Origin of the sequence: Pseudonocardia sp. MH-G8 (genome assembly GCF_002262885.1) — a bacterium.
GTDB lineage: Bacteria > Actinomycetota > Actinomycetes > Mycobacteriales > Pseudonocardiaceae > Pseudonocardia.
Genome location: NZ_NKYF01000012.1, coordinates 57,672 through 114,438 on the forward strand (window position 1 = coordinate 57,672; position 56,767 = coordinate 114,438).

Consider the following 56,767-nt stretch of genomic DNA (forward strand, 5'->3'; position numbering starts at 1 on the left):
CCACCGTGCTCGCGCCCGTCGCGCAGGACGCGCGGCAGTGGCGGGAGGAGATCTTCGGCCCGGTCATCGCCGTCATGCCCTTCGACGACGAGGCGGACGCCGTGGCGCTCGCCAACGACACCGAGTACGGGCTGTCCGGCTCGCTGTGGACCCGCGACATCGGCCGCGCGCTGCGCGTCAGCCGGGCCTGGGAGAGCGGCAACCTCTCGGTCAACTCGCACTCCTCGGTGCGGTACTGGACCCCGTTCGGCGGTTACAAGCAGTCGGGGCTGGGGCGCGAGCTCGGGCCGGACGCGGTGAGCGCCTTCACCGAGACCAAGAACGTCTTCATCTCCACGGAGGAGTGAGCCGCCTCAGCCATCGCCGCGTTCCGCAACACGTGGGCGCGCCGTTCCCGACTCGATGCCTCCTGCCTCACCCCGTACCGGGCTCTCACTCGCAGTGGGGCCGGTGCCGCCCGATGATCACCGGTGAGCGGTGGATCGTGACCAACGCAAGGCGGGCACGCACCCGGCAGCGACGAGCTCGTCCGGAAGGGGCCTGGGCCCGCGGCGGGGACGGTTGCCCACCCAGCCGACGGGCAGGGGTCGGGAACCCGGCGACTGCGCAGAAGACCGGGGCGGGGGTGTGGGGCAGTGGTCGCGGGCCGGGAACGGCGCGCCCACAGGAGGATCGAGTCTGATCATGAAACGGGCGTTCCGGAGCGCGGCCATCGAGCGATCCCGGGTGTCGCGCGCTGTTCCTCCGGCCGCATTTCCCATCGTGGATACGGGTGTGACCGTCATCCGGTGGCCCCGTTTCGGTCTGTGCGCGACGAGCGAGACGTGAGCGGGGTCGCGCTCGTGATCGAACCCCGCTCACGTCTCGCTCGTGGTGGGATCGTGCGGTGGGCGGGCCGTGCCCGGCTCGCAGCACCCGGCCCGCAGCCCTGATCGTTCGGGCGGCCGTTCCCGATGCGGGAGCAGGCCCGTTGCTGAACGAGCACGTTGCGGCCTCCGTGCCTGGCTGTGGTCCCGTCCCTCCTTTATTGATCAGTGCCATCGCGTTCCGCGGAACGCGCTCGCCCAAGAATTGTCGGACCCCGATGTCATCCTGAACAGGAAACGTCAGTTCACACCCCTGTGGAGGTTCCCGGTGTCGGTGATCGCGCTGCCCACCCCTTTGCAGGCGATGAGCCTTCGTGATCTGGAAACGGAAGTCCTCAGCCTGGCCGGGCACATCGCGGCTGCGGAGTGCCGGTTCCTGCAGTTCCTGGCCGAGTTCGATGATCGGGAGGGTTGGGCGGGTCCGGGGATCCGGTCGTGTGCGCACTGGTTGTCGTGGCGGGCGGGGATGAGCGTGCGTACCGCGGTCGAGCACCTACGCGTCGCGCACGCCCTGGCGCGTCTGCCGCGGATCAGTGAGGCGTTCGCTGCGGGGCGGGTCTCCTACTCGAAGGTCAGGGCTTTGACCCGGGTGACCGGTACCGACACCGCGGCGTTGACTCGGATCGGGGCGGCGATCGCCGCGGGTGAGCCGGAGCTGCGTCATGTGATGGTCGCGGACGCGGAGACCGCGGAGCAGGTGCTGCTGGACCTGGCGTTGTCGGGGACTGCCGGTCATGTGGAGACGGTGGTGGCGGCGGTGCGGCGCCGCTGCACCCCACCGGTCGACGCCGCGGCGCGGCGCGGCGTGTCCTGGCATTGGGACGGTGACGGGTCGTTGGTCGTGCGGTCCAGGTTCACCCCCGAGGTTGGTGCCGCCCTGATCGCTGCCATCGACGCCCAGATGCGTTCGTCGGTGTCGACCAGCGACTCGCCGGCCGCCCCCGCATCGCTGGCCACCCCCGCATCGGCGGCCTCGCCGCAGGATCTGGATCAGCGTGCGCTCGAGCAGGAACCGGGCCCGGCACTCGATCGGGAGGCGGCCCGCCGCGCGGATGCTCTGCACGTCCTGCTCACCCGCGGCCCCGACGACGAGATCGTGCAGCGTGGGCAGGCGCAGGTGGTCGTGCACCTGGACGCCGCCACCGGTGCCGCGCAGCTCCGCGGCGGGCCGGAGGTTCCGGCGGCGACGGTGGAGCGGTTGGCCTGTGATGCGCGGGTGCAGGTGTTGCTCGAGGACCGCGCCCGTAACAGGCTCTACCTGGGCCGATCTCGGCGGTTGGCGTCGCCGGCGCAGATCGCGGCGCTCACCTCCCGAGATGGAGAGGTATGCCAGTTCCCGGGCTGTGCCCATGTCCGTCACTTGCACGCCCACCACCTGGTCCCGTGGTGGGTGGGTGGCCGCACCGACGTCGACAATCTGATCTTGGTGTGTTCGTACCACCACGGTGTAATCCATGATCACGGCTACCGGGTCCACCGGCTGGGCGACCGGTGGCAGTTCCTACGCCCCGACGGCTCCCTGGTCCCGGGGGTCGGGCCGGTGTTGAGTGGTCGGGCTGAGCGTTTGGTCGAGATGCACGCCCGGGCCGGATCGAGGCCGCGACGTTGACCCCGAACTGGTTCGGCGAGCGTCTGGACCCGGAGCCGATCCTGGATGCGCTGCTCCCGCGCCGGCCCCGGGCCCGGGCGGCGGCCTGACCGCGTTCCGCGGAACGCACCTGCCCGGCGCTCGCCGCACGGTCATGGTCAGCCCGTGCGTTCCAGCACGCCGAACCGCTGGTCGCGCCAGATCCGGCGGGACTCCTCTTCCAGGTAACGGCCGATGGTCGACTCCGCGTCGTACAGCCGGGTCGCGCGCTCCCGCGGGTCGTAGCGGGTCCAGCCGGGGTCGCCGGTGGCCGCGAACGCGACGTGTTCTGTCCGCATCAGCTCCGAGAGGCGCCGGGACTGCGTCACGAGGTCAGGGCCGGCGTCCGCGAGGCCGGTGCCGATCTCGGCGGTGCCGAAGACGAGCAGCGTGTCGAGGCTGTGCGAGGCGCCCAGGGAGTTGAAACCCCAGCACAGCTCGTAGAACCAGACCCGGGCCCCACCGGTGTGGGCCGCGTCGGCGAGGTGCAGGGCCGGCATGCGGAAGAGCCAGTCGGACATGGCCGTGTCGCGCAGCGCGGTCGGGGACAGCAGCGGGTAGGCCGTGCGGTAGCGGCGGGAGCCGGGTGTCGGGGTCAAGGCGTCGATCAGCGCGTCCGCCTCGGTGTCGTCGACGTCGGTGAGCCGCCGGGCGAGCAGGCTGAACTCGTCGCGGCCGTGCCCGATGAGCAGGTCGACGTCACGGGCGGCGCCGGCGGCGAGCGCGGCCCAGGGAGCCTCGCGCAGGACCTCGCCGTCCACGACGGGGGAGAACGGGGTGGGGGTGTGGGCCACGGCGCCCCACCGGTCCGCGTAGTGCGGGAGGCGCTCGGTCACCGACCGGGCCGCCGCCACGAGGTCGTCGGGTGCGACATCGGCGAGGTCCGCGAGACGCGGTGCCCGGCCGAGCCCGGCGGTGATCTCGCGGGCGATGTCGGCCGCGAGGTCGGGGGCGAAGTAGGTCTCCGGGAGGCTCTGCAGGATCGCGCGGCGGAACAGCCCGGCCGCCGCGGGCATCACCAGCAGCGCAGCGATCGAGTTCGCCCCCGCCGACTGGCCGAGGACCGTGACGTTCTCCGGGTCGCCGCCGAACCCGGCGATGTTCTCCTGCACCCAGCGGAGCGCGGCGATCTGGTCGAGCAGGCCGCGGTTGTCCGGCGCGCCCTCGATCCGGGCGAAGCCCTCGGCCCCGGTGCGGTAGTGGGCGCTCACCACCACCGCGCCCGTGCCCGCCAGGGTGGTGCCGTCGAGGTGCGGGTTGGCCGCGTTGCAGTTCAGGAACCCGCCGCCGCTGATCCAGACCACGACGGGCAGCCCGGTCCGGCCCGGAGCGGGTGTCCAGACGGCGAGGTTCAGCCAGTCCGGGCCCTCGGTCGTGCGGCCCGGCTGCGGTGGGGGCGAGCCGTTGCGGGTGGCGTCGCGGACGCCGTCCCATGGCGACGCCGGGCGGGGAACGGCGAACCGGTCGGGCCCCACCGGCGGCGCGGCGAAGGGGATGCCGCGGTAGGCGGCGATGCCGTCGCTCCAGCTACCCCGGACGGTTCCTGCGGACGTGCGCACCTCGGTGGTCATGACTGGACCCTCACACCGGGTGCCGTCCGGGTCACCCGAGAATGCGTTCCACGCCGGTAGCCGCATCTCCTACGGTGGTCGGGGAGGCGACCACAGGGGGGCCCATGGGCGAGGTGCGCGGCTACTGCACCCTCTGCCGTTCGCGCTGCGGCGGCATCTACACCGTCGAGGCCGGTGCGCTGGTGTCGGTCCGGCCCGACGTCGAGCACCCCACCGGTCAGGCGATGTGTCCGAAGGGCAGGGCCGCGCCGGAGATCGTGCACAGCCCGGACCGCCTGACGCGTCCGCTGCGCCGCACCACACCCCGATCGGATCCGGATCCGCGGTGGCGGGAGATCGGGTGGGACGAGGCGCTCGCCGAGATCGCGGAGCGGCTCGGGGAGGTCCGCGACACCAGCGGCCCGGAGGCCGTCGCCTTCTCGGTGACCTCGCCGAGCGGCACGGCGATGTCCGATTCCATCGACTGGGTCGAGCGCTTCATCCGGCTCTACGGCAGCCCGAACATCTGCTACTCGACCGAGATCTGCAACTGGCACAAGGACTACGCACACGCCTTCACCTTCGGTAGCAGCCTCCCGGCGCCCGACTACGCGGGCACCGACCTGGCGATCCTGTGGGGGCACAACCCGGCCAAGACCTGGCTGGCGCAGTCCACGGCCCTGGCCGAGGCGCGGTCCCGCGGCGCCCGCCTCGCGGTGGTGGACCCACGCCGCTCCACCAGCGCGCTGCAGGCCGACCACTGGCTGCGGGTGCGGCCGGGCACGGACGCGGCGCTCGCCATGGGTATCGCACACGAGCTCGTCCGCCGAGGCGGTCACGACGAGGGTTTCGTGCGGGCCTGGAGCAACGGGCCGATGCTGGTCCGCGGCGACACCGGCCGGTTCCTCCGAGCCGAGGACATCGACCCGGCAACCACCGGTTTCGTCGTCTGGAACGAACGCACCGGCCGGGCCGAGCCCTACGACACGACGTTCCCGGCGGCCGCGCCGGACGCCCTGGCGCTGCGGGGCACCCGGCGGGTCCGCACGCGGGCGGGCGACGTCGACTGCGTTCCCGCCTTCGAGCGGTACGCGCAGGCCTGTGCGGAGTGGCCCGTGGAGCGCACCGCTGCGGTCACGGGTGTGGAGCCCGAACGGGTCAGCGCCTTCGTCGACGACCTGGCCGCCGCGCGGTCCGTGGCCTACGCCGCCTGGTCGGGCGTGGGGCAGAGCGCGAACGCGACGCAGACCGAACGCGCGATCGCCACCCTCTACGCGTTGACCGGGAGCTACGACGCCCCGGGCGGCAACGTCGTGCTCCCCCAGCTCCCGGTGAACGCCGTGACCGGGTTCGACCAGCTCGCCCCCGCGCAGCGCGCCAAGGCGCTCGGAGCGCAGCGCCTCCCGCTCGGACCGCCCGCGCAGGGGTGGGTCACCGCACGGGACCTGTGCGAGGCGATCCTGGACGAGCGGCCCTACCCGGTGCGGGCGCTCGTGTCGTTCGGGGGGAACCTGCTGCTCTCCCAGCCCGACCCCGTTCGCACGGCCGCCGCACTGCGCAACCTCGAGTTCTCGGTCCACCTCGACCTGTTCATGAACCCGACCGCGCAGCTCGCCGACATCGTGCTGCCGGTCGGGACCGCGTGGGAGCGCGAGGCCATCAGGATCGGTTTCGCGGGCAGCGAACGGGGGCAGGAACACGTCCAGCACCGACCGAGGATGGTCGAGCCGGTCGGGCAGGCGCGCTCGGACACCGAGGTGGTGTTCGACCTGGCACAGCGCCTTGGCATGGGGGCGGACTTCTTCGACGGCGACGTCGAGGCGGCCTGGAACCACCAGCTGGCTCCGCTCGGGATCACCGTCGACGAGCTGCGCGAGCGCCCCGGCGGCATCCGGATCCCCCTCACGACGCGCCATCGCAAGTACGCCGATGCGCTCGAGCATGGGGGCGTGGCGGGGTTCGCCACGCCGACCCGGCGCGTCGAGCTGTACTCCGAGCGGCTCGCCGAGCACGGCTACCCGGCCGTGCCCGTCCAGCCGGAGGCGGCGCCCGACCTCCGGTTCCCGCTGGTGCTGACCTGCGCCAAGAGCGGGCACTTCTGCCACAGCCAGCACCGCGGGATCTCCTCGTTGCGCCGGCGTTCCCCCGAGCCGGTCGTCGACGTGAGCGGGTCGACGGCCGCGGCCCACGGCATCGCCGACGGCGACCAGGTGGAGATCGCCACCGCCAACGCCTCCGTGCGGATGCGCGCCCGCATCGACCCGGCCCTGCACCCCGACGTCGTGGTCGCCGAGCACGGTTGGTGGCAGTCCGCGCCCGACCTGGCCCTGGCGGGGTCCGACCCGCTGAGCGAGGGCGGCGCGAACTACAACCTGCTCATCGACGACGCCGAACGCGACCCGGTCAGCGGGTCGGTCCCGATGCGCGCGACGAGGTGCGCCGTCCGCCCGGTCGGCGGCACCGGCTGGTCCGGCCAGCGCGGGTTCGAGGTGGCCGCGACGGCGCAGCAGAGCGACGGCGTCGTGTCCGTCCGGCTGCGTCCGCGCGACGGGTCACCGCTGCCGGACTTCCGGCCCGGCCAGCACATCACCCTCGCCACCGAGGACGACCCGGCCACGGTCCGCAGCTACTCCCTCACCTGCGCCGCCCGGGACGCCCGCCGCGGCGCGTACGACATCGCGGTCCGGCGCGTCGAGGCCGGGCACTTCTCGGCGATCGTGCACGAGCGGTTCGCGGCGGGCACCCGGGTGCGCGTGACCGCACCGAACGGTCTGTTCGCGATCCCCACCGAGCACCGCAGGCCGGTCGTGCTGCTCGCCGCGGGGGTCGGTGTCACCCCGTTCGTCGGGTACCTGGAGACCGTCGCCGCCTGCGGAGCCGACGTCCCCGAGATCGTGCTGCACCACGGCAGCCGCGGCGCCGCGTCGCACGTGTTCGGCCACCGCATCCGGTCCCTCGCCGCCGCGATCCCGAACCTGCGCGTCATCGACCACTACAGCAGGCCGGGCGCCGACGAGGTGGCCGGTCGCGACTTCACCCTGCAGGGGCGGGTGCGGGCCGAGCACGTGGAGGCGGACCTGATCCGGCGTCGTGCGCTCTTCTACGTCTGCGGCCCGGAGGGGATGCTCGAGGACCTGGTGGAGGGGCTCGTCGCACGCGGGGTCCCGCGCTTCGAGGTCTTCACCGAACGGTTCCGCTCCACCCCGCGCGAGGTCGCCGTTCCCGACGACGCCACCGCGCGCGTCCGCTTCGCCCGCTCGGACCGGGAGGTGCGGTGGCACCGGCGGGACGGCACCCTGCTCCAGCTCGCCGAGCGCCAGGGCCTCTCGCTGCCCAGCGGCTGCCGGCTGGGACAGTGCGAGAGCTGCACCGTTCCCGTCCTGCAGGGCGAGGTGGCGCACCTCGTGGCCCCCGGCGACGACCTGCCCGACGACCAGTGCCTCACCTGCCAGTCGATTCCGGTCTCCGACGTCGTCCTCGACGCCTGACACGCAGGCCCGGCTCAGCGGGCGACGGTCATCGACGGCGTGTGCTCCAGCAGCTCCCGGGTGTAGGAGTGCTGGGGGTCGGCCAGCACCTGCTCGACCGGGCCCTGCTCGACGATCCGCCCGCCCTGCAGTACCGCGATCCGGTCCGCCACCTCGCGGGCCAGCGCGATGTTGTGGGTGACGAACAGCATGGCCGTGCCCAGGTCGCGCCGGACCAGGGCCAGCAGGTCCAGGATCGCGGCTTGCACCGACACGTCCAGCGCCGAGGTCACCTCGTCGCACACCAGCACGTCGGGTGCGGTCACCAGCGCGCGGGCGATCGCCGCGCGTTGCCGCTCCCCGCCCGACAGCGCGCCCGGGTAGCGCCCGGCGAACGAGGAGTCCAGCCGCACCTGGTCGAGCATGTCGAGCACGCGGGCGCGCCGGGCGTCGGGGTCGAGGTCGGTGAGGTGGCGCAGCGGCACCTCCAGGGAACTGGCGATGGTGCGCCGCGGGTTGAGCGAGGCGAACGGGCTCTGGAACACGTACTGCACGCTGCGCAGCTGGGCGTAGGTGCGCGGCGTGGCGAGCGGCTCGCCGCCCAGCGACAGCGTGCCCGCGTCCAGGTCCAGCAGCCCGGACAGGCCGCGGGCCAGCGTCGTCTTCCCGGAGCCGGACTCACCGAGCAGCATCAGGCACTCGCCGGGCCACAGCTGCAGGTCCACGCCGTCCAGCACCGACTTGGCGCCGTAGCGCTTGCCGGCGCCGGACACGCGCAGCAGCGGTGTGCCCGCCCCGCTCCCGGTCGGCACGGCGTCCTTCTCCACCGCCCGGTGCAGGTCGGGCACCGCCGCGATCAGCTGCCGGGTGTAGGGGTGCTCCGGTGCCTGCACGACCTGCGCGACGGTGCCGGTCTCGACGACCTCGCCCGCCTGCATCACCGCGACCCGGTCGGCCAGCCCGGCGACGACGGCGAGGTCGTGGGTGATGTAGAGCGCGGCCGTGCGTGAGCGGGTCACCAGGTCCCGCACGGTGTCGAGTACCAGGTCCTGGGTGGTGACGTCCAGCCCGGTGGTGGGCTCGTCGAGCACGACGACGTCGGGGCGGCACGCGAACGCGGCCGCGATGCCGACCCGCTGCTGCTGGCCGCCGGAGAGCTGGTGGGGGTAGCGGCGCAGGAAGGCGTCGTCGGTCGGGAGGCCGACGTCGCCGAGCACCTCCCGCACGCGCTCGTTCGCGTCGCCGTCGAAGGCGTGCGCCTCCAGCACCTCACAGACCTGGGTGCCGATGCGCAGCAACGGGTTCAGCGACAGCGCCGGGTCCTGCGGCACGTAGGAGACCAGCCGGCCGCGGACCCCGCGCAGCGTGGCCGCGGGCAGGGTCAGCAGGTCGTCGTGGGTCTCGGTGTGCCCGTGGAACGCGATGGTGCCGCCGGTGCACTCCAGACCGGTCCGGAAGTGGCCGAGCGCGGCCAGCGCGGCCGTCGTCTTGCCGGACCCGGACTCGCCGACGAGCGCGAGGATCTCCCCGGGCGTGACGGCGTAGTCGACGCCGTGCAGCACCTCGCGGCCACCGGTGGTGGCGACCCGCAGGTCGGTGCAGGTGATGGTGGCGGTGATGGTCCCTGTGGTCGTCGGCGCGGTCATGCCGCCACCTCCCCGGTGGTGTCCGCGGACTCCTTGGCGAGCGCGTCCGTGATCATGTTGGTGCCGACGGTGAGCACGGCGATCGCGATCACCGGGAGCAGCACGCCCCACGGCGTGACGATGAGGGCGATCCGGTTCTCGTTGATCTGCAGGCCCCAGTCCGCTGCGGGCGGCTGCACGCCGAGGCCCAGGAACGACAGCGACGCCACGTAGCCGATCGAGTAGGTCAGCCGCAGGCCCAGCTCCACCATCAGCGGTCCGGTGATGTTCGGGAGCACCTCCGTGGTGAGGATCCGCCGTCGTGGCACGCCGTACATCCGCGCCGCCAGCACGTAGTCCTGGCTTGCGACGACCAGGGTCGCCTGGCGGGCCACCCGTGCCACGCGAGGGATGTGCGTGATGCCGATGACCAGCACCAGCAGCCAGCCCGACGAGCCGAGCACGGCCACGGCGAGCAGCGCCAGCACCAGCTGCGGGAAGGACAGCAGCACGTCCCCGCCCCGCATGATCAGCGAATCGAGCCGCCCGCCGGAGTAGCCGGCGAGCATCCCGGTGACCGCGCCGCCGACGATGCCGATCGCGGTGGCGGCCAGCGCGTAGAGCAGCACCGGGCCGCCGCCGGCGAGGAACCGGGTCAGGACGTCGCGCCCGAGGTCGTCGGTGCCCGCGGCGCCGTCGGCGCGGAACGGGCGGCCGGCGAAGTCGTCGATGTCGTAGCCGGTGAGCAGCGGGCCGAGCACCGGCCCGAGCAGGGCGATCAGCACGACGACGAGGGTCAGCACCGCCCCGATCCGCGCCTGGCGGCGGCGGAACGTCCGGCGGAGGAGCCCGGCAGGCGCCGTGTACTGCTGCACAGCGGGGGCGCTCATGCGCCACCTCCCGATGTCGAGTGGCGGATCCGCGGGTCGGCGAGCATTCCGGCCACGTCCGCGGCCAGGTTCACCAGCACGTAGAACGCGGCGATGATCATCGTGATGGCCTGCACGACCTGCACGTCGCGGTTGCTGACGGCATCGATCAACGCTTGGCCGATGCCGGGGTAGCGGAACAGGAACTCCACCACCACGACGCCGCCCGCCAGCCACGCCAGCTGCAACGCCAGCACCTGTGCGACCGGGCCGATCGTGTGCGGGACGGCGTGGCGAACCAGCACCGTCCGCTCCGGGAGGCCCTTGAGCTGGGCCATCTCGACGAACCCGGCGTCGAGCGTCTCGGACAGCGTGGCCCGGGTCATGCGCACGACGTACGGGATCACCACCAGGGCCAGCGTCACGACCGGCAGCACCAGCTGCTCGGGCCGGGACCACACCGGCTCGCCGGGCCGGGCGAGCGTCACCGACGGCAGTACCTGGAACACCGACGTGGCCAGCAGCACCACCAGCAGCACGCCGATCACGAACTCGGGCAGTGCGGCCAGCACCAGGCTCGAGCCGGAGAGGGCGGAGTCGGTGCGCGAGCCGCGGCGCACCGCCGCCCACGCGCCGAGCGCCAGCGCGATCGGCGTGCTGACCAGCGCGGTGAGCACCAGCAGCAGCCCGGACGCGACCAGCCGGCCCGCGAGCAGGTCGGCGACCGGTCCCTGGGTGGCGGCGGAGAAGCCGAGGTCACCGGTGAGGATGCCGCCGAGCCACTCCAGGTAGCGCTGCGGGGCGGGGGCGTCGAGCCCGAGCTGTTCCGACAGCGCCGCGACGCGCTCGGGGGTGGCCTGTTGGCCGAGGATCGCGCGCGCCGGGTCGCCGGGCAGCAGCAGCGTGGCGCCGAACACCAGCAGCGAGACCACCAGCAGCACCAGCACGCTGATCAGCAGCCGCTTCACGATCATGCGGGGGAGCGAGGACCCGGTCATGCGTTCACCCACGCCTTCCGGAACTCGTAGCCGGACAGGGACAACCCGGTTCGGTTCGGGACGAGACCGCCGACGTAGGCCTGGGCCGCGTCCACCCGGTTCGGGAAGCCCCAGATGATGTAGCCGCCGCGGTCGAACTCGATCTCCTGCGCCTGCTGCACCAGCTGCGCGCGCAGCTGCGGATCCACCTCGGAGCGGGCCCGCCCGATCACGGCCAGGTACTCGGGGTCCTCCCAGTGCGTCTCGTTGAACGGGGCGTCCGGCGTGGACGACTGGGACGCCTGCGGGATGTAGTTGCGGGTGTTCCAGAACGACTGGGCGAACTCCCACTGCAGGTACTGGTCGGAGAAGAACGTGGAGGTGTCCACGCGGCGCAGCCCGATCTCGACGCCGGCCGCGCGGGCCTGGGTGGCGAACACCTGCGCCGCCTCGACCGTGCCCGCCTGGATCGGTGAGGTCACCAGCTCCAGCGACAGGTTCGGCTTCCCCGCCGAGGACAGCAGGTCGCGGGCGCGTTGCAGGTCCTGCTCGCGCCGCGGGTCCAGGTACAGGGGGTCGAAGCGGGCGTAGAGGTCGACGCCGCGCACGCCCTGGCCGGACAGCACCTGGTTGACCAGCTCGTCCCGGCCGGCGATCAGCCGCAGCGCCTGCCGGACGCGGACGTCGTCGAACGGAGCGACGTCCACCCGCATGGTGAAGGGCAGCCACGACCCGGTCTCGGAGGTGAGCAGCCGGATCGACTCGTAGGAACCGACGACCTCGGTGAGCGAGAGCGGCACCTGGTCGATCGCGTCGACCTGGCCGGAGAGCAGCGCGTTGATCCGCGCGTCGTCCTCAGCGAAGTTGATCAGCTCGAGCCGGTCCACGTAGGGCTGGTCGGGCCGCCAGTAGCCCTCGTGTCGGACGAACGCGCTCTGCTGGCCCGCCGTGAACGAGGCGAACTTGAAGGCGCCGGTGCCCACCGGGCGCTCGATGTCGAAGTCGGCGGGCACGATGCCGCAGGAGTACTCGGCCAGGTACTGGTCGAACACGGGGGAGGGCTCGGTCAGCTCGAACCGCACCTGCCGGTCCCCGACGACGACGACCTCGCGCAGCACCGAGAACTGGGACGCGCCGGACTTCGGGTCGTTCGGGTCGGTGATGCGGGCGAACGTGGCCACCACGTCGTCCGGGGTGACCGGGCGGCCGTCGTGGAAGGTGATGCCGGGGCGGATCGTCGCGGTCCAGGCGCGGGCACCGGGCTCGGCGCGCACCGACTCGGCGACGGCGGGTTGCAGGGTGTAGGCGTCGTCCCAGTGCAGCAGCGGCTCGTACAGGCTGAGCGTGCGGGCGATGTCCGGGTTGGTCGCCGGGCTGTGCGGGTCGAGCGTGTCCGACGACCCACCGCCGGTCACCCCCACCCGCAGCACGCCCCCGCGACGCGGTGGCCCCGCGTCGCGGACACCGGCAGGCCCGCCGCAGCCCGCCAGCAGGGCCGCCGTGGCGAGCCCGGCAGCACTGCCGAGCAGCCGGCGCCGGCTGAATGCCGGCGCGGTCGGGCTGATCATCGAGATGTCTCCTCGCAACAGGGCCCCGCAGGCGCGGGGCGGCGATCGGGGATCAGGTCGGCGGCCGGGGCACCACCGTCCCGTTGGCCCCGAGCGGGCTGATCGACCGGCCCGCGTGCTCCGGTGCGTCCACGTCGGGGTCGGCCAGCGCGTCGAGTGCCGCGGCCACGCCGTCGGGGAAGGGCAGCGTGCCGTCCGCGCCGACGTGCAGGCACATCAGCTCCTCGGTGGCGGCGAGCCGGCCGTCCGCGTCCAGCTCGTGCCACAGGCGCAGCCGCTTGGCGTCGCGGGCGAGGACCCGGGTGCGCACCTGCAGCTCGGCGCCCAGGGCCACCTCGCGCAGGTACCGGACGTGCGCCTCCACCGTGTAGAGCGAGGAGCCGGTGGCATCCCGGTACGCCGCGCCCATCCCGGTGCGCTCCATCAGCGCGGTCGTCGCGTTCCCGAACACCAGGACGTAGTAGGGCTCGGACAGGTGGCCGTTGTAGTCGATCCACTCGGGCCGGACGGTGTCGGCGTGCCGCAGCTCAGGAATGGCCCGCCCCCGCCGCCCGGGCCTCCTGCACCGCGCGCCGCACCGCGATGACCGCCCGGTCCCGCTCGGCCACCAGCTCGGCCATCGGCCGTCCGCCCGCGCTCACCTCGGCGCCCGCGACCATGTCGTCGCGCAGCTCGCGCGTCAGCTCGGGGGCTTCCAGCCGTGTCCACGGCGACTGCAACGACGGCCCGAAGTGGTCGAGCATGTGCGCCATGCCGCCCTCGCCGCCTGCCAGGTGGAAGGTCAGGCACGGGCCGTGCACCGGCCAGCGCAGGCCGGGGCCGTCGGTGATCGAGCGGTCGATCTCCTCCGGGGTGGCCTCGCCCGCGGCGACCATGTGCAGCGCCTCCCGCCAGATCGCTTCCTGCAGCCGGTTGGCGATGAATCCTGGCAGCTCCTGGTCCATCTCGATGACCGACTTGCCGATGTGGCGGTAGAACGCCGCGGCCCGCGCGGTGGCCCACGCCGCGGTCTGCTCCCCGCCGACCACCTCGACCAGCGGGATCAGGTACGGCGGGTTGAACGGGTGGCCGACGACGAGCCGGGACGGATCGGTCGCGTCGGTGGCCATGTCGGTCATCGGGTAGCCCGACGTGGACGACGCGACGACGACGTCCGGACCGGCGGCTGCCGCCGCGTCGGCCAGTTCCGCCAGCAGGGCGCGCTTGAGGTCCAGGTCCTCCGGCGCGCTCTCCTGCACGAACCCGCTCCCGCTGACGGCTTCGGCCGCGGTGGGGAACAGCGCGATCGCGTGCGGGTCGGCGCCGTCGGCCAGGCCCAGCTCGGTGAGCGCGGGCCACGCCGCGTCGATCACCCGGCGCAGCTTGTCCTCGGCGTCCGGTGCCGGGTCCCACGCTCGCACCCGCAGGCCGCGGGCCAGGAAGTAGGCCGCCCAGCCGGCGCCGATCACACCGGCGCCGATGCAGGCGACGGTCCTGATCTCGGACACGGGACGCTCAGGCACCGGCACGCTCCTTCAGGCCCAGGATCTCCCGCGCCCGGTCCGGGGAGGCCACCGTGGCGCCCAGGTCCTGCACGATCTGCACGGCGCGCTCGGTGAGCTGCTCGTTGGTCGCCTTCACACCGCGGGCGAGGTACAGGTTGTCCTCCAGCCCGACGCGGACGTGCCCGCCCTGCAGCATCGACTGAGCCACCCACGGCAGCTGGTCGCGCCCGATCGCGAACGACGCGAAGTTCGAGCCCGCCGGGAGCAGGTTGACCATCGCGGCCAGCACGCCCGCGTCGGCCGGGGCGCCGTAGGGGATGCCCATGCACAGCTGGAACAGCGGCGGGGCGTCGATCAGGCCTTCCTCGACCATCAGGGAGGCGAACCGCAGCTGCCCGGTGTCGAAGATCTCCAGCTCCGGCTTCACCCCCAGCTCCTGCACCCGCTTCGCGCCGGTGCGCAGCATGTCCGGGGTGGAGATGTAGAGCTGGTTGCCCTCGCCGAAGTTCAGCGAGCCGCAGTCGAGCGTGCAGATGTCGGGCAGCAGCTCCTCGACGTGCGGCAGCCGCTCCAGGGCGTTCACCAGGTCGGTGCCGTCGATCGGCTTGAGCGGGTCCTCGGCGTCGATCACGAGGTCGCCGCCCATGCCCGCCGTCAGGTTCAGCACGACGTCGACGCCCGAGTCCCGGATCCGGGTCACGGTCTCGCGGTAGAGCGACACCGCCCGGGACGGGTCGCCGGTCTCGGGGTCGCGCACGTGGATGTGCACGACCGCGGCCCCGGCGCGGGCCGCGGCGATCGCGTCGCCGGCGATCGCGGCCGGGGTGACGGGCACGTGCGGGCTCCTGCCCACCGTGTTCCCGGCCCCGGTCACCGCACAGGTGATGATGGCGTCACGGTTCATCCGGCCTCCGTCGCAGGATGGGTGTTCCGGCGCCGCAGGAGTACGGCCCGGTCGATGAAGTCGTGCAGGACCGCGCGCATCTCCTCCGGGCTGGTGCCCGGGGTCGCGGCCATGACCTGGATGCCCAGGCCGTCGATCAGGGCGGTGAGCTGGCGGGCGAGCGACTCGGCGCGGCCGGGGACGAACACCCCGGCGTCGGCGCCGTCGGCCAGGGTCATCAGCACGCTGCGGTACCAGCGGTCGTAGGAGTCCCAGTAGAGCTCGCGGCGGGCCGGGTCGATCGCGGTCTCCGCCCAGACCTGGATCCAGATCGACCACTCGCGGCGCAGCAGCAGCCCCGACGGCAGCTGCAGGTCGATCAGCCGCAGTAGCCGGGCGTGCGGGTCGGGGACCTCGCCCAGCGCGGCGACCTGCCGGTCGAAGGCGAGCTTCACATTGTGCCGCAGCGCCTCGTCGAGCAGCCCGGACCGGGTGGGGAAGTGGTAGTGGATCGCCGCCGGGCTGGTGCCGCAGGCCTGGGCGACGTCCGCGGTGCGCACCCGGTGGTAGCCGCGGTCGGCGATCAGGTTCCAGGCCGCCTCGAGGATCCGCCTGCGGGCCTGGGCGCCCCGACGGCCCGGGGACTGCGTGCGGGCCGCGCCGCGCGGGACGGCCGTGTGCGTGCGGGCGTCGTCGCGGCCGTGCAGCAGCCAGTTGACGGTGACGCCGGCGGCGTCGGCGATCGCGACCAGCTCCGCCGCGGGGAAGCGCCGGCGCCCGGCCAGCGACTTGGACAGCTTCGTCTCCTCCAGCCCGATCGCCTCGGCGAACCGGCGCTGGGTCCACCCGTCACGGGCGAGCAGCTCCCGCACCCGTGCCGCGACGTCCGTGTCCGTGGCGGGGACGGGACGGGTGGCGGTCATTGCCCGGCAACCTAGTGGCGGACTTGCGAACATCGCAAACGCGGGAGTCGGGGTACGAGGGCACGAGTTCCTGACCGGTGCGACGGTCAGGTTGCGGTGGGTAGGCGTGCGACTACCGGCGGGCCCTCGCTGTGGCGCCGCTGCCGGCCAGCCAGCCGGTGCCCACGGCGAGGGAGGCCACGATCACCGCGGTCGTGAGCCCGCCCACCAGCAGCGCGACGATGACGATCAGCAGGAGTGGTGCGAGGAGCGTGTGCTCGCCCGGCACACGCCGCTCGGGGGCACCGTGCATCGGTTCCCCCGGCCTCGACGCGACCCACTTCACGGGGCATCTCCTCCAGCGTCGTTGCGCCTTGTCGACCGCCGTGGGCCACTGTGCCTGGTTCAGGGCCGCGCCGCCGGGCCTGGACCGCGAAGAGTCACTTCCGCGCGAATTGCCGGGACTCGGCAACCGCGGGCTACTGGGCCGCTTTCGAGTCCCCGTCCACGGGCAGCGTCTGGCCGGAGATGCAACGGCCGTGTTCGCCGGCGAGGAAGACCGCCAGGGCGGCGATGTCGGCGGGATCGACGAACGCCTTGACCGACTGGTTGGCGAGCGCCTTCTCGCGCTCGACGTCGATGCTGTCGCCGGACACCGCTGCGCGACCGGCCAGGACCTGCTCCATCCGCGGCCCGGCCACCGCGCCGGGTTGGATGGTGTTCACGGTGATCCCGTCGCCGCCGAGCTCGAGGGCCAGCGTCTTGGCGAAACCGACCAGACCCCACTTGGTGGTCGAGTAGCCGACCCGGTTGGCGTAGCCGACGCGCCCGGCCAGCGAGCTCATCACGATGATCGACCCCCGCGGCGACTTCCTGAGCAGCGGGATCGCCTTCTGGGTGATCGCGAACGTCGCGGTCAGGTTGACCGCGACCACTTCGTCCCAGGCTCGCGGGTCGTAGTGCTCGACCGGCGCCGTCGGTCCGGCGACGCCGACATTGTTGATCAGCACGTCGAGGCCGCCGAGGGCCTCCTGCAGATCGGCGAAGAGCCGGTCGACGCCGGCCGGGTCGGTGACGTCGCAGACCGTCGCGGTGACGGCGTCCGTGCCCCGCGTCGCGTCCGCGACGGCCTCGCCGTCCACGTCCGCGATGTGCACCAGCGCGCCGTCCGCGACGAAGGCTCGCGCGATCGCCCACCCGATGCCGCCGGCGCCCGCCGTGACCAGAACCCGCTGTCGACCCACTCGTGCCCCCACCTGTGTCCCCGGTCGCGCCTCGCCCCGATCTTCGCACCGTGATCGGGGCGAGGCGTACCTCAGCGTCGTACCGTCACTGCTCCAGCAGGTCCTCGATCGCGATCGGGATCCGCCGGACCCGGATGCCGGTGGCGTTGTGGACGGCGTTGGCGACCGCCGCCGCCATCCCCACGACGCCGATCTCGCCCAGCCCGCGCGCCCCGACCGGGTTGTGCAGGGTGTCCGGGTACTGGACGAACTCGACGTCGACCTCGGGGATGTCGGCGTTCACCGGGAGCAGGTAGCCCGCGAGGTCGGCGTTGGCGAAGCGGCCGCTCTCCTCGATCTCCAGGCCCTCGTGCAGCGCTGCCGAGACGCCCCAGATCATGCCGCCCATGATCTGGCTGCGGGCCGCCTGCGCGTTGATGATCCGACCGGCGTCGAACACACCCAGCATCCGCGACACCCGGACCTCGCGCGTCCACCGGTGCACCCGGACCTCGCAGAACTGCGCCCCGAACGAGCTGAACGAGTGCTTCGTGAGCTCCTCGCCCGCCGCCGAGGAACCGATCGCGGCGATCGAGTCGCGACCCGCCGCCCGCAGCACCTCGCCGAAGGTCAGGCTGCGACCGTCGGTGGCCAGCACCCGACCGTCGGCGTAGGTGACGTCGTCATCGCCCTCGAACGGCGCTCCCGGCCCGGACGCCAGCGCGAGCAGGTCGTCGATCACCTTCGGAGCGGCGACCATGATGGCCGAGCCCGCGCTCGCCGTGGCCGTCGAGCCGCCGGACATGCCGCCCGGTGGCAGCGCCGAATCGCCCAGCCGCGGTGTGACCCGCTCGGGGGCGATGTCGAGGGACTCCGCACCGATCAGGGACAGCACGGTGAGCAGGCCGGTGCCCGGGTCCGCGCCGCTGGTGGCCACCTCGGCCGTGTCGTCGTCGTGCAGGGTCACCCGCACGCTCGCCGGGAACCGCAGGGCCGGGAACATCGCGGTGGCCGTGCCCACGCCGACGAGACAGTCGCCGTCGACGCGACCCCGCGGGGTGCGCTCCGCCCAGCGGAACCGGGCGGCGCCCACGCGGAAGCACTCGTCGAGGTGCTTGCTCGACCACTGCAGGTCCCTGCCGGGGGGCGCGGTCGAGCTGTTGCGCTGACGCAGCTCGATCGGGTCCATGTCGAGCGTGACCGCCAGCTCGTCGATCGCGCTCTCCAGCGCGAACGACCCGGGCGCCTCACCCGGCGCCCGCATGAACGTGGTGGGTGGGACGTGCAGCGGCACCATCTTCTGGCTGATGGCGACGTTCGGGGTGGCGTACCACTCCCGGGAGGTGCCGTGCGAGGTCGGCTCGACGAACCCGCCGCCCGCCGGGGTGCTGGACCACGAGTCGTGGCGCAGCGCCACCAGCGTCCCGTCCTTCTCCGCGCCGATGGACATGCGCTGCACCGTTGCGGGACGGGTGGCGGTGGCGGTGAAGACCTGCTCCCGGGTGAGCGCGGCCTTGACGGGCCGGTCGAGCTCCCGGGCGGCGGCCGCCGCCAGGAACGCGGGGATGGACAGGGCCTTGCCGCCGAACGCCCCGCCGACGAAGGGGTTCACGACGCGGACCGCCGCGTGGTCCTCGCCCAACGCGTCGGCCAGCGCCGAGGCCACGAGGTCCGAGCCCTGGTTGCCGGTGTAGACGGTGACCTTGCCGGACTCCCACACGGCCATCGCGGAGTGCGGCTCCATCGCGGCGTGGTTCTGCGTGGCGGTGGTGTAGGTCGCGTCGACGACCACGGGGCTCGCCGCGAGCGCGTCCTCGATGGACTCGACCCCGGGCGCGAGCACGGAGAGCGCCGGCGGGGAGCCGTCGAGGGAGGGCGGCGCGTCCACGGCCGTGGCGAGGCCGTCGCTCATCGAGGTCGATGCCGGCCGCTCGTCGTAGGTGACCCGCACGAGCGCTGCCGCGTCTCGCGCCTGCTCGAAGGTCTCCGCGACGACGAAGCCGATCGGCTGGCCGTAGTAGGTGACGTCGGTGCTCTGCAGCGGTACCCAGATCGGCCCCAGCATCGCCGTGACGGGCGCGGTCAGCGGCAACGGCGCGAACGGCGTGTAGACGGCGAGCACTCCCGGCGCGCTGCGCGCCGCCGCGACGTCCATGTCCGTGATCTCGCCGTGCGCCGTGGTGCTGAGCACGACGTACCCGAAGACCATCCCGGGGACGTTGTTGTCCAGCGCGTACCTGGCCCGGCCCGTGACCTTCAGCGGGGCGTCCAACCGGCCGATCATGCGCGATCCCCTTCCGTCTCGAACCGGGTGACCTCGAGCAGCGCGCGGATGACGGTCCGCTCGAGCAGGGGCACCTTGAAGCCGTTCGCCGACAGCGGCCGGGCTCCGTCGGCCGCGAGGGCCGCGGCCTCTTCGAAGGAGGCCTGGGTCGCGGGCTTCCCGCGCAGGGCCGCCTCCACGGCCGTGAGCCGCCAGGGCACGGTGGCCACGCCGCCGACCGCCACCCGGGCGTCGACGACCTGCCCGTCCCGGACGTCGAGGGCGACCGCCGCGGAGCAGAGCGCGAACTCGTAGGACTGCCGGTCCCGCACCTTGACGTAGGTGGAGCGTGCGGCCCAGTCCAGGCGCGGCACCACGACCTCGCTGATCAGCTCGCCCGCGCGCAGGTCGTGCTCGATCTCGGGGGTGTCGCCGGGCGTGCGGTAGAAGTCGGCCAGCGCGACGGTGCGTTCCCCGTCGGCGCCGACCAGCCGGACCTGCGCGTCGAGCGCGACGAGGGCGACCGCCAGGTCGCTGGCGTGGGTGGCCACGCAGGAATCGCTGGTGCCCAGCACCGCGTGCATCCGGTTGGCGCCCTCGATCGCCGAGCAGCCGCTGCCGGGATCGCGGCGGTTGCACGGCGTGGCGACGTCGCGGAAGTAGCTGCAGCGGGTGCGCTGCATCAGGTTGCCGCCGATGCTGGCCATGTTGCGCAGCTGCTGGGACGCGCTGAGCAGGAGCGCCCGCGAGATCACCGGGTACACGCCGGGGCGGGCGGCGACGTCGCTCATCCGCTCCAGGGCGCCGATGCGCAGCCCGTCGGAGGTGTCGATGCCGCGCAGCGGCAGGGCGTTGATGTCCAGGACCCGCTGCGGGGTCAGGACGTCGAGCTTCATCAGGTCGACCAGCGTGGTGCCGCCGGCGAGGAACGTGCCGGGCGCGTCGAGGGCTTCGTCGACGGTCGTGGGCGCCGTGAGCTCAAACTGCCGCATCTGCCCGCCTCGTCTGCTCGCTCGCCTGCTCGATGGCCGCGACGATGTTCGGGTAGGCCGAGCAGCGGCAGATGTTGCCGGACATGAACTCCCGGACGTCCGGCACGTCCTGCTCGACGGCGGCGACGGCCGACATGATCTGCCCGGACGTGCAGAAGCCGCACTGCAGGGCGTCCTGGTCCACGAACGCCTGCTGCACGGGGTGCAGCTCGTCGCCGTCGGCCAGGCCTTCCACGGTGGTCACCGGCTGCGTGACGGTGGCGGCCAGGGTCAGGCACGAGAGCACCGGCCGGCCGCCGACGTGCACCGTGCAGGCGCCGCACTGCCCGCGGTCGCAGCCCTTCTTCGGACCGGTGACGTCGAGGCGCTCGCGGAGCGCGTCCAGGAGGGTCACACCTGGGTCGACGCTCAGCTTCTCGGGTCTACCGTTGACTTCGATCGAGATGTCCACAGGCTCTCTTTCCCGCTGACCCGCGCACCGAGGACGGTCGGGGCGGGTCGTGGTGGTGGGTGGGAACGTGTCGCCATCCCGAAGCTAGCGGATTATTATCCGCTTCGCAACGACGTCTCGCCCCGCAAGCGCCCCGACTGCATTACCGTGGATCGTTCACGACCCGAGCCGGGAGGGGTGAGGACGACGGGTTCGGTCAGCCATCGCCGTGCCGACACCCGGCGCAACCACGAGCGCATCCTCGCGGTCGCCGCCGAGGTGCTCCCCACCGGCGAGATGTCCTTCAACACCATCGCGAAGAAGGCCGGTGTCGGTGTCGGCACCGTCTACCGGCACTTCCCCACGCAGGACGCCCTCGTCCTCGCGGTCTACCGGCGCGAGGTGCGCCACCTCGTCGAGGTCGTGCCGTGCCTGCTGCAGGAGCACCACCCGGAGAAGGCGTTCCGCACGTGGGTGACCGGCCACCTGGCGCGGTACATGATGACCAAGCGGGGCCTTGCGGGCGCGCTGCAGAAGGCGAGCACCTCCGCACCGGGGGACGTGGCGGCCGACGCCTACCGGGCCATGGCCGGGTCGGCGACCGCGCTGGTGGAGGCGAACGTCCGAGCCGGCACCGTGCGATCCGACCTGGATCCCGAGACGGTACTGCGCGGGCTCGGCGGCCTGATGTTCCTCGACCCGGACGGCGACTGGCGACGCCAGACCGAGAGCCTCGTCGACCTGCTCTGGCGCGGCATGGCCGCAGATTCCCCCTGAGCGGGGATCACGCGGCGGACGCGCCGGACGCGGCACCGGGCAGGCACTGCAGGACCGCGCGGGCGACGGCGTCGTTGTAGCGCAGGCTCTGCGCGTTCATGCCGGGCCGGGTGAAGGCGCCTGCCACCTTCACCGCGGTGTGCGGCCCGACCGCGAACCGGCGCGGGTGCACCGCGCCGGACGCGTCGACGAGCGCCCCGTCGGCGGGCCGCACGCGGATCAGCCCGGTGTTGCGCAGGACCGTGCCGTCGTCGGCGACGAGCACGTCCTCGCTGACCGCCCCCTCGCGCAGCAGGCTCGCGAGCAGCGGGTCGACGGTGCGGGCGGCGCTGGCGTCGGGAAGCCGGGCGTCGACCAGTGCGGTCGCGGTGACGGGGGCGGCGCCCTCGAGCGTCGCGCTCCCGGCCCGGAACGCGCCGTCGCCGACGTCCACCCACATTCCGGCGCCGAGGAACTCGACGAACCCCGCGCGGGAGAGCGCGAGCAGCTCCCGCACCCGGAAACCCGGGGGCCCGCTGGCCACGCCGTTGAAGAAGCTCTGCCAGCGGGCGAGGTCGAACGCGCGCGACCGGGCGGACAGCGCCCCGGAACCCGCCAACCGTGTCGTCTGCGCGTACACCGAGAGCATCGCGGCGAACGCCCCGAGGTGCGGGGTGTGCGCCGGGTCGAGGTGCTGGCGCAGGTCCTCGGCGATCCGCTCGCGGACGAGTGGCTGCAGCGCGGCCAGGTCGGGCGCGCGCACGCCGTCGAGAGGTCGGTCGAGCGCGGCGAAGTCGATGCGGTCGACCGGGTCGGGCACGGCCGCGGCGATCAGCGCGGCCATCTCCGGCGTCTCCCAGCCGAGCTGCGCGTACCGCGCGGCGAACCCGGCCCACGGCAGCCGGACGCGGTCCGGGTGTCCCAGGAACAGCTCGTGGTACCAGCCCCAGGCGATCTCCTTGGCCATCAGCGGCCAGGCCTGCCGCGCCAGGTCGACGGGCTCGCCCGACCCGATCAGCGCGTCCACGGCCTGCGCGCCGAAGAACCGCGGCAGCGGTGGGCGGCCCGCGCGCAGGGCGTAGTGGGGCTTGGAGTGGTAGGGCATGCCCCGCGGCGACCCGGCCACCAGTCGCGGCTCGGCACCGGAGGGCACGTAGCGCAGCGACCCGTCCGGGTCGTCGGGCTCCTCCGGCTCGAAGCGGCCGCCGCGGCCTTCGAAGAGCAGCACGAGGAGGTCCACGAACGCCAGCCCCATCCCGCGCACGAGCACCCTCTCGCCGGGGCGGAGCACCGACAGGTCGGAGTCGGTGGTCTGCTCCGGGGGCAGGTAGCGCAGCCCGAGCCCGCCGGCGCGGGCGGCCAGGGCGCGCTCCTCGTCGGTGGGGCCGGCGTCGAGGTGGCCGGAGGCGAGCACCACCGCGTCGACGCGCAGCGCCGCGCCGTCCTCGAGGTGCACGACCTGCGCCGAGCCGTCCTCGGTGATCCCGATGGCCCGCGTCCGGTGGATCTGCGCCCGCATCCCGCGGGGCAGACCGGCGATCACCTCGCGCAGGACCCGGGCCAGGTAGGCGCTCTGCAACCGCCTGCTGGGGAACGTCGAGGCGGTGACGGCCCGCATCTCGGCCGCGAGCGCGGGGCCCAGCGCGTCGGGGTCGCCGTGCGCGCGCAGGTCCTGCGCCCAGTCCCAGAACGAGGGGCCCGGACGGATCGGGCCTGCGCAGTCGACGGAGTCGTCGGTGAAGATCGTGACGTCGGCGGCCATCGAGTTCATCGCCAGCAGCGGCGACTGGTCGTGCCGCCAGATCCGCCCCGCACCCGCGGGGTAGGGGTCGATGAGGTGCACGTGCAGCCCGCCGGGATGCAGCTCGGGCGCGCTGGCGGCCATGCGCTCGAGGATGCCGGCGCCCCGCGGACCTGCTCCGACGATCGCCACCGCGTCTGCGGGAGCCATGGGTTTTCCTCTCGGGAGACGAACGGAGGTGATCCGTGCGTCCGCGTCAGAGGGCGGCGCTGGTGCGGCACAGGTCCACGTGCCACCGCCGCGAGAGCCCCGTACCCACGCCCCGACTGTAGGCGGCGCCCGGGCCGGGGGCGAGTGGTTGACGTCCCCACCTCCCGGTGCTGGAGTGGAGGGGTGTCCATCCGGGTTCCGCTGGTGAGTCGCGCGCACGTCGACTTCGGCCGCGTGTGGTCGGCGGTGTGTCCGGGCTCCTGACCCGACACGTCCCCCCACAACCGGACAGGAGCACACACATGCCCGTCGAGTTCCTCGGCATGGGAGCCACCCACGACGGCACCGAGACCCACCCGCGGTCCGGTCCCGCGTTCGACAAGGAGTTCACCCTCGCGCTGGCCCGCGCGCACGAGGAGACCGGCTGGGACCGCGTCCTCACCGCGTACGGCTCCGGCAGCCCGGACCCCGCGCAGGCGGCCGCCTACATCGCCGACCACACCGAGCGCCTGCAACTGCTGCTCGCCCACCGACCGAACGTCTCCTACCCGACGTTCACCGCGAAGACCGTGGCCACGCTCGACCAGATGAGCGGCGGCAGGCTCACGTTGCACGTCATCACCGGCGGCAACGACCACGAGCAGCAGCGCGAGGGCGACACCCTGCCCAAGGACCGCCGCTACGACCGCACCCGCGAGGCCATCCAAGTCTTCAAGAAGGCGTGGACGTCGCGCGAGCCGTTCGACTTCCACGGCGACCACTACGACTTCACCGACTTCGTGCTCGACGTGGAGCCCGCCCAGCAGCCGCGGCCGCTGATCTCCTTCGGCGGCTCGTCGGCGGCCGCCTACCGCGTCGGGGCGGAGGAGGCGGACATCTACGCGCTCTGGGGCGAGCCGCTCGCCTCCACCGCCGAGCAGATCGCCACGATCACGCAGCTGGCGCAGGCGGCGGGGCGCCCGGCGCCCACGTTCCAGGTGGCGTTCCGCCCGATCCTCGGCCGCACCGAGGAGGAGGCCTGGGAGAAGGCGTACGCCACGGTCGCCGCGATCCGGGAGCGCACCCAGGGCGGCGCGGCCCCGCTCACCCGCCGCCACAAGCTCACCGACCCGGAGAACACGGGCTCCCAGCGCCTGCTCGCGGCCGCGGAGCAGGGCGAGCGCCACGACCGGGCCCTGTGGACGGTCACCGCGCAGGCCACGGGCGGCGCGGGCAACTCCACCGCGCTCGTCGGCACGCCCGAGACCGTGGCCGCGGCGCTGCTGGACTACTACGACCTCGGGGTGCGGATCCTCTCCGCCCGCGGCTACGACCTGCTCGAGGACGCGAAGGAGTTCGGCCGGGAGGTGATCCCGCTGGTCCGCGCCGAGGTGGCCAAGCGCGACGCCGCCGGGCACGCCGCCTGACGAAGATCGACGTAGTGCCGGATCGACGTAGTGCCGGAGCCCTAGGATCCGCCTCGAACCGGGTAGGGCATCGAGGGGAGCCAGTCCATGGACGGATCGTCCGGACCGCGGGTCGAGCTGGACCTGCACACCGACCGGGCGCACGGCGCGCGGATCTACGATTACGTCCTGGGCGGCAAGGACAACTACGCCCCCGACCGGGCGGCCGCCGAGGCCGCGATGACGACCTTTCCGTCGCTGCGGGTCTCGATGCGGGCCAACCGGGCGTTCATGCGCCGGGTCGGCCGGTTCCTCGCCGCCGAGTGCGGGATCCGGCAGTTCCTCGACATCGGCACCGGCATCCCGACCTCGCCGAACCTGCACGAGGTGGTGCAGGCCGTCACGCCGTCCGCCCGCATCGTCTACACCGACAACGACCCGATCGTCCTCGCCCACGCGCGGGCGCTGATGACGAGCGACCCGCAGGGTCGTACGGCCTACACCCAGGCCGACCTGCGCAACCCCGATGCCATCCTCGCCGCGCCGCAGCTGGGCGCGACGCTGGACCTGGACGAGCCGGTCGGGCTGCTCGCCATCGCGGTGCTGCACTTCATCGAGGACGACGACGAGGCACACCGGGTCGTGGGGCGGCTGCTCGACGCGCTGCCCGCGGGGAGCTGGCTCGCCCTGTCGACGGCCACCGGGGACCTCGACCCGGCGGGAACCGCCACCGTGGAGGCCGCCTACCAGGCCCGCGGCGAGGTGCTGAAGCACCGCACCCGGGCGCAGGTCGAGCGGTTCTTCGACGGCCTGGAGCCGGCGGACCCCGGTGTCGTGCAGGTGCACAAGTGGCGTTCCGACGAACTGGCCACGGCCGAGGTGAAGCACGACGCCGACGTCGCGCTGTTCGGGGGCGTGGCGCGCAAGCCGTGAGCACCGGCCGTTCGCGGTCAAGATCTTGAGTATCGGTTGTCCATTGCTGTGATCACGACGATGAGCAACCGATACTTCGGATCTTGATGTGCGGAGGCGGTGATCAGGGGGTTCCGGCGGGGAAGAGCTCCTCGCCGGGGATGCCGGCGGACAGGCCGAACGCCAGGCGCAGCCTCGCCTTCGCCGGCGTCAGGTATGCCGCGAAGTGCAGCCCCGCCTCCCGGAGCTCGATCTCCGAGCCGGCGCCGCCGTAGGTCCGAGCGAGCAGCGCGCCGTCCGGGCAGCGGCTGGTGACGACGACCGGGCGGCCGGACCCGGCGAACCGGATCAGCGACTCCCCGAGCGCGGGCGAGACGTGGCCGCCGCCGAGCGCGGCGACGACCAGTCCGTCGAGATCCGCTGCGACCGCATCGACCAGCGTGCCGTCCACGCCGGTGGCGGCCGCGACGATGGCGACCCGCCGGGTCGGTGGGGCGGTGCGGGGGAGGCGGTCCGGGACGGGCGGAGGGCCGAGCAGCAGCTCGAGCCGGTCCTCGACGACGGAGCCCACGGGGCCGGCCGCGGGCGACGCGAACGCGGCGACGCGGGCGCTGTGCATCTTCGTGACCAGGCGGGCGACGTGCACCTCGTCGGCGAACACCACGACCGGGCCGTACGCGGCCACGGCCGGCTGCGCGGCCGCCACGAGCGCGGCTCGCACGTTCGCGGGCCCGTCCGGGCCTGCGAGGTGCGGCGCGCGCATCGCCCCGGTGACGACGACGGGCACGGCGGTCTGCACCAGCAGGCTCAGCGCGTAGGCCGTTTCCTCGAGCGTGTCGGTGCCGTGTGTGACGACGACGCCGTCGCGGCCCGCCGCGATCGCGGCGCGCACGGCGTCGGCCAGTGTCCACAGGTCGTCGAGGGACATCGCCCGGGACGAGCGGCGCAGCACGTCCTCGGCGTGGACCTCGATCCCGTCGGGCAGCGCGGAGGCTCCGGGTGCGAGCGCATCGGCCCCGCTGTGCCCCCGTGCTCCGGCGCTCGAGGGGACGACCGAGATCGTGCCGCCGGTGGCGATCAGGCCGATCGATCGGGTCGCGGGCATCAGGCGGGGCTGTCCGAGAACACCGGGTGCGAGCTGCCCAGCTCGGCGGACAGGGCGTCGGCCGCCCGCAGGACGGCCCGCGTGGCCCGCGCCCGCGCGTCCGGGTCGGCGGCCCGGGGTCCCGGAGCGGTGATCGTGACGCTGGAGCTCACGCGGTCCTCGCCGTCGCGGATCGGGGCCGACACCGCCCAGGCGTTGGGGTCCAGCTCGTTGTCGCACACGGCGTAACCGAGGGCCCGGACCTCCCTCAGGACCGCGATGACCTCTTCGATCTCGCTCGGGGTGCCCGCGGTGTACTCGGTGAGCGGTGCGGATCCGGCCAGCAGCGTGCGGGCGGCCGCCTCGTCCAGGTGGGCGAGGATCGCGCGGCTCGACGCCGCGGCGTGCAGCGGCATCTCCTGGCCGATGCGGACGAACAACCGCAGCGGGTGCTCGGCCTCGACGATGGAGACGCACACCGGGACGTCGCCGACCAGCTCGGTGAGGAACGCGGTCTCTCCCGTCTCGGCCGCCGCCTCGACCAGCGCGGGCGGGGGCTGGACGAGCCGGGCGCTCGCGGGACCGGTGCCACCGCCGAGCGCCCGCGCGGCGCGTCCGACGAAGTAGCGCTTGGTCACCGGTGAGCGGCGCAGGTAGTCGCTCTGGCTGAGCGTGGCGAGGATCCGGTGCAGGCTGCCGAGCGGGATGTCGAGCTCGTCGTGCAGCTCCTGGAGGGTGCGCCCGCCGCGCGTCGACGCCACCGCGTTGAGCACCTCGACGGCGCGGACCACCACCTCGACCGGCTTGGCCACGCCCATCGACCAGTTCCTCCCGTTGCTGTCACCCGGTCCCCGGGTTCTCACTGTAGACACCGCCGCACCAGACACCGCCCCGCCTTGACAAGCCCGTGGCGGTCTTCCATGCTCGCTCCCCACCATAGTGGAAAGAAGTTTCCACTACTGACCGGTCTGGAGGAACGTGCCTCGGATCCTCGACGACGCCGTCGTCGACCACCTGCTGCCACCGGCCACCGCCGCGGCGTCCGTGGGCACGGCGTTCGACCTCCTCGCCGCCGGCACCGCGCACGACCAGCCCCGGGAGCGGAGCGCGGCCGGCGGCATGACGCTCAACGTGATGTCGGCGATCGCCCCGACGCTGGACGCCGCGGTCGTGAAGTCCTACCCGGTGGTGCGCCGCGGCAGCAGCCGGGCGAGCCTGATCACGGTCCTGGTCTACGCGCACCGGACCGGTCAGCTGCGCGGGCTGCTGCAGGGGGACCTGCTCGGCAAGCGCCGCACGGCGGCGGCATCGGCGGTGGCCGCCCGCGCGATGGCCCGCCCGGAGAGCGCCACGGTCTGCTTGTTCGGTACCGGCTTCCAGGCGCCCGCGCAGGTCACCGCGCTGGTCGAGGTGCTGCCGGAGCTCGACGCGGTGGTGGTCGTCGGCCGCAGCGCCGAGCGGGCCGAGGCCACCGCCGGGGTCCTGCGCGAGGCCCATCCCGGGCTGCGCGTGGAGGCGGAGACCGATCCCGCGCGTGCGGTTCCCCGGGCCGACGTGGTGGTCACCGCGACAGGCGCCGCCGAGCCCCTGTTCGACGGCGGTCTGCTGCGCCCGGGCACGCACGTCACCGCCGTCGGCAGCAACGACGCGCGGCGCCGCGAGCTCGACGCCACGGTGTTCCGCCGCGCTGCACACGTGGTGGTCGACTCGGTCGAGGTCGCGCGCAGGGAGTGCGGTGACCTGCTGGCCAACGGGTTCGACCCGGATGCGGCCACCGCGTTCGCCGCGGTGCACGCAGGCCGCGTCCCCGGCCGTTCCGCTCCGGACGACATCACCGTCTTCGAGTCGCACGGGCTCGCGCTGCAGGACCTGGTCTGCGCCGTGGCGGTCCTCGACGCGGCCGACGCCGCCGGCCTGGGAGCGGTCGTCGGCCCCGAAGCCTGGCCGCTCCTGTCCCACACCACTCCCACCGATCCTGGAGGAGAGATCCATTGAGGTTGCACCTGACCAACGGCCGTCTCGTCACACCGGCCGGCCTGCTGCACGGTGACGTGCTGTGCGAGGACGGCGTCATCGCCGGGATCATGGACGCAGGCGCCCGGGTGGACGCCGACGAGCGCTACGACGCGGGCGGCAAGCTCGTCCTCCCCGGGTTCATCGACCCGCACGTGCACTCCCGCGACCCCGGGATGACGCACAAGGAGGACTTCGAGCACTCGACGCGGGGAGCGCTCACCGGTGGCGTCACGACCGTGCTGGAGATGCCCAACGCGATCCCGCCGGTGGACTCCGCCGAGGCCTTCGCGGACCGTCGGGCCCAGCACGAGCGCAACGCGTGGACCGACTTCGGGCTGTGGGGGCTGGCGCTCGGCGAGCCGAACCTCGACCAGATCGGGCCGATGTTCGCGGCCGGAGCGGTGGCCGTGAAGCTCTTCTGGGGCTACGCGCTGCACCGCGAGACCCGGTCGCTGGTCTACAACCTGGGTGACGAGGCCCCGGAGAACCTGCTGATGCCACCGCCCAACGGGCAGGTCATGAACCTGTTCCGGGAGGTGGCCCGCCACGGCGGCCTGCTCGCGGCGCACTGCGAGGACAAGGACGTGCTCGCCACCAGCCAGGAGCAGCTCGGGCACCCCATCGAGAGCTACGAGGACCTGCTGGCCGCGCGGCCAGCCGCGGCAGAGGCCACGACCATCGCCATCGCCACCGAGTTCGCCAAGGCCACCGGCTGCCGCTTCCACGTGGTGCACCTGGCGTCGGCGGCAGGCCTGGACGCCGTGCGTTCCGCCCGGCAGCGCGGGGTCCGGCTCAGCGCGGAGACCTGCCCGCAGTACCTCACCCTGACCGACGCCGACTACCCGCGCGTCGGTCCGGTGATGAAGGTGTACCCGCCGGTGCGCTCGCAGGACGACCAGGACGCCCTCTGGGCGGGGGTGGCCGAGGGTGCGATCGTCTCCCTCGGCTCCGACCACGCCCCGCACACCGTCGAGGAGAAGAGCCGCGGGTTCGCCACCCAGCCGGCCGGTGCCGTGGGGAGCGAGACGTTCGGCCCGGTGCTCCTCGACGCGCTGCTGCGCGGCAAGACCACGGCGAGCCGGTTCGCCGAGATCACCGCGACCGAGACGGCCAAGCTCTACGGGCTCTACCCGCGCAAGGGCGTGATCCGCCCGGGCAGCGACGCGGACCTGGTGGTCGTCGACCCGGACGCGCGGCGCACCGTGCGCAACGAGGAGCTGATCGCCAAGCAGCCCGTGAGCCCCTGGAACGGCTTCGAGCTGCGTGGGGCACCCGTGGCCACGGTGCTGCGCGGCGAGGTCGTGGTGCGCGACCGGGAGATCGTGGCCCCGCGTCGCGGCCGCTTCGTCGCCGCCGACCACACCGGTGCGGACGCCACACCGGCGACGCGGTGAGCGATCAGGGCAGCGACGCGGGGAGCCTCGCGCGCGCCGTGTCCGTGGCGATCACGCAGGCCATCCGGTTGTCCGCCGGTCCGCTCCCCGAGCCGGTCCGCCGGCACGCGGTCCACGTCGTGGCCGACACGATCGGCGTGAGCCTGGCCGGTGGGCGGACCGCGGAGATGGTCCGGCTGCGGGAGTCGCAGCTCCCGGGCGGGGGAGGGGCCACGGTGCTGGCGCCCGGCGCCGCCCCCGCGTCGCCGGAGGAGGCGGCCTTCCTCAACGCGACCGCCGGGTCGTTCCTCGAGCTCGACGAGGGCATGCGCCCGACCGGGCACCCGGCGATGCACGTCGTGCCGGCTGCTCTCGCGGCGGCCGAGGTCGAGCACCGCTCGGGTGCGGAGCTGCTCGGCGCGGTCGTCGCCGGGTACGAGGTGACCGCCCGGTTGTTCACCGCCTTCCGGCTCACGCCGCCGACCCACCCGCACGGTCACCTCGGTGGCGTGGGCGCGGCGGTCGCGGTGGCGCTGCTGCTGGGGGAGGACCCCGTCGCCGTGGCCACGATCGCCGCGACCACGCCGACGATCCCGGTCTGGAACGCCTGCTACGAAGGCGCCACCGCCCGCAACACGGCGATGGGGCTCGCGGCGCAGAACGCGCTGCGGGCGGTCCGGCTGCACCGGGCCGGGTTCCGGGGGTCGCCGGAGTCGGTGGGTGCGCTTTTCGGCCAGGTGACGGGCCGGGTCGTGGACGTCGACGCGCTCACGGGTGCGGTCGATCCCGCACGGCCGGCGATCCTGCGCAACTACTTCAAGCGGCACAGCGCCTGCGCGCTCACCCACGGTGCGATCGACGCCGTGCTGTCCCTGCCGGCGGTGCCGGTAGAGCAGATCACCGCTGTGGAGGTGCAGACCGTGGCGAACAACCTGAAGCTCGACCGGCAGGCGGCACCGAACGACCTGTCCGCGCGCTTCTCGCTGCCCTACGCGGTGGCGGCCGCGCTGAGCGCGCGGGCTTCGGACGAACCCGCGGGCCTCTCCACGTTCGACTACCGGCCGGCGGTCGCGGAGCTCGCGCAGCGGGTGAGCGTCGGCGTGGACGACGAGCTCGAGCGCCAGTGGCCGCAGCACTCGCCGACCCGGGTCGTCGTGCACGCCGGGCAGCGGCTGGAGGCGTCGGTGACCGACCCGCGCGGTCACCACCACGATCCGTTGACCGCGGACGAGCTCCGGCGGAAGTTCCACGTCCTGGTGGGCGCATCGGGGGAGCGGCTGTGGGACTCCCTCCTCGCCCTCGACCGGACCCCCGACGTGGCCGCGGTCCTCGCGCCGCTGCGAGGCATCTGACGCCCGAGCGCCTTGACAGGCGTCCGGCTGAGGGGCACTCTTCGCCCTTCGAAACTGGAAAGAGGTTTCCAGAATGACAGCACGGATCGACGGAGTGGTCGAGGACGTGCCGGAGGACGCCCGACCGGTCGACCTCTCGGTGCGGCTGGGCGACCTCCCGCTCGCCAACCCGGTGATGCCCGCCTCCGGGTGCTTCGGCCCGGAGCTGGCCGACCTGCTGCCGGTGCACCGCCTGGGCGCCGTCGTCACGAAGACGGTCTTCGCGCAGGCGCGGCCGGGCAACCCGGCGCACCGGCTCGCCGAGAGCGCGCAGGGCATGCTCAACAGCGTCGGGATCCCGAGCCCGGGGACGGCGGCGTTCGTCCGGTCCGGGCTGCCCGCCTACCAGCGGCTCGGCGTGCCGGTCGTGGTGAGCGTCGGTGGCCTGTCCGAGCGGGAGTACTGGCAGGTCGCCGAGGCGCTCATCGGGTGCCCGCACGCCGCGCTCGAGGTGAACGTGTCGTGCCCGAACCTGGAGCGGGGCGGCCAGACCCTGGGTTCCGACCCCCGGGCACTGCACCGCGTCGTGGCCGGGGTCGTCGTCCGGAGCGCGGTCCCGGTGCTGGTGAAGCTCGGTCCGGACCTGACCGCCATCGACACGGCCGCACGTGCGGCCGAGGACGCCGGCGCGACGGCGGTGACCGTCTGCAACAGCTTCCCCGCGCTCGCCGTGGATCCGGGGAGCCGCCGGGCGAAGCTCGGCCACGGCACCGGCGGCCTGTCCGGCCCGGCGATCAAGCCCCTCGTCCTGCGGATGGTCTGGCAGGTCGCGCAGGCCGTGCGCATCCCCGTGATCGGGTGCGGCGGCATCGGCACGGCGCAGGACGTGGCCGAGTACCTCGTCGCCGGGGCCACGGCAGTACAGGTCGGGACGGCGACCTTCGCGCGGCCGTTCGTGATGACCGAGATCCTCCGCGAGCTCCCGGCCCTGGCGGCGGAGCTCGGGGCCACCCGCCTCTCCGACCTGGTCGGCACTTCCTCCTTCTGACATCAGGAGCCACTTCATGGACGTTGACGACGACGCCGCGAACCGTGCGGCCCCGCCCCGGTCCACCGGTGCCGGACCCGGCGACGAGCAGGTCACCCCGTACGGCCGCAAGGCCGTCTTCGCCGCCACCCTCGGTTACGCGATGGACGGCTTCGACCTGCAGATCCTCGGGTTCGCGCTACCCGCGATCACGCTGAGCCTCGGGCTTTCCACCACCGAGGCCGGGTGGCTGGCCACGATCACGCTGATCGGCACGGTCGCCGGGGCCATGGTCTTCGGGGCCCTCGCCGACCGGTACGGCCGGGTCAGGATCCTGACCTACTCGATCGTGCTGTTCGCGGTGTTCACCGCGCTGACCGCCCTCTCGCAGGGCTTCGTCGAGATGGCGATCTTCCGGTTCATCGCGGGGATCGGGATCGGCGGCGAGTTCGGCATCGGCATGGCGCTGGCCGCCGAGGCCTTCCCGGCCCTCAAGCGGGCCAGGGCGACGTCGATCGTCGGCGTCGGTTTCCAGCTCGGTGTCCTGCTCGCAGCGATCATCTCGGCCCCGGTGATCACCTTGTGGGGATGGCGCGGCCTGTTCGTCATCGGCGTCTTCCCCGCCGTCGTCGCGGCGGTCTTCCGGCGCCGGCTGCACGAGCCGGAGGCGTTCCTCAAGCACCGGGAGGACGCCGCCCGCGAGAAGCCCCCGAACCCGTACCGGCTGCTGGTCGCCGACCGCAGGATCGCGAAGATCAGCCTCGGGATCGTGATCATCTGTTCGGTCCAGAACTTCGGCTACTACGGGATCATGACCTGGCTGCCGACCTACCTGTCGAAGCAGATCGGGCTGAGCCTCACCGCCTCGGCGACGTGGACCGCGGTCACGATCGGCGGCATGATCTTCGGGATCCTGCTGTTCGGTCAGCTCGCCGACCGGATCGGTCGCCGCAAGGCCTTCTGGATCTTCCAGGCCGGTGCCTGCCTCGCCTTGTTCGGCTACAGCCAGCTGCAGGCGCCGCTGGCCGTGCTCGCGGGCGGGGCCGTGATGGGGATCTTCGCCAACGGCATGCTCGGCGGTTACGGCGCCATCATCGCGGAGAACTTCCCGACCGCGGGCCGCGCGACCGCGCAGAACGTGCTGTTCGGGATCGGTCGGGGTGTCGGCGGGTTCGCGCCGCTCGTCGTCGCCCTGTTCGCGAGCGCGTACGGCTTCGCCGCCGCGCTCAGCTTCCTCGCCCTGATCTACATCGTGGCGATGGTGGCCATGGTGCTGATCCCCGATCGGCGGGCCGAGCCGCTCGACCCCGCCCCCCGTTGAGGAGGAGTACGTCCATGGCAACCACCGGCAACGCCCCTGCGATCGCCGCGCTGAACGCCGTCGGGGTCGCCCCCGACACCTACGGGCCCACGGTCAACACCGCGCGCTCACCCCGGGACGTGGAAGTGATCGGCGAACGGCTGGCCGGCCGGATCCGCGACCTCGCCGCCGGGCCGCCGCGGGCACTGGTCGTCTGGGACACCAGCGACGAGGCGGTGCTCGCCCACGTGGTCGCCCGGAGCCTGGGCGTCGCCGTGCTGCGGACCTCCGAGGTGGAGGGGCGCCTGGAACTGGACCGCCACCTCGAGCCGGGGACCCCGGTCGTGCCGATGGCCACCCAGTGGGTGGACCGGCGGCTGGCGACGCTGCGCAAGCTGCTCGAGAACCGGGGAGGGCAGACCGTCGCGGTGGCGGCAGTGCTCGGCTCCGCGACGCTCGCCGAGGTCCGCGACGTGCCCACCGCCGCGCTCGGGGCCCTCGACGAGACGACGGGGCTCCTCTCGTGAGCCGGCTCGCCGACCCCGATCGGCTCCGGGCACTGCTGGACACGTTCGCCGCGCTCTCCGAGCCGGACTCCGGACCGGGCGTCACGCGCCTGGCCTACACGCCCCTCGAACGCGACGCGCACGCGGTGTTCGCCGCCCGGCTGGCCGATCTCGGGGCCGTCGTCCGGACCGACGCGGCCGGCAACACCCTCGCGGAGCTGGCCGGGACCGATCCCGCCGCCCCCGCGATCGGGACCGGTTCGCACCTGGACAGCGTCCCGAACGCGGGGAGGTTCGACGGCATCGCCGGCGCCGCCGCCGCGGTGGAGACGGCGCGGTTGATCCGCGAGCACGAGGTCGCCCACCGGCACCCGCTGCGGTTCGTGGTGTTCGCCGCCGAGGAGGGCGCCCGCTTCGGCCAGGCGTGCACCGGCAGCCGCATCGTCGCCGGCCTCACCGGACCCGACGATCTGCGCGAGAAGCGCGACGCCGAGGGAGTCTCGCTCGCCGAGGCGATGTCCGCCGTCGGGTTCGACCCCGCCCTCGTGGGCGACGCCCGTTGGGACCCCGCGGACTGGGCGGGGTTCGTGGAGCTGCACATCGAGCAGGGTGCGGTGCTGGAGTCCGAGGGCCGCCGCGTCGGGGTCGTCGACACCATCTCGGGAAGCACGCGGTTGCGGTTCGAGCTCACCGGCCGGGCCTCGCACAGCGGCGGGACACCGATGCACCTGCGTGCCGACGCCGCCGCGGCGGCCGCCGAGATCGTGCTGCTCGTGGAGTCGGTCGCCACGCACGCGGCCGCCGGCGGGACCCGCGCGACCGTCGGCCGGATCGACATCGCGCCGGGTTCGATCACGACGATCGCCGGCGCGGCGAGCCTGTGGGTGGACGTGCGCGGCCTGGACCGCGGGGAGCAGCAGCGGGCCGCGGCGGAGATCGTGGAGCGGGCCGCGGCGGCCTGTGACCGGCGGGGCGTGGGCTTCACGTCCCACCCGCTGGCCGAGACCCCGCCGGTCCCGCTGCCGGCGGCCGTCCGCGACGTCCTCGTCGCCACCTGCGCGGACCTCGGGATCGACCCCACCGTCCTGGCCAGCGGGGCCAGCCACGACGCCCAGCAGGTCAACCACGTCACGCCAACCGGGATGATCTTCGTGCCGAGCCGGGACGGGATCAGCCACGACCCCGCGGAGAGCACCGACATCGACGACCTGGCGCTGGGCACCACGGTGCTGGCCGCGGGCCTGCTGCGCCTCGACGCCGAGCTGCCGTGATCTTGGAACCGCTCGCGCCCGCCGACCGGCCGGTCCCCACCTGGTGCGCGGCCGAGGTCCTCGTCAACCGGCACCACGCCGACCGCTACCAGCACCTCCGCCTCGCGGCGCCGGAGATCGCGGCGGCCGCCCGGCCCGGCCAGTTCGTCATGCTCACCGCGGCAAAGGGGCACGCGGGCGGCCCGGTGCTGCCGCGGCCCATGGCGATCTACTCCTGGGACGCGGGCGAGGGCGTGATCGACATTCTGTACGCCGTGGTCGGGGACGGCACCCGGGCGCTGGCGACCTTCACCCCGGGCGAGCGCATGGTCGTGGTGGGACCGCTCGGCCGGGGGTTCGACATCCAGCCCGACACCGGCAAGGTCCTGCTGGTCGGGCGCGGTATCGGCACGTGCTCCCTCACCGGCGTGGCCCAGGAGCTCGCCGGGGGACCGGCCGAGGTCGTGGCGGTGACCAGCGGCCGCGATGCGGGAGCCGTCATCGGGGCCGACCTGTTCCGGACGCACGGCGCGGCCGCCGTCCGCGCCGTCACCGACGCCGAGGGCAGCAGCGGCGTCGAGCGGCTGCGCGCCGATCTGTGCCGCGAGCTGGACGAGCACCCGCCCCAGCAGATCCTGACGTGCGGGTCGGACCGCCTCGCCCGGCTGAGCGCCGAGCTGGGTGCCCGCTGGGGCGCCACGGTTCAGGTCTCGGTGGAGGCGCACATGGCCTGCGGCCTCGGCTACTGCCACGGATGCGCGACCGGTCCGCTCGACGGTCCGCTCGAATCCCCGCTGGTCTGCAGGGACGGACCCGTGTTCCGGCTGGCGGGCTGAGTAGCGGGGGAGTCGGCCGTCCGCCGGGGGAGGACGGCGAAGGCGATCGCCGCGAGGAGGATCGCCACGGTCATGGCCACGCCCATCGGTACGGCGGACTCCTCGCCGGCGAGCCCGACCAGCGGCGACACCACGGCGGCGAGGGTGAACTGCAGGAAGCCCAGGAAGGCCGACCCGGTGCCGGCGTTCCGATCGGTCTCGGCCAGCGCGAGCGTGGTGGCGTTGGAGAAGATGAAGCCCAGAGATCCCTGGAAGCACGCGAACAGGACGAGCGAGGCGACCGTGGGCATCCCGTTGAGGGCGGCCAGCAGCAGCCCGATGCTTGTGAGCACGCCCACCGCGAGCCCGGCCATGATCATCTTGCGGTAGTCCGCCCGGCCCGCCAGTGCGGCCGCGACGGCGCTCGTGCCCGTGATGACGAGGGCGTTGACGCCGAAGACGATCGTGTAGGTGCCCGTGGACATCCCCATCACGTTCTGGATCACGAACGGCGAGGCGGAGATGTAGGCGAACAGCGCGGCGAACGCGAAGCAGAACGTGAGCAGGTAGCCGACGTAGGAGCGGTTCGCGAGGGCGGTGCGCGCGCCGGCGACGGTGGCCCGGAAGCCACCCCGGGTCCGGGTCTGCTCCGGCAGGGATTCCGGGACGAAGGCCAGCACCCCGGCGAGCATGACGACGGTCAGTGCCCCCTGGACCCAGAACACGGCGCGCCAGTCGAAGCTCGCGATGATCGCGCCGCCGGAGAGCGGGGCGATCACGGGGGCGATGACGCTGATGACCATGACGACACCGAGGAGCTTCGCCGCGGCGGTGCCGCGGGCGGTGTCGGCGATGATGGCCCGGGCCAGGACGACGCCCGCCGCTCCGCTGAGGCCCTGGGTGAAGCGGGCCGCGCCGAGGACCTCGATGGTCGGGGCCAGGGCGCATGCCGCGCTCGCGACCAGGCAGACGAGGGAGCCGACGACCAGGGGGCGCCGACGCCCGATGGAGTCGGAGAGGGGCCCGATCATGAGCTGGCCGAGGCCGAGCCCGACCAGGAAGGCGGTCAGCGTCAGCTGGATGCCGCTGGCGCTGCTGCCCAGGTCACGGGCCATGTCAGGGAAGGCCGGGAGGTACATGTCGGTCGCCAGCGGGGCGACCGCGGTGAGGAGGGCGAGAACGGCGACCAGGGACCCGGCGACAGGGCGGGAGGTGGAGGAGTCGGGCATCGAGGCTCTTCCTGGAGACAGGCGAATGTTATGGAGGCATATATATGATGACATAAGGACATCACGTGGCTAGGGTCACGGCATGAGTGCGGGTCGTGATCCATCGGCGGGCACGCGCGAGCTCGCGACCGTCCTGCGCGACCTGGCGTGGACGATCGGGCGGCTGGTCCCGGAGACCACGGGCCTCGACCCGTTGCCCATCACCGAACTCGTCGTGCTCAAGCACATCCAGGCCGCGCCGGGCATCACGGTGACCGAACTCGCCCGGCAGTTGAGGATGCAGCAGAGCAACACGAGCACGGCGGTGCGAGGGCTGGTCGAGCGCGGCCTCGTCGCGCGCGAGAGCAGTCCGGCCGACCGGCGCGTCACCATGCTGGTCCCCACGGAGAAGTCGGCGGCCGCGAGCGAGCTCGTCGACACGGTGTGGTCGGGCACCATTCGCACGGCGATGACCGGGCTCGCTCCCGAGCAGGTCGCCGCGCTCGAGTCGGCCGCGGGCGCGCTCCAGGCGCTGGACCAGGTGCTGCGTACGGAGCGACCGCCGTCGCAACCGCACCGCTGACCGAGGAGGCACGGTCATCTCGCGGTGATCGTTGCCGGCCGCGCGCCAGTGCTGTCAGCACGCGCTGCTGTGCTGCTCGAAACGATCGTGGGGCCGGCGTAGCGGGGTGATCGGCGTTCGGGTGCAGAAACGGCGATATACGGCCGCCCGTGCGCCCAACTGGTGATCACGCCGACGGGTCGGCCGGTCTGCCACCGATCCACGCGGTGCTGTCACGTTCTGTGAGGGTGTAACGACTCGGCGTGTCGATGCGACATCAGTTCGCCCCACTTACGTCGCGGCGCCGCGCCAGCTCCCCGGTCGGCCCGGCAGTCGCCTTGCGTCAGGAGTTCCGTGCGTAGGCGCGGTGCCCCGTGCAAGCCCCTCCGGGAAAGGACCGTTTCCGGTGAATCCGACACCTCGGCGTGCCCTCCAGTCGGCCGCCGCCCTGTGCGTCGCGGCGGCGCTCGCCGGCTGCGGTGTCGCCGCGCCCCAGGCGCCGGTCGGGCCCTCCGTGCCGGACGTCGTCGAGGACCCGCTCGACCTCGGGAAAGCCACGCTCCGGGCCGCGAGCTTCACCGGCCGTCCCCAGGACCTGCTGGGCGGGCGCAGCGAGCTCGTGGACGGCAACTGGATCATCTGCACCCAGGACCCGGAGCCCGGGCCTGCCGCGGAGGGCACGGTCGTCGAGCTCGGCGTCGTGAAGGACGTCGAGGCGTGCCCCGGCTCGGTGCCGACGGCGACGCCTCCGACGGCCACCACCCCGCCGGCCACCTCCGTGGCCGCGGTGCGGCCGCAGCCCGCTTCGCAGCACGTCCCGCAGCCCGAACCCGCGCCGTAGGTGCGTGTCAGGAGTCCGGGGAAGGGGGCTCGACGAGCCCCGCGTACCGCGGGTTCCGCTGCACGTAGCCGGCCAGGTACTCGCAGACCGGCCGGATCCGCAGATCGCGGTCGCGCACCGCGTCGAGCGCTCCCGCGGCGAGCTGACCGGCCAGCCCGCGCCCCTGGAAGTCCTGGTTGATCTCGGTGTGCTCGAACACGATCACGCCCGGCAGCATCCGGTACTCGAGGAAACCCGCGAGCCGGCCGCCCGCGGTGATCTCGAACCGCGAGTGGTGAGGGGCGTCGCTCACCTCGACGGTGGCATCGGTGGTCTGCTCGCTGGTCTGCTCGGGCATCGTCGGCCTTCCGGGTCGGGGTCGGGGCGGGTGGACGGTCAGGCCACGGTGGCCGCCGCCGGGGGAACGGGGCTCGCGTTGCCGTTGGTCGCCACGGCTGGTGCGGCCTCCTCCGGTGTCACCGCGGCCGTGACGTGCGCGGCGGCCGTTCGGACCTCGGCGGGGGTGGCGCTCTCGAGGAAGCGCAGGAGCTCGACGGGGAAGGGCAGCACGAGCGTCGAGTTCTTCTCGGCGGCGACCTCGACCACGGTCTGCAGCAGGCGCAGCTGCAGCGCGGCGGGATGCTTGGCCATCACCTCGGCGGCCTGGGCCAGCTGCTCGGACGCCTGCAGCTCGCCGTTGGCGGTGATGACGCGCGAGCGCCGCTCCCGCTCGGCCTCGGCCTGCCGCGACATCGACCGCTTCATCGACTCCGGCAGGACCACGTCCTTGATCTCGACGCGGTCGATGTGGACGCCCCAGCCGACGGCCGGGCTGTCGATCATCAGCTCGAGGCCCTGGTTGAGCCGCTCCCGGTTGGACAGCAGGTCGTCGAGCTCGCTCTTGCCGATGATCGAGCGCAGTGAGGCCTGCGCGACCTGGAGGATGGCGGAGGCGTAGTCCTGGACGTCGACTGCGACGCGCACGGGGTCGACGACCCGGTAGTAGACGACGGCGTCGACCCGGACGGTGACGTTGTCGCGGGTGATGCCGTCCTGGGCGGGGATCGGCAGGGTGACGATCTGCATGCTGACCTTCTGCATGCGATCGGCGATCGGCGCGATCAGGGCGAGCCCGGGGCCGCGGGTCTCGGGGCGGACCCGGCCGAACCGGAACACCACGCCCCGCTCGTACTGCTGGACGACCCGGATGCTCGTCGCGGCCCCGGTGAGGACGAGGACCGCGATGACGATCAGGACGCTGACGATGAGCACGACCATGTCGATCCTCCGTTCCGGGCTCCGCTCACCGGGTCCGGTGAGCGGTCTCGCCGAGCACGTCGGCGAGCACGGCCGCGGCGCTGATCTCGACCGCGCGGGTGGCGGTGAGCAGCGTGAGCCGCATCTGCTGCGCGATCTCCGCGAGGCCACGCGGGCTGTTCGTGTCCCGACCGTTCGTGTCGCCCACCGCGGGCCTCCTGTAGCGCGCCGGAAGCTCTATCGTAACACGATATAACTCAGCGCAGCGGGTCGAACGGTGACAGTGCCGGCGGCGTCCTGCCGGTGACGATGGCCTCGGCCAGCAGTTGCCCGCTGAGCGGGCCCAGGGCGATGCCCCACATGCCGTGCCCGCCCGCCGCGAACACGCGCGGGGAGGTGGTCCGGCCGACCAGCGGGAGCCCGTCGACCGTGCAGGGGCGGGATCCGACCCATTCGTCGTGGCGCTTGCGCAGCTCGAGGCCGTGCAGGAAAGGGCGGACGGCGTCGACGACGGCCTGGGACCGGCGCGGGTCGAGCGGCTCGTCGGGGTGGCGGAACTCCATCATCCCGGCGACGCGCAGCCGATCGCCCAGCGGTGTGCAGGCCACCCGCTGCTCGGGCAGGTAGACCGGGCCCGTGGGCATCTCGCGGACGGGCACGCTGAAGCTGTAGCCGCGCCCGGCCTGGACGGGGCGGACCCCGAACCGGCGGGCGAGCTGGTCGAGCCAGGCTCCGGTGGCGAGGACCGCCGCGTCGAACCGGTGGTCACCGTGATCGGCGCGCACGACCACCTGGTCGCCGAGGTCGGACACGTCGCGGACCGCCCGGTCCTCGAGGATCGTCGCTCCCCGCGCCCGGACGGCACCGGCGAGGGCCCCGACGTAGGCCGGCGGGTCGATGTAGCGCTGCCCGTGCAGCCGCACCGCCGCGCCGACGTGTTCGGTCAGTACCGGATCGAGCCGGCGGGCCTCGGCGCCGTCGAGCAGCTCGAAGTCGATCTTCTGCCCGGCCGACAGGACCGCGTCGAGCTCCTCGAGCATGCCGCGCCTTTGCGTGCTGCCGCGGAAGCACACCAGGAACGGGTCCGCCTCCCGGGTCGGCGCCGTGACGCCGCCGGCACCCAGCTCGTCGTAGGCGTCGAGCGCGCGGTCGTTCACCGTGACGTAGGCCGCCATGGCCCGACGCCACTGGCGGGTCGTGCACCGCCGCGCGAAACCGAGGAGGAACCGCCACAGGCGCACGTCGGCGCGCAGCGGCAGGTACACGGGCGAAGTGGGATCCATGACCGCGCGAAGCCCGTACCCCAGCACGGCCGGTTCGGGGAGCGGGGTCGTGAGCGCCGGTGTCAGCCACCCGGCGTTGCCCCACGAGGAGCCCGCGCCGATGTGCCTGCGCTCGAAGACCGTGACCTCGGCCCCGCGTTCCTGCAGGAACCAGGCGGTGGCGAGCCCGACCATGCCGCCGCCGACGACCGCGACGCGCCGTGCGTCCCGGCGTTCGTAGTGGATCTCCTCCAGCGGGCACGACCAGCGCTCCCGGCGCTCCCCGCACTCCTGCGATGTCATTTCGTCTCCACCGGTGCTCTCCTGTTCGCGTGCCTCACCAGGTGGACGCGCGCATCTCCACCGTCCGCGGGGGAGCCGGCGTTGTCGGGGGTGGGGGACGGCGAAGTTCGCCGGCTGGTCGTTGCCACGCCTCGGCAACGTCACGGTGCCTCGCGGCCCCGAACGAGAGCCTGCGCTTCCGGCTGTGCGCTCATTGCCCGGTATCGGCAACTGCCGACCGTCCCCGCATTCCGTTGTCCGGCAACCTCTCGTTTTCCGGCGGAATGCTGCTTGACGTCGTCGTATGGTGGGTTGTGAGCGCGGTCCTCGACGGGCCGTGCTCGTTCTCATCTGGGCGCCGCCACCCTTCTGGGTTCATTCCGAATGCATCCGGCGCCCGATCCGGATCGAGGAGCACGATGATGACCGACACGCAGCAGGTATGGCTGACCCGGGACGGCTACGAGCGGCTGAAGAGCGAGCTCCTCCAGCTCACCAGGGAGCGGGCCGGTGACATTCCTGAGGGTGCGCAGTCGGGCGTCGGCAATGCGGGACGGGACGGATCCGACGAGCAGGGCGGTGCCGTTCGGCGGGAGCGGAACCAGCGGATCCGGAAGCTGCAGCAGATGCTGCAGGATCCGGTGGTCGGGCAGGAGCCGCCGGACGACGGGATCGCCGAGCCGGGCATGGTGCTCACGATCGCCTACGGTGGTGGCGAGGACGACGAGGAGACCTTCCTGCTGGCCGAGCGCGAGCAGGACGCCTACCCCGACGTCGAGATCTGCTCGCCGGACTCCCCGCTGGGCAGGGCGCTCGTCGGGGCGGCGGAAGGCGAGCAGCGCGAGTACCAGCTGCCCGATGGCCGGTCGATGAGCGTGACGCTGGTCCGGGCCGTCCCGTACAGCCCCGCAGCGGCGATCTGAGGAAAATCGCGGTCCTGCCGAGGCTCGGCAACCTGAGGGCCGTCAAGTTGGCCGACATGTCCTCCTGTCGGCAACGGCGCGTGCAGGCACTGTGGGAAGTGCCCGGCAACAGCGGGCGTGGGCATGCAGGCCGTCGGCCCCCTTGCGGACGGCCTGCATGCCCTTCTGTCGGAGTTGTGGACGGCTTCCCCGGGTCTCGCGTGATCGGGTCCGTGGGGCGTCCGGTACCGAGCGGGGGTCTGTGATGACGGTGGGTTCCAGCGTCGAGGAGCAGGTCGAGGCGCAGGTCGGCGCGCAGCCGGTTGCACCGCACGATCGGGACAGGGGCGTCGGCGACCGCGCCACCTGCCCGCCCGCGGCGCCGGTGGTGTGGGTTCGGCAGTTGCTCGGACGGGTGGTCCTCGGCCCGCAGATGCAGCACCTCGGGCACGTCCGCGACGTCGTGGCGCAACGGCGGGCGGGTGGCGCCTGCGTGACGGGCGTGATCGTCGACATCGGTGGCCACCGCCGCTTCGTGCCCGCGTCCGCGCTCGGTGACCTGCAGCGCGGGCCGGTCGTGCTGCGGGGGTTCTCCACGCGGCCTGCCCGTGCCCGGCGCCCCGACGAGCGCCTCCTGGTGCAGGACGCGTTCGGTCGGACGATCATGACCGGGGCCACGGCCACGCGGTCCCGCATCGGCGACATCGCCCTGCGGCGGACCCCGTCCGGATGGGTCGTCTGGGCCGTGGACACGCGGGGCGCCGTCCCGCGACTGCTCGGGGGCCGCCGTCGCCTCGTCGGATGGGACGCCCTCGGGAGGCGGACCCTGGCCGCGTCCGCCGGGAGGCGTTGACCGCGATAGTGCGCCCGCCCCCTTGCCGGTCCCTGGCAGGTGAGCGGGAGGGGATACCCTGAGGGCGGCCGCTCTCATTGCCTGGCATCGGCAAACTCGATCACGGCCCCACCGGCGAGAGGCGGTGTGCGAGAGGAGTCAGGACATGGGACAGGGACACGCGCGGCCCGGCTCGGCGGCGATCTGCGAGGACGGCAGCGCCGACGCGGCATGGTTGAACCGCGTGGCCCAGGAGGCGAGTCGCGGCGCCGGGGGTGTCCCGGTGGAGCTGCTGGGTGATTTCCTGTCGTTGCTGGCCGATGCCGCCGCCACCGGGCGGAAGCCGGAGCGCGCGGAGCTCGACGCCGTCGGCCTGCTGGGGCGCCGCGCCGCCGAGCTCGGCGTGTCGGCCGGCAACGCCGTGCAGCTGTACCTCTCCGCGTCGTGGCGGCTGTGGCGGGAGCTGCCCGCGGTGTCGAAGTCGAAGGACGGCGCCTCGGTGGGGCGCGCCGCCGAGGCGGTCATGCGCGCCGTCGACCGTGCCGTGGCGAGCCTGGCCGAGGGTTACAACGTTGCCCGCCGGGAGATGGTGCAGCGCGAGGAGACCCTGCGCCGGGAGCTGATCGAGGACCTGCTGCGCGGGGACGCCGACGTCGGCGCGCTCGTCGAGCGCGCGGAGCCCTTCGGCATGGATCTGGGCCAGGCCCACCAGGTGGCGTTGGCCCTCCCGACGGGACGCCTCGGCGACACCGACGCGGCGATCAGCTCGCTGGAACGCGCGGTCGTGCAGGGCGTCGGTGATCGGGACGTCCTGATCGCGTCCAAGGACGGGTGCGTGGTCGTGGTCGCGCCGGGCGAGCCCGGCCGCCAGGGTCCCCGCAGCGGCTCGCCCACGACGCTGGGGGAGCTGATGCACGCCGAGCTGCGCCGCTCGCCGCGCGGTGCCCCGTGGCGGATCACGGTCGGCCGCCCGTACCCGGGCAGCTACGGCATCGCCCGGTCCTACGAGGAGGCGCGGGAAGCGCTCACGATGGCGCTGCGGCTGCAACTCGACACGGCCGTCGTGCGCGCCGAGGATCTCCTGATCTACCGCGTGCTGCTGCGCGACCAGCCGGCGATCACCGATCTCGTGCAGACGGTGGTGACCCCGCTGGCCAAGGCGCGCGGTGGCGCCGGGCCGCTGCTGAGCACGCTCGACGCGTACTTCGCGTCCGGCTGCGTGGTCACCGAGACCGCGCGCAAGCTGCACCTGTCGGTGCGCGCCGTGACCTACCGGCTCGACCGCATCGCGTCCCTCACCGGGTACGACCCCGCCGAGCCCGCGCAGCGGTTCACGATCCACGCGGCGGTGCTCGGCGCCCGCCTGCTCGGCTGGCCGCAGCGTGAGCTCGCCGACCTCACCTGAGGCGGCTCGCGCCACCGCTCAGGGGGTCTTCCCGTCGCGTTCGGCCGGTTCGTCGTGCCAGGCGGGCAGTGCGAGGTGGGAGTCCATCCGGCGCAGCTCGTCGCGGTGCAGGGCGCTGAGCCGGGCGAGGATCTGCTCCCCGTCCACGGTCAGCTGGACGCGCACCGCGCGCGCGTCGTCGGGATGCGGTAGTCGCTCGACGAGGCCCTGGCCCTGTGCCCGGTTCACCAGCTCGACGACGCTGTGGTGGCGCAGCTGCAGGCGGTCGGCCAGCTCCCGCACCGTCGCCCAGTCGCGGCCGGGGAAGCCCTTGAGCGCCAGCAGCAGCTGGTACTGCTGGGGGGCGAGGCCGTGGCTGCGCACGGTCTCCTCGCTGAAGCGCAGGTAGCGGCGGATCCCGAAGCGGAACCGGGCGAGAGCCTCGAAGTCCTGCTTCGTGAGCGTTCCTGATTCTGTCCGCACGTCCTCGGCCCCCACGTCCCCATGACACCACGCAGCGCGCCATGGCTGCTCCACCGACGCGAACTATATCGTGCCACGATACATCGTGTTACGATGAGTTTTGTGCCGTATGGCCGTCTCGGTCCCCAGGAGGTGCGTCATGCTCAGCGATCGTGAACGGGAGACGTTGCGCGAGCTCGAACTGCGGATCCTCGACCAGGACCGCCGGTTCGCCCGGTCCTTCGAGGCGCGTGCGCGGCGCCTGCCCTCCGGTTCCGCGACCGGACCCGGTATGCGGATCTTCCTCATCGTCGGGATGCTGGTCAGCGCGCTCGCCCTGGTGGTCGGATCGCTGGGGTTCGCCCTGGCGTTCGCCCTCGCCACGGGCCTGATCTGGCTGGTGTGGCGGCTCGACGACGCCGTGCCGCCCCGGCCGTCGTCGTGAACGGCCCGGGAGCGGGGGCGTCGCCCGGCCGTGCACGTCCGCCCGTCGTGGTCGGGATCGACGCCGCCGGCTCCGCGGGCGCTGCGGTGGAATGGGCGGCCGCGGAGTCCGCCACCCGCGGGTGCGGGCTGCGGATCGTGCACGTCTTCCGCCCGTCGCTCCCCGCCGACCCCTACGGCGTCGTCGCCCCGATGGACAGCTACCTCGCCGCGCATGCCGCGGCCGACGCCGTGCTGGCGGAGTCGGTCGAGCGGGCCCGGACGGTGGCGTCGGACATCGAGGTCTCGGCGCACCTGCTCGGCGGGACCACCCTCGGGGCCCTGCTCGCCGAGGCGGGCCGGGCGCGCCTGCTCGTGCTGGGCAGCCGCGGGTTGTGCGGGCTGCGGGCACTGCTGGCCCGGTCGGTCTCCGCCCAGGTCGCCGCACACGCGTCCGGGCCGGTCGTCGTCATCCCACCCCCGGCGGACGGGGTGCGGCCTGCATGGTCGCCGCCGCGCGTCGTCGTCGGTGTCGGGAACGGCGGCTCCTGCGCACCCGCCGTCGGGTTCGCGTTCCGGGCCGCCCGCCAGCGCGGCATCCCCCTCGTCGCGGTCCACGCCTGGACGCCGGACGTCCCGGCGGACCTGGAGGCGGTGCACGCGCCCGCGTCCGTCGCCGAGGCCGTCGGGCGCCGGACGCTCGAACGCGCGCTCCAGCCGTGGCGCGCGTCGTTCCCCGACGTCGAGGTCGTCGCCGAACTCGTCCGCGGCGAACCGGCCCGCACCGTCGGCGCCCGGTCCCGCGGCGCCGCGCTGGTGGTGGTCGGGTCGGGGCACCGGGGGCACGTCCGGGCCGCGGTCCTCGGGTCGGTCAGCCGATCGGTGCTGCAGCACGGCGGCAGCCCCGTCGCGGTGGTCGGGGACGTGGGCCGCGATCCGGCGCCGACGCCGCCGTCGCGGGAGGCTCCGCAGGGCAACCGGGCGGCGCCCTCGTGGGTGCGGGCGACCGGGAGCGTGCTGCGCGAGGCGCGCCACGCGTTCGGCAGGCGTGCGTCTCCCTGAGCGGTGAACGCGCGCGTCGCACGTGTGGCGTTGATCCCGCTCACGGGCCGGACCGGGGGTCATCCGGCTCGCTGCACCTAGGCTCGGTCGGCGCTGCGCGGTGCAGCGGCTGCGGGAACCGTCAGGTGCCTGCGACGAGCCGGTGGTAGGAGGGTGTTGCAAGTGCCGATGCACGGCGACCTGGAGCGGATCTATGCAGACGTACTGGCCCGGAACCCCGGTGAGCGGGAGTTCCACCAGGCGGTGCGCGAGGTCCTGGAGAGCATCGGCCCCGCTGTGGACAAGCACCCCGAATACGCCGACGCGAAGATCGTGGAGCGCATCTGCGAACCCGAGCGGCAGATCATCTTCCGCGTGCCGTGGGAGGACGACCGCGGGGCGATCCACATCAACCGCGGGTTCCGCGTCGAGTTCAACAGCGCGCTCGGCCCGTACAAGGGCGGGTTGCGGTTCCACCCGACGGTGCTCCTGGGCACGGTGAAGTTCCTCGGCTTCGAGCAGGTGTTCAAGAACGCGCTCACCGGGTTGCCGATCGGGGGCGGCAAGGGTGGTTCGGACTTCGACCCGAAGGGCCGGTCCGACCGTGAGGTGATGCGCTTCTGCCAGAGCTTCATGACCGAGCTCTACCGCCACATCGGCGAGTACACCGACGTGCCCGCGGGCGACATCGGGGTCGGGAGCCGCGAGATCGGCTACCTGTTCGGGCAGTACAAGCGGATCACCAACCGCTACGAGTCCGGCGTCCTGACCGGCAAGGGCCTGAACTACGGCGGCGCCCAGGTGCGGCGCGAGGCCACCGGGTACGGCTGCGCGTTCTTCGTGGAGGAGATGCTGCGCGCCCGGGGCGAGACCTTCGACGGCAAGGACGTGGTCGTCTCCGGTTCGGGCAACGTCGCGATCTACACGATCGAGAAGGTCCACCAGCTCGGCGGCCGGGTCGTGGCGTGCTCCGACTCCTCCGGCTTCGTGCACGACCCCAAGGGCATCGACCTCGAGCTGATCAAGGACCTCAAGGAGGTGCGCAGGGAGCGCATCGGCGCCTACGCCGAGGAGCGCGGGGGCGAGGCCACGTTCGTCACCGACCGCTCGGTGTGGGAGGTGCCGTGCGCGGTCGCCCTGCCCTCGGCCACCCAGAACGAGATCGACGAGGCCGACGCCGCGGCCCTGGTGCGGGGCGGCTGCATCGCCGTGGGCGAGGGCGCCAACATGCCCACGACCCCCGCGGGGGCCCGGGTCCTGCTGGAGGCGGGCGTCTCGTTCGGCCCCGGCAAGGCCGCCAACGCGGGCGGTGTCGCGACCTCCGCACTGGAGATGCAGCAGAACGCCTCCCGCGACTCGTGGTCGTTCGCCCACTCGGAGGAGCGCCTGCGCGACATCATGATCGGCATCCACGCCCGCTGCTTCGAGACCGCAGAGGAGTACGGCATGCCGGGCAACTACGTCGCCGGCGCCAATATCGCCGCCTACGCGCGGGTCGCCGAGGCGATGCTCGCGCTCGGGCTCGTCTGACAGGTTCGGCCGGAAGGCTCCGCCCCTGGTCCGGGCGGGTCTTGCCACCGCTGCGGCGGGCTCACCGAGCGACCCCGATACGGTGACCGGCGATGACGATCAGTGCGTCCCACGCGCGTCCGGTGGTGCCCGGCGCTCCTGCGGCTGCCGAACCACCGGGTCCGATCGGACGGAAGGTGCGGCTGCGGGAGATCCGCTCGGTCGACCGCAGCACGCTGGTCGGGTTCGACCGGGCGGCGGTGCGCGACCGCGTGGGCGGCTACCGGCACTGGGCGGTGCACCGGGCGAGCGCCGCCGGTGACGAGAACCTCCAGGACGACGACCACCAGTTCGCGATCGAGGCGCTGCACGGCGGGATGCTGGTCGGGTCGATCTGCATCCTGCACGCCGTCCCGGCGTCCGGCCGGTTCAGCTACGGGGTCGGCATCGGTGTGCGGCACCGCCGGTGCGGCTACGCGGGGGACGCCGTCGCCACCCTGCTGGCGTTCATGTTCGAGCAGCGCGGCTACCACTGGTGCGACGTCGGGATCCGCAGCGGCAACATCGCGTCGTTGACCCTGCACAGCAGGCTGGGCTTCCAGGAGATCGACCGCGTGCGGGACACGGAGCTCGTGCACGGAGGCGTGGCGTCCCTCGTGATCATGAGCATCACGGCCGCGCAGTTCGCCGAGGCCCACCCGGCGAGGTCGGGCACGCACCACCCGAGCCGACCGGAACGGGGCCGGCACTGGCGGCCGGGCCGGGGGCGGCACTGGCCCGCGGGACGCGGCTGAGCCCCGTCCCGTGCTGCAGGTGGACTCGAACGGGTGAGCTGTTAGCGTCCGGATCATGGCTACTGCGCTCGTCACCGGTGCCGGCCGCGGTCTGGGTGCCGCCTTCGCCGCACGACTCGCCCGTGACGGTCATGACCTCGTCCTGCTGGACATCGAGGAGGCCGCGGTGGAACGCGTCGCGGGCGCGGCCCGGGGGCTCGGGAGGACCGTCGAGGTCATGGTCGCCGACCTCACGCAGGAGAAGGACTTGGCCGCGGTGGAGCAGCGGCTCGACGACCGGGAACGGCCGGTGGACCTGCTCGTCAACAACGCGGGGGTGCAGGGCGAGGGCCAGTTCGCGGGTGTCGACGTCGCGCGGTTGCAGGCCGAGATCGACACCAACATCACCGCGGTCATGCGCCTCACCCGGGCCGCGTTGCCGGGGATGATCGAGCGCCACCGGGGTGCGGTGGTCAACGTGGCCAGCTTCGCCGGCTACCTCGCCGGCCGGGGCGACGCCTACGCCGCGAGCAAGTCGTGGGTGCTGTCGTTCACCGACACGGTGGCAGCGTCGCTGACCGACACCGGCGTCCGGGCGCTCGCGCTGTGCGTGGGGCAGCTGCAGGTCCGCATGCGCCCCGCGCCGGAGGGCGCGTCGAGGTCCGGGCTGGATCCCGATGCCGTGGTCGCCAGGTGCCTCGCCGACCTCGACCGCGGACGCACCCTGTCGGTGCCGGGCTGGCGCTACCGGGCCGTGGTCGACGCGCTGGAGCTACCGCGCCGCACGCTGCGCACGGCGGCGCGGCTGGCCGGTCGGGGGCGCTGACCGGCTCTCAGACCCGTGGCCAGTTCCGGAGCGTGACGTCGAGCGCGTCCAGGGCCCGGAGCCACGAGGTGTCCACCCCGCGCGGGTGGTGGTGGAACCCGCCCATCGCCTCGAGGCTCCGGTACCCGTAGATGGCGCTGAGCAGCAGCCGGGCCGCGTCGGTCTGATCGGGTTCGGCCAGGTCGTAGCCGCGCAGCACCGCCCGGGTCAGCTCGCCGTGCCGCCTCGCCGCGCTCGCGGCCAGCGTCTCCGGGTCGAGCTCCATCTGCATGGCCGCGTACCTGCCCGGGTGTGCTCGCGCGTAGTCCCGGAACGTGGAGGCGAAGGCCACCAACGCCTCCTTGCCCGCGCGGCCGGCCAGCGCCGCGGAGGCCAGGTCGGCGAGCTCCTCCAGCGCCAGCAGCGTCACCCGCACCCTGAGCTCCTGCACGTTCTTGACGTGGGAGTACAGGCTGGCGTCCTTGACGCCGAACCTGCGCGCGAGCGCCGAGACCGTCACGTTCTCGAAGCCGACCTCGTCGGCCAGATCTGCCGCCGCCTCGGTCAGCCGTGCCGGCGTCACCCCTGCGCGCGCCATGCCTCTCCTCCCTAAACCTAGGAGCTCTAGGTAATTTGCTAGCGTTGTAGCTAGCTACCTAGGGTCTCACACATCGGCCCGCGAGAAGGAGGGAGAAGGCGTGACCGACTGGATCACCGTCCCCATCGACCCCCGCATCCTGCGGGGCGCGCTCGACGTCGAACGCACCGAGCACGGCCTGCTGCCGCACCGGCTGCCGGCCCGGGCCCGCGCGCAGTTCCCCGACGACGGGTACCTCGCCATGGTCGAGGCGCAGCCCGCCGGGGTGCGGCTGGCCTTCCGCACCCGCGCCACCGCCGTCGAGCTGGACGTGCTCACCACGAAGACGATCTACCAGGGAATGCCGGCCCCGCCGAACGGTGTGTACGAGCTGCGCGTCGACGGTCGTCCGGCGGGCCGGGCCGAGGTGCACGGCGGCAACCTCCACGTCATCGACATGACGACCGGTACCGCGGACACCCGTCCCGGTCCGCCCGGCACCCTGCGGTTCACCGACCTGCCCGCCGAGGTGAAGGACGTCGAGATCTGGCTGTCGCACACCCAGATCACCGAGCTGATCGCCCTGCGCGCCGACGCCCCGGTCGAGGCCGTGCCCGACCGGGGCCGCCCGGTGTGGCTGCACCACGGCAGCTCGATCAGCCACGGCTCCAACGCCGACCGCCCGACCGGGACGTGGCCTGCGCTGGCCGCCGCACTCGGCGAGGTGGAACTGATCAACATGGGCCTGCGCGGCAACGCCCTGCTCGATCCCTTCACCGCACGCGCGATCCGGGACACCCCTGCGGACCTGATCAGCCTCAAGATCGGCATCAACGTGGTCAACGCCGACCTGATGCGGCTGCGGGGCTTCGCCCCGGCGGTCCACGGCTTCCTCGACACGATCCGCGAGGGCCACCCCGGCACGCCGCTGCTGGTCGTCTCACCCCTGCTCTGCCCCATCCACGAGGACACCCCCGGTCCTGGCGCCATGGACTTCGACGGGCGAACGGTGCGGTTCCGGGCCACCGGCGACCCGGCGGACCGCGCCGGCGGGCGGCTCACGCTCACCGTCATCCGCGACGAGCTCTCCCGCATCACCGCGCAGCGCGCGACCGACGACCCGAACCTGCACCACCTCGACGGTCGCTCGCTCTACGGGGAACCGGACTTCGCGGAGCTGCCGCTGCCCGACCGGCTGCACCCGGACTCCGCGGGCCACCGCCGCATCGGGGAACGCTTCGCCGCGCACGCGTTCGGTGCCGGCGGCCCGTTCGCCCGCACCGGCGACGGAGCCGGGCCCGCTCAGCAGCCGAAGGACTCCACCATCGGGGACCGGAGGTCATAGGCGGCCCAGCCCGGATCGCCGGTGCGCGCGAACGCGACCCAGGCGGCGTGCACGCGGCCGGCGAGGTCTGCGGGCGCCTCGTCGGGTCCGAGCAGCCCGGCGGGCCCGTGCAACCACGGTTCGTCGACGACGTCGAAGACGAACGGGAGCTCGACGGTGTGGGCGGCGCCCAGCAGGCCGTCGACGGCGCTGGAGCGGTGGCCGAACCGGTACGCGTGGGTGCGGCCGGGGGAGACCCGCGCGTGGGCCTCGGTCATCCGGAGGGTGCCGGCCCCGAACAGGGTCTTGCCGAGGAAGGCCGAGCGGAGCTCGCCGGGGCTCGCCCCCGGCCGTTCGGCGGTCAGGGCGGCGACCGCGGCCTGGGGATCGGTGTGGGCGCGGGCCGCGGCGGCCAGCACGTCGGCGTGCGTCGATCCGTCGAAACCGCCCTGCGGCACCAGGTAGAGGTGCCCCTCCTGGGTGTTGGCCCCGATCAGCAGGTCGACATCGGCCGCAGGCCCGTGGGCCAGGGAGTCGGCGGGTTGCTCGGGCAGGACCAGGCTGAACGGGCTCAGACCGGCAAGCGGGTCGGTGGCCGTGGCGGTCTGCAGGTCCAGACCGGCGAGCGACGGCAGTATCTCCAGGAACCGCTCGTCCGCGACGTCGGCGAAGGCGTCGGCCGTGGGTGCGATGCCCAGCGCCTGCGCCGCGGCGCGGGTGACGCGCTGCGCCTGCTCCGGGGTGAACGCGCCGGTGCCGCTGCCGCTCTGGATGATCGCCCGCCGGAAGAGCCCGGCGGCCTGCGGCGTGGCGAGCAGCGCCCCGATGAGCGTGGCACCGGCGGACTGCCCGAAGACCGTGACGTTCCCCGGGTCGCCGCCGAACGCGGCGACGGTGTCGCGCACCCAGCGCAGCGCTGCGAGCACGTCGAGCAGGCCGCGGTTGCCCGGCGCGCCCTCGAGGTCGAGGAAGCCGGGGATGCCGAGGCGGTAGTTCAGGGTCACCAGGACGACGCCGTCGCGGGCGAAGGATCGCCCGTCGTACAGCGCGGCGCGACCTGTGCCGGCGACGAACCCGCCGCCGTGCACGTAGACCATCACCGGGCGCGCCGCGCCGTCGGCGCCCGGCGTGCGGACGTCGACGGTCAGGTACTCCTCGCCGCGCTCCCAGCCCGGCCCGAAGTAGGGACTCATGTCGAGCCGGCCGAAGTCCCGGGCCGGCTGCGGCGCCGTCGGCGACGGTCGCGTGGCGTCGCGGACGCCCTCCCAGCCCGGGTGCGGCACGGGCGGTGCGAACCGGGCGCGCCCCACCGGGGCCGCGGCGTAGGGGATGGCGCGGTAGCGCTCGCCGTACTCGTCGCGCACGCCGCGGACGGCGCCCGCGGGGGTCGACACGACGGGATCTGCCTGCTCGGGCACGAGATTTCCTCTTCGGGTGTCGCGGTCGGTGGGAGGACGAGGGCCTTGTCCTCCCATGCTGGCGGCAGGGGCGGGCGGCCGACCACTCCCCGTGGGTCCTACCCCTGCCGGGGTGTGGCTGCGGCGGGCCGGCTGCCGGATGCTGGGGGGATGGACGCTCCAGGACCCCTCGGCGACTTCCTGCAGGCGCGGCGTGCGCGGCTGCGCCCCGAGGACGTCGGGCTGCGCGAGGTGGGGCCGCGCCGCCGGGTGCAGGGCCTGCGTCGCGAGGAGCTGGCCCAGCTGGCCGGGGTGAGCGTGTCCTACTACACCCGGCTGGAACAGGGTCTTTCCCGCGGTGCCTCGGCGGAGGTGCTCGACGCGATCGGTCGTGCCCTGCGGCTCGAGACCCACGAGCGTGAGCACCTCGAGCGGTTGGCCGATGCCTCCCGGCGGACGCCCCGGGTGCGCCGCCCCCGGCCGGAGAAGGTCAGCGAGGAGACGCGTGACCTGATGCGCGCGCTCGACGGCGTCCCGGCGCTGGTCCTCGGCCGGCGCACGGACGTGCTGGCCTGGAACGAGCTGGGTCACTCGCTGCTCGGCGGGCACCTCGACCCGGCGAGCCCGGACGACCCCGCGAACCGTCCCAACACGAGTCGGATGATCTTCCTCGACCCGCACAGCCGCGAGCTGTACTCGGACTGGCGGCGCAAGGCGCGCGCCGTCGTGGGCAACCTGCGGATCGCGGTCGGCCGCCACCCCGAGGACCCGCTGCTCGCGAACCTGATCGGCGAGCTGACGATGAAGAGCCCGGAGTTCGTGGCGATGTGGGGGGACCACCGCATCACCCCCTGCGACGCGGCCTCCTACGACCTGCACCACCCCGTCGTGGGCGGGCTGACCGTGACACAGCAGACGCTCGCGATCGCCCGCTCGCCGGAGCAGAACCTGATCGTCGTGACGACGGTCGCGGGCTCGCCCTCGGAGGAGGCCCTCGCGCTGCTGCGCCAGTCCGGCCGTCCCGTCGGCGAGGTCAGGGCCCGGGCCTCCCGAGTGCGGCATAGGTGAGGTCGGTCAGGTAGTCGTTCAGCACCAGCCCGGCATCGACCGCGGCCGCCTCGTCGCCGTGGGCGACCGCGCGCAGGATGCGGGCGTGCCGGTCGGCGGCGATCCGCAGGTGCTCGGCGACGTCGGGCAGGTGCGCGAACCAGAACCGGCGGGAGAGTGCCTGCAGCGGGGACATGGCGAGCTGCAGGTACTCGTTGTGGGCGGCTGCGACGATCACGGCGTGGGACTGCTTGAGGAGCGCCCCGAAGGCCCGCACGTCGGTCCCGGTGAACGAGTCGAGCTCCGCGGCGAGTGCCAGCATCTGCTCCTTCTGGCGGGTCTGGGCGCGGAAGGTGGCGAACCGGACAGCCATCTCCTCGAGACCCCGGCGCAGCTCGAGGAGCCGGAAGTGTCCTTCCACCGACACGGGCGCGACGAAGACCCCACGGTGCGGGTGGATCTCGACCATGCGCTCGCGCGCGAGCCGCTGCAGCGCCTCTCGCACCGGCGTGCGGCCGAACCCGGTGCGGGTCATGAGCTGGGACTCCGACACCGCGTCGCCGGGTGCGAGGTCCTGAAAGGTGATCATGTCCTCGAGCAGGGCGTACACCTGGTCGGTCTTGTTGCTCGGCTGCTCGATCACGCTGGTTTCCTCCCGCTGCCCGCGCCACATGCTTGCAGACCACCCCTGGACCGCTCGTCCATCCCCCATGTATAACCGATATATGAGCGATCGACAGGCGAAGTCGGAGTGCGCCGCCGAGCTTCCCGACCTGCCCGACACCGATCGACCGCGCCCGGACGGCCTGCGCAGCGAGTTCACCCCAGGATCCACCCGCTGGGCGGTCCGCCGGGCCCAGTGGACCGCGATGGGGTACGCCGTGGAGGACCAGGGGCGACCCAAGATCGCGATCGTCAACACCTCGTCGAAGCTCGCGGTGTGCTTCTCCCACCTCGACGGGGTCGCCGACGTCGTCTCCGAGGCGATCTGGGAGGCGGGCGGGCTGCCGCTGGAGATCCGCACGGTGGCGCCCAGCGACTTCGTGACCAGCGCCGGGCGGAAGGCGCGCTACCTCATGCCGACCCGCGACCTGATCGTCAACGACATCGAGGCCGCGGTCGAGGGCGCGGTGCTCGACGGCATGGTCTGCCTGTCCTCCTGTGACAAGACCACCCCCGCGCACCTGATGGCGTCGGCGCGGCTGGACATCCCGTCGATCCTCGTCATCGGTGGGTACCAGCAGGCCGGCACCCGCAACGGCTGCTCGGTCGACATCGACACGGTGTACGAGTCGGTCGGCGCGGTGCGGTCGGGCGCGATGACCGTCGACGAGCTGGGGGAGGTGGCCGACGCCGCCATCGTCGGCCCCGGTGTCTGCGCGGGCCTGGCCACCGCGAACACCATGCACGTGCTCGCGGAGGCGCTGGGCATGACGCTGCCCGGGTCGGCACCCGTTCGCGCCGGCTCCGAGCGGATGCGCACGCTGGCCGCCGATTCCGGCAGGCGGATCCTCGCCATGGTGTCCGAAGGCCTCACCGCGCGGAAGGTGCTCACCGCGGCGGCGATCGAGAACGCCGTGCAGGTCGCGCTGGCGCTGGGCGGCTCCGTGAACTGCGTGCGGCACCTGGCCGCGGTGGCTGCCGAGGCGGACCTCGACCTCGACGTCGTCGGGCTGTTCGAGAGCCTCGGCACGGGGGCGGTGCAGCTCGCGGCGATCCGCCCCAACGGCACCGACCAGGTCTGGGACCTGGAGCGTGTCGGCGGGGCGCGGGCCGCGATGCGGGCCCTGCTGCCACGGTTGCACGGCGAGGCGCTCACGGTCACCGGGCGCACCGTCGCCGAGCTCGCGGAGGAAGCCCCCGAGCCCGACGGTGCGGTCCTGCACCCGCTCGCCGACCCGGTCCGCCCCGAACCCGGCCTGCTCATCCTGCGCGGATCCCTGGCGCCCGACGGCGCGGTGGTCAAGGTCGCCGGGGCCGGGAACGCCCGGCGTCGCTTCACCGGTCCGGCCGAGGTCTTCGCCGGCGAGGACGCCGCCATCGACGCGCTCGGCGAGGGGCGCATCCACCCCGGCGCGGTGATCGTGCTGCGCGGCATGGGGCCGCGCGGCGGCCCCGGCACCGTCTTCGCCGCCAGTTTCGTCGCCGCGCTGAACGGCGCAGGCCTGGGTGGTCAGGTCGCCGTGGTGACCGACGGCGAGCTGTCCGGGCTCAACCACGGCCTGGTCGTCGGTCAGGTGATGCCCGAGGCGGCCGACGGCGGCCCGCTCGCCGGTGTGGAGAGCGGCGACGTCATCACGATCGACCTCGACGCCCGCACCCTCGACGCCGACCCGGCTCGCGACGGCGCCCCGGTCACCTCCGGGCGCCCGGGCGAGGAACGGGGCTGGCTCGGCCAGTACGCGGCCCTCGTCGGGCCCGTCCAGAAGGGCGCCGTGCTGCGCCGCCCGGCGCCGACCCGCACCACC

Annotated in this window: 53 protein-coding genes (2 of these 53 only partly in view); 27 read left to right on the forward strand and 26 right to left on the reverse strand. The window is 73.4% G+C overall.

The genetic code is table 11. The annotated features are described in order from the left end of the window. Both CFP66_RS25035 and CFP66_RS25040 read left to right on the forward strand, forming a co-directional pair. On the forward strand, positions 1-347 hold the end of the coding sequence (locus tag CFP66_RS25035) for an aldehyde dehydrogenase (RefSeq protein WP_094927609.1). 1,018 nt of this gene lie to the left of the window's left edge; 347 of the gene's 1,365 nt are visible here — the last part of the coding sequence; the start codon falls outside the window, past its left edge; its stop codon occupies positions 345-347. A 787-nt stretch (positions 348-1,134) separates the two neighbouring features. Beyond that, positions 1,135-2,475: an HNH endonuclease signature motif containing protein gene (locus tag CFP66_RS25040; protein ID WP_094927610.1), complete on the forward strand. Its 1,341-nt coding sequence runs from the start codon at positions 1,135-1,137 to the stop codon at positions 2,473-2,475. A gap of 137 nt (positions 2,476-2,612) precedes the next feature. On the opposite strand, the gene CFP66_RS25045 is transcribed toward CFP66_RS25040, so the two are convergent. After that, entirely contained in the window at positions 2,613-4,064 is a 1,452-nt protein-coding gene (locus CFP66_RS25045) for a carboxylesterase/lipase family protein (protein WP_094927611.1), read from the reverse strand. Positions 4,065-4,168: 104 nt separating this feature from the next. Here CFP66_RS25045 and CFP66_RS25050 point away from each other — a divergent pair, with 104 nt between their 5' ends. After that, a complete protein-coding gene (locus CFP66_RS25050; RefSeq protein ID WP_094927612.1) occupies positions 4,169-7,531 on the forward strand; it encodes a molybdopterin-dependent oxidoreductase in 3,363 nt (1,120 codons plus the stop codon). Between the two features lie 14 nt (positions 7,532-7,545). Here the strand turns inward: CFP66_RS25050 and CFP66_RS25055 are convergent, their stop codons facing one another. The 13 genes from CFP66_RS25055 to CFP66_RS25115 all read right to left on the reverse strand — a co-directional run bounded on the left by CFP66_RS25055 (position 7,546) and on the right by CFP66_RS25115 (position 20,747). After that, on the reverse strand, positions 7,546-9,156 hold the full coding sequence (locus CFP66_RS25055; RefSeq protein ID WP_094927613.1) for an ABC transporter ATP-binding protein: 1,611 nt from the start codon (positions 9,154-9,156) through the stop codon (positions 7,546-7,548). Then, on the reverse strand, positions 9,153-10,025 hold the full coding sequence (locus CFP66_RS25060; RefSeq protein ID WP_233159700.1) for an ABC transporter permease: 873 nt from the start codon (positions 10,023-10,025) through the stop codon (positions 9,153-9,155). The genes CFP66_RS25055 and CFP66_RS25060 overlap by 4 nt, the downstream gene beginning before the upstream one ends. Next, a complete protein-coding gene (locus tag CFP66_RS25065) occupies positions 10,022-11,002 on the reverse strand; it encodes an ABC transporter permease (protein ID WP_094927615.1) in 981 nt (326 codons plus the stop codon). The genes CFP66_RS25060 and CFP66_RS25065 overlap by 4 nt, the downstream gene beginning before the upstream one ends. Next, on the reverse strand, positions 10,999-12,549 hold the full coding sequence (locus CFP66_RS25070; protein WP_094927616.1) for an ABC transporter substrate-binding protein: 1,551 nt from the start codon (positions 12,547-12,549) through the stop codon (positions 10,999-11,001). The genes CFP66_RS25065 and CFP66_RS25070 overlap by 4 nt, the downstream gene beginning before the upstream one ends. Positions 12,550-12,601: 52 nt before the next feature. After that, positions 12,602-13,084 (reverse strand): thioesterase family protein, encoded by a 483-nt coding sequence (locus tag CFP66_RS25075; RefSeq protein ID WP_094927617.1) that lies wholly within the window; start codon positions 13,082-13,084, stop codon positions 12,602-12,604. Further along, positions 13,077-14,051, reverse strand: coding sequence for a 3-hydroxyacyl-CoA dehydrogenase NAD-binding domain-containing protein (locus CFP66_RS25080; protein ID WP_094927758.1), 975 nt, complete (start codon positions 14,049-14,051; stop codon positions 13,077-13,079). Before CFP66_RS25080 ends, CFP66_RS25075 begins: the two co-directional genes overlap by 8 nt. Then, entirely contained in the window at positions 14,044-14,937 is an 894-nt protein-coding gene (locus CFP66_RS25085) for a 3-keto-5-aminohexanoate cleavage protein (RefSeq protein WP_094927618.1), read from the reverse strand. The genes CFP66_RS25080 and CFP66_RS25085 overlap by 8 nt, the downstream gene beginning before the upstream one ends. After that, the gene (locus tag CFP66_RS25090) at positions 14,934-15,839 is read right to left on the reverse strand and encodes a TetR/AcrR family transcriptional regulator (RefSeq protein WP_094927619.1); all 906 of its coding nucleotides are present in this window, start codon (positions 15,837-15,839) and stop codon (positions 14,934-14,936) included. The genes CFP66_RS25085 and CFP66_RS25090 overlap by 4 nt, the downstream gene beginning before the upstream one ends. Before the next feature lie 112 nt (positions 15,840-15,951). Next, complete coding sequence (locus tag CFP66_RS25095; protein ID WP_094927620.1) at positions 15,952-16,164, reverse strand: hypothetical protein; 213 nt, start codon at positions 16,162-16,164, stop codon at positions 15,952-15,954. Positions 16,165-16,297: 133 nt separating this feature from the next. Then, positions 16,298-17,062 (reverse strand): SDR family oxidoreductase, encoded by a 765-nt coding sequence (locus CFP66_RS25100; RefSeq protein ID WP_094927621.1) that lies wholly within the window; start codon positions 17,060-17,062, stop codon positions 16,298-16,300. A gap of 85 nt (positions 17,063-17,147) precedes the next feature. Continuing rightward, positions 17,148-19,325, reverse strand: coding sequence for a xanthine dehydrogenase family protein molybdopterin-binding subunit (locus CFP66_RS25105; RefSeq protein ID WP_094927622.1), 2,178 nt, complete (start codon positions 19,323-19,325; stop codon positions 17,148-17,150). Further along, complete coding sequence (locus tag CFP66_RS25110) at positions 19,322-20,296, reverse strand: xanthine dehydrogenase family protein subunit M (protein WP_094927623.1); 975 nt, start codon at positions 20,294-20,296, stop codon at positions 19,322-19,324. The genes CFP66_RS25105 and CFP66_RS25110 overlap by 4 nt, the downstream gene beginning before the upstream one ends. Beyond that, positions 20,283-20,747: a (2Fe-2S)-binding protein gene (locus tag CFP66_RS25115; protein ID WP_094927624.1), complete on the reverse strand. Its 465-nt coding sequence runs from the start codon at positions 20,745-20,747 to the stop codon at positions 20,283-20,285. Before CFP66_RS25115 ends, CFP66_RS25110 begins: the two co-directional genes overlap by 14 nt. Positions 20,748-20,924: 177 nt before the next feature. Between CFP66_RS25115 and CFP66_RS25120 the strand changes: the two genes are divergently transcribed. Beyond that, complete coding sequence (locus CFP66_RS25120; RefSeq protein ID WP_094927625.1) at positions 20,925-21,503, forward strand: TetR/AcrR family transcriptional regulator; 579 nt, start codon at positions 20,925-20,927, stop codon at positions 21,501-21,503. Between the two features lie 7 nt (positions 21,504-21,510). On the opposite strand, the gene CFP66_RS25125 is transcribed toward CFP66_RS25120, so the two are convergent. Further along, the gene (locus CFP66_RS25125; protein WP_094927626.1) at positions 21,511-23,433 is read right to left on the reverse strand and encodes an FAD/NAD(P)-binding domain-containing protein; all 1,923 of its coding nucleotides are present in this window, start codon (positions 23,431-23,433) and stop codon (positions 21,511-21,513) included. A 302-nt stretch (positions 23,434-23,735) separates the two neighbouring features. Here CFP66_RS25125 and CFP66_RS25130 point away from each other — a divergent pair, with 302 nt between their 5' ends. Together CFP66_RS25130 and CFP66_RS25135 are read left to right on the forward strand one after the other, a co-directional pair. Next, positions 23,736-24,839, forward strand: coding sequence for an LLM class flavin-dependent oxidoreductase (locus tag CFP66_RS25130; RefSeq protein WP_094927627.1), 1,104 nt, complete (start codon positions 23,736-23,738; stop codon positions 24,837-24,839). A gap of 87 nt (positions 24,840-24,926) precedes the next feature. Beyond that, the gene (locus tag CFP66_RS25135; protein ID WP_094927628.1) at positions 24,927-25,751 is read left to right on the forward strand and encodes an SAM-dependent methyltransferase; all 825 of its coding nucleotides are present in this window, start codon (positions 24,927-24,929) and stop codon (positions 25,749-25,751) included. A 103-nt stretch (positions 25,752-25,854) separates the two neighbouring features. On the opposite strand, the gene CFP66_RS25140 is transcribed toward CFP66_RS25135, so the two are convergent. Both CFP66_RS25140 and CFP66_RS25145 read right to left on the reverse strand, forming a co-directional pair. Next, on the reverse strand, positions 25,855-26,835 hold the full coding sequence (locus tag CFP66_RS25140; protein ID WP_094927629.1) for an asparaginase: 981 nt from the start codon (positions 26,833-26,835) through the stop codon (positions 25,855-25,857). Further along, positions 26,835-27,632: an IclR family transcriptional regulator gene (locus CFP66_RS25145; protein WP_094927630.1), complete on the reverse strand. Its 798-nt coding sequence runs from the start codon at positions 27,630-27,632 to the stop codon at positions 26,835-26,837. The genes CFP66_RS25140 and CFP66_RS25145 overlap by 1 nt, the downstream gene beginning before the upstream one ends. A gap of 160 nt (positions 27,633-27,792) precedes the next feature. On the opposite strand from CFP66_RS25145, the gene CFP66_RS25150 reads away from it, so the two are divergent. The 8 genes from CFP66_RS25150 (at position 27,793) to CFP66_RS25185 (ending at position 36,453) form a co-directional block, all read left to right on the forward strand. Beyond that, on the forward strand, positions 27,793-28,809 hold the full coding sequence (locus CFP66_RS25150; RefSeq protein ID WP_094927631.1) for an ornithine cyclodeaminase family protein: 1,017 nt from the start codon (positions 27,793-27,795) through the stop codon (positions 28,807-28,809). Further along, positions 28,806-30,224 carry a dihydroorotase family protein gene (locus tag CFP66_RS25155; protein WP_143517376.1) on the forward strand — a complete coding sequence of 473 codons (1,419 nt, stop codon included), beginning with the start codon at positions 28,806-28,808 and terminating at the stop codon, positions 30,222-30,224. Before CFP66_RS25150 ends, CFP66_RS25155 begins: the two co-directional genes overlap by 4 nt. Continuing rightward, the gene (locus tag CFP66_RS25160; protein ID WP_158228207.1) at positions 30,221-31,555 is read left to right on the forward strand and encodes an MmgE/PrpD family protein; all 1,335 of its coding nucleotides are present in this window, start codon (positions 30,221-30,223) and stop codon (positions 31,553-31,555) included. Before CFP66_RS25155 ends, CFP66_RS25160 begins: the two co-directional genes overlap by 4 nt. A 73-nt stretch (positions 31,556-31,628) precedes the next feature. Continuing rightward, positions 31,629-32,582 (forward strand): dihydroorotate dehydrogenase, encoded by a 954-nt coding sequence (locus tag CFP66_RS25165; protein WP_094927634.1) that lies wholly within the window; start codon positions 31,629-31,631, stop codon positions 32,580-32,582. A gap of 16 nt (positions 32,583-32,598) precedes the next feature. After that, entirely contained in the window at positions 32,599-33,882 is a 1,284-nt protein-coding gene (locus CFP66_RS25170) for an MFS transporter (protein ID WP_094927635.1), read from the forward strand. A 14-nt stretch (positions 33,883-33,896) separates the two neighbouring features. Then, positions 33,897-34,388, forward strand: a complete 492-nt coding sequence (locus CFP66_RS25175; protein ID WP_094927636.1) for a hypothetical protein — start codon at positions 33,897-33,899, stop codon at positions 34,386-34,388. After that, positions 34,385-35,638: a Zn-dependent hydrolase gene (locus CFP66_RS25180; RefSeq protein ID WP_094927637.1), complete on the forward strand. Its 1,254-nt coding sequence runs from the start codon at positions 34,385-34,387 to the stop codon at positions 35,636-35,638. The genes CFP66_RS25175 and CFP66_RS25180 overlap by 4 nt, the downstream gene beginning before the upstream one ends. Further along, the gene (locus CFP66_RS25185) at positions 35,635-36,453 is read left to right on the forward strand and encodes a dihydroorotate oxidase electron transfer subunit (RefSeq protein WP_094927638.1); all 819 of its coding nucleotides are present in this window, start codon (positions 35,635-35,637) and stop codon (positions 36,451-36,453) included. The genes CFP66_RS25180 and CFP66_RS25185 overlap by 4 nt, the downstream gene beginning before the upstream one ends. On the opposite strand, the gene CFP66_RS25190 is transcribed toward CFP66_RS25185, so the two are convergent. After that, positions 36,360-37,661, reverse strand: a complete 1,302-nt coding sequence (locus CFP66_RS25190; protein ID WP_094927639.1) for a multidrug effflux MFS transporter — start codon at positions 37,659-37,661, stop codon at positions 36,360-36,362. The genes CFP66_RS25185 and CFP66_RS25190 overlap by 94 nt on opposite strands. An 82-nt stretch (positions 37,662-37,743) precedes the next feature. Here CFP66_RS25190 and CFP66_RS25195 point away from each other — a divergent pair, with 82 nt between their 5' ends. Further along, the gene (locus CFP66_RS25195; RefSeq protein WP_094927640.1) at positions 37,744-38,223 is read left to right on the forward strand and encodes a MarR family winged helix-turn-helix transcriptional regulator; all 480 of its coding nucleotides are present in this window, start codon (positions 37,744-37,746) and stop codon (positions 38,221-38,223) included. A 385-nt stretch (positions 38,224-38,608) separates the two neighbouring features. Then, a complete protein-coding gene (locus CFP66_RS25200) occupies positions 38,609-39,043 on the forward strand; it encodes a hypothetical protein (protein ID WP_094927641.1) in 435 nt (144 codons plus the stop codon). Positions 39,044-39,050: 7 nt separating this feature from the next. Here the strand turns inward: CFP66_RS25200 and CFP66_RS25205 are convergent, their stop codons facing one another. From CFP66_RS25205 to CFP66_RS25215, 4 genes are read right to left on the reverse strand one after another with little or no spacing between them, the layout of a single operon-like run. Then, positions 39,051-39,380 carry a GNAT family N-acetyltransferase gene (locus CFP66_RS25205; RefSeq protein WP_094927642.1) on the reverse strand — a complete coding sequence of 110 codons (330 nt, stop codon included), beginning with the start codon at positions 39,378-39,380 and terminating at the stop codon, positions 39,051-39,053. Between the two features lie 38 nt (positions 39,381-39,418). Further along, positions 39,419-40,300, reverse strand: coding sequence for a slipin family protein (locus CFP66_RS25210; RefSeq protein WP_094927643.1), 882 nt, complete (start codon positions 40,298-40,300; stop codon positions 39,419-39,421). Between the two features lie 25 nt (positions 40,301-40,325). After that, positions 40,326-40,487 (reverse strand): hypothetical protein, encoded by a 162-nt coding sequence (locus tag CFP66_RS48015; protein WP_158228208.1) that lies wholly within the window; start codon positions 40,485-40,487, stop codon positions 40,326-40,328. 49 nt (positions 40,488-40,536) lie between these two features. Further along, positions 40,537-41,844, reverse strand: a complete 1,308-nt coding sequence (locus CFP66_RS25215; RefSeq protein WP_094927644.1) for an FAD-binding oxidoreductase — start codon at positions 41,842-41,844, stop codon at positions 40,537-40,539. Positions 41,845-42,242: 398 nt separating this feature from the next. Here CFP66_RS25215 and CFP66_RS25220 point away from each other — a divergent pair, with 398 nt between their 5' ends. The 3 genes from CFP66_RS25220 to CFP66_RS25230 all read left to right on the forward strand — a co-directional run bounded on the left by CFP66_RS25220 (position 42,243) and on the right by CFP66_RS25230 (position 44,962). Then, complete coding sequence (locus CFP66_RS25220; protein ID WP_369805153.1) at positions 42,243-42,746, forward strand: GreA/GreB family elongation factor; 504 nt, start codon at positions 42,243-42,245, stop codon at positions 42,744-42,746. Between the two features lie 244 nt (positions 42,747-42,990). Further along, the gene (locus CFP66_RS25225) at positions 42,991-43,578 is read left to right on the forward strand and encodes a hypothetical protein (RefSeq protein WP_094927646.1); all 588 of its coding nucleotides are present in this window, start codon (positions 42,991-42,993) and stop codon (positions 43,576-43,578) included. Positions 43,579-43,723: 145 nt separating this feature from the next. Beyond that, positions 43,724-44,962, forward strand: a complete 1,239-nt coding sequence (locus CFP66_RS25230) for a CdaR family transcriptional regulator (RefSeq protein ID WP_094927647.1) — start codon at positions 43,724-43,726, stop codon at positions 44,960-44,962. An 18-nt stretch (positions 44,963-44,980) separates the two neighbouring features. Here the strand turns inward: CFP66_RS25230 and CFP66_RS25235 are convergent, their stop codons facing one another. Continuing rightward, positions 44,981-45,439, reverse strand: a complete 459-nt coding sequence (locus CFP66_RS25235) for a MarR family winged helix-turn-helix transcriptional regulator (RefSeq protein WP_094927648.1) — start codon at positions 45,437-45,439, stop codon at positions 44,981-44,983. Between the two features lie 124 nt (positions 45,440-45,563). Here CFP66_RS25235 and CFP66_RS25240 point away from each other — a divergent pair, with 124 nt between their 5' ends. The 5 genes from CFP66_RS25240 (at position 45,564) to CFP66_RS25260 (ending at position 49,975) form a co-directional block, all read left to right on the forward strand. Beyond that, a complete protein-coding gene (locus CFP66_RS25240) occupies positions 45,564-45,848 on the forward strand; it encodes a DUF3040 domain-containing protein (protein ID WP_158228209.1) in 285 nt (94 codons plus the stop codon). A 47-nt stretch (positions 45,849-45,895) separates the two neighbouring features. Next, complete coding sequence (locus CFP66_RS25245) at positions 45,896-46,888, forward strand: universal stress protein (RefSeq protein ID WP_143517377.1); 993 nt, start codon at positions 45,896-45,898, stop codon at positions 46,886-46,888. Between the two features lie 162 nt (positions 46,889-47,050). Continuing rightward, on the forward strand, positions 47,051-48,397 hold the full coding sequence (gdhA, locus tag CFP66_RS25250; protein ID WP_094927651.1) for an NADP-specific glutamate dehydrogenase: 1,347 nt from the start codon (positions 47,051-47,053) through the stop codon (positions 48,395-48,397). 92 nt (positions 48,398-48,489) lie between these two features. Next, on the forward strand, positions 48,490-49,170 hold the full coding sequence (locus CFP66_RS25255) for a GNAT family N-acetyltransferase (RefSeq protein ID WP_094927652.1): 681 nt from the start codon (positions 48,490-48,492) through the stop codon (positions 49,168-49,170). A gap of 55 nt (positions 49,171-49,225) precedes the next feature. Beyond that, a complete protein-coding gene (locus tag CFP66_RS25260; RefSeq protein ID WP_094927653.1) occupies positions 49,226-49,975 on the forward strand; it encodes an SDR family oxidoreductase in 750 nt (249 codons plus the stop codon). A gap of 7 nt (positions 49,976-49,982) precedes the next feature. Here CFP66_RS25260 and CFP66_RS25265 read toward each other — a convergent pair whose 3' ends face one another. Beyond that, complete coding sequence (locus CFP66_RS25265) at positions 49,983-50,552, reverse strand: TetR/AcrR family transcriptional regulator (RefSeq protein WP_094927654.1); 570 nt, start codon at positions 50,550-50,552, stop codon at positions 49,983-49,985. A 100-nt stretch (positions 50,553-50,652) separates the two neighbouring features. Between CFP66_RS25265 and CFP66_RS25270 the strand changes: the two genes are divergently transcribed. Next, the gene (locus CFP66_RS25270) at positions 50,653-51,876 is read left to right on the forward strand and encodes a GDSL-type esterase/lipase family protein (protein WP_094927655.1); all 1,224 of its coding nucleotides are present in this window, start codon (positions 50,653-50,655) and stop codon (positions 51,874-51,876) included. Here CFP66_RS25270 and CFP66_RS25275 read toward each other — a convergent pair. After that, a complete protein-coding gene (locus CFP66_RS25275) occupies positions 51,834-53,273 on the reverse strand; it encodes a carboxylesterase/lipase family protein (RefSeq protein ID WP_094927656.1) in 1,440 nt (479 codons plus the stop codon). The genes CFP66_RS25270 and CFP66_RS25275 overlap by 43 nt on opposite strands. A gap of 150 nt (positions 53,274-53,423) precedes the next feature. Here CFP66_RS25275 and CFP66_RS25280 point away from each other — a divergent pair, with 150 nt between their 5' ends. Beyond that, the gene (locus CFP66_RS25280; RefSeq protein ID WP_094927657.1) at positions 53,424-54,320 is read left to right on the forward strand and encodes a helix-turn-helix domain-containing protein; all 897 of its coding nucleotides are present in this window, start codon (positions 53,424-53,426) and stop codon (positions 54,318-54,320) included. Here the strand turns inward: CFP66_RS25280 and CFP66_RS25285 are convergent. Beyond that, positions 54,286-54,942 (reverse strand): GntR family transcriptional regulator, encoded by a 657-nt coding sequence (locus tag CFP66_RS25285; protein ID WP_233159701.1) that lies wholly within the window; start codon positions 54,940-54,942, stop codon positions 54,286-54,288. The two genes, CFP66_RS25280 and CFP66_RS25285, sit on opposite strands and share 35 nt — an antisense overlap. 82 nt (positions 54,943-55,024) lie before the next feature. Between CFP66_RS25285 and CFP66_RS25290 the strand changes: the two genes are divergently transcribed. Beyond that, positions 55,025-56,767: the 5' portion of a dihydroxy-acid dehydratase gene (locus CFP66_RS25290; RefSeq protein WP_094927658.1), read on the forward strand. It continues 3 nt past the right edge of the window; 1,743 of the gene's 1,746 nt are visible here — the first part of the coding sequence; it begins with the start codon at positions 55,025-55,027; its stop codon lies beyond the right edge, outside the window.

Coding starts and splice junctions, on each gene's coding strand:
- CFP66_RS25045 (WP_094927611.1), bottom strand. CDS start 4,064: ATGACCACCGAGGTGCGCACGTCCGCAGGAACCGTCCGGGGTAGCTGG.
- CFP66_RS25050 (WP_094927612.1), top strand. CDS start 4,169: ATGGGCGAGGTGCGCGGCTACTGCACCCTCTGCCGTTCGCGCTGCGGC.
- CFP66_RS25055 (WP_094927613.1), bottom strand. CDS start 9,156: ATGACCGCGCCGACGACCACAGGGACCATCACCGCCACCATCACCTGC.
- CFP66_RS25060 (WP_233159700.1), bottom strand. CDS start 10,025: ATGAGCGCCCCCGCTGTGCAGCAGTACACGGCGCCTGCCGGGCTCCTC.
- CFP66_RS25065 (WP_094927615.1), bottom strand. CDS start 11,002: ATGACCGGGTCCTCGCTCCCCCGCATGATCGTGAAGCGGCTGCTGATC.
- CFP66_RS25070 (WP_094927616.1), bottom strand. CDS start 12,549: ATGATCAGCCCGACCGCGCCGGCATTCAGCCGGCGCCGGCTGCTCGGC.
- CFP66_RS25085 (WP_094927618.1), bottom strand. CDS start 14,937: ATGAACCGTGACGCCATCATCACCTGTGCGGTGACCGGGGCCGGGAAC.
- CFP66_RS25090 (WP_094927619.1), bottom strand. CDS start 15,839: ATGACCGCCACCCGTCCCGTCCCCGCCACGGACACGGACGTCGCGGCA.
- CFP66_RS25105 (WP_094927622.1), bottom strand. CDS start 19,325: ATGATCGGCCGGTTGGACGCCCCGCTGAAGGTCACGGGCCGGGCCAGG.
- CFP66_RS25110 (WP_094927623.1), bottom strand. CDS start 20,296: ATGCGGCAGTTTGAGCTCACGGCGCCCACGACCGTCGACGAAGCCCTC.
- CFP66_RS25125 (WP_094927626.1), bottom strand. CDS start 23,433: ATGGCTCCCGCAGACGCGGTGGCGATCGTCGGAGCAGGTCCGCGGGGC.
- CFP66_RS25130 (WP_094927627.1), top strand. CDS start 23,736: ATGCCCGTCGAGTTCCTCGGCATGGGAGCCACCCACGACGGCACCGAG.
- CFP66_RS25135 (WP_094927628.1), top strand. CDS start 24,927: ATGGACGGATCGTCCGGACCGCGGGTCGAGCTGGACCTGCACACCGAC.
- CFP66_RS25140 (WP_094927629.1), bottom strand. CDS start 26,835: ATGCCCGCGACCCGATCGATCGGCCTGATCGCCACCGGCGGCACGATC.
- CFP66_RS25145 (WP_094927630.1), bottom strand. CDS start 27,632: ATGGGCGTGGCCAAGCCGGTCGAGGTGGTGGTCCGCGCCGTCGAGGTG.
- CFP66_RS25165 (WP_094927634.1), top strand. CDS start 31,629: ATGACAGCACGGATCGACGGAGTGGTCGAGGACGTGCCGGAGGACGCC.
- CFP66_RS25170 (WP_094927635.1), top strand. CDS start 32,599: ATGGACGTTGACGACGACGCCGCGAACCGTGCGGCCCCGCCCCGGTCC.
- CFP66_RS25175 (WP_094927636.1), top strand. CDS start 33,897: ATGGCAACCACCGGCAACGCCCCTGCGATCGCCGCGCTGAACGCCGTC.
- CFP66_RS25190 (WP_094927639.1), bottom strand. CDS start 37,661: ATGCCCGACTCCTCCACCTCCCGCCCTGTCGCCGGGTCCCTGGTCGCC.
- CFP66_RS25195 (WP_094927640.1), top strand. CDS start 37,744: ATGAGTGCGGGTCGTGATCCATCGGCGGGCACGCGCGAGCTCGCGACC.
- CFP66_RS25205 (WP_094927642.1), bottom strand. CDS start 39,380: ATGCCCGAGCAGACCAGCGAGCAGACCACCGATGCCACCGTCGAGGTG.
- CFP66_RS25210 (WP_094927643.1), bottom strand. CDS start 40,300: ATGGTCGTGCTCATCGTCAGCGTCCTGATCGTCATCGCGGTCCTCGTC.
- CFP66_RS25215 (WP_094927644.1), bottom strand. CDS start 41,844: ATGACATCGCAGGAGTGCGGGGAGCGCCGGGAGCGCTGGTCGTGCCCG.
- CFP66_RS25220 (WP_369805153.1), top strand. CDS start 42,243: ATGATGACCGACACGCAGCAGGTATGGCTGACCCGGGACGGCTACGAG.
- CFP66_RS25225 (WP_094927646.1), top strand. CDS start 42,991: ATGACGGTGGGTTCCAGCGTCGAGGAGCAGGTCGAGGCGCAGGTCGGC.
- CFP66_RS25230 (WP_094927647.1), top strand. CDS start 43,724: ATGGGACAGGGACACGCGCGGCCCGGCTCGGCGGCGATCTGCGAGGAC.
- CFP66_RS25240 (WP_158228209.1), top strand. CDS start 45,564: ATGCTCAGCGATCGTGAACGGGAGACGTTGCGCGAGCTCGAACTGCGG.
- CFP66_RS25255 (WP_094927652.1), top strand. CDS start 48,490: ATGACGATCAGTGCGTCCCACGCGCGTCCGGTGGTGCCCGGCGCTCCT.
- CFP66_RS25260 (WP_094927653.1), top strand. CDS start 49,226: ATGGCTACTGCGCTCGTCACCGGTGCCGGCCGCGGTCTGGGTGCCGCC.
- CFP66_RS25265 (WP_094927654.1), bottom strand. CDS start 50,552: ATGGCGCGCGCAGGGGTGACGCCGGCACGGCTGACCGAGGCGGCGGCA.
- CFP66_RS25280 (WP_094927657.1), top strand. CDS start 53,424: ATGGACGCTCCAGGACCCCTCGGCGACTTCCTGCAGGCGCGGCGTGCG.